The following is a 56,705-nucleotide window of genomic DNA, read 5'->3' on the forward strand; positions in this document are numbered from 1 at the left end:
CGACGCCGTCGGCCCCAGCCAGGACGACGTCCTCGTCGCACCGGAGTCCGACGAAGCCAAGGACCTGCTGGCCAAGTACGTCAATGCCTTCGAGTCGTACGACATGGATGCGCTGGTCAAGCTGTTCACCGCCGATTCGGTGTGGGAGATGCCGCCGTTCGACACCTGGTACTCCGGCCCGCGGGACATCGTCGAGCTGTCCCGGTTCAAATGCCCTGCCGAGCACCCGGGCGACATGCGGTTCGTCGTCACCACCGCCAACGGGCAGTCCGCCGCGGGCATGTACATGCGCAACCCCGAGACCGGCCGGCACGAGGCGTTCCAGCTGCACGTACTGGACATCAAGGCCGACGGTATCTCGCACGTCGTCGCGTTCATGGACCCGACGCTGTTCGAGAAGTTCGGGCTCGCGCCCAGCCTCTGACCGCTACCCGAACGGTAGGGATCTCCCTTATATCTCCACGTGTCGATCGCCGATACGTTCAGTGGCACAGCCTCGTGACCCGCTGACGAAAGGGATCGATCATGAAGATCGTGTTGCTCGGTGCCGCCGTGATCACCGCAGCCACTGCCGTTTTGGCGGCGCCGGCAGCGACCGCGAGCCCCGGCTCGTTCCTGGAGGAAATCAGCATCAACGGGGCCACCCTGCCGGGCAAGACGCCCGACCAGATGGTGGCGGCCGGCCAGGGCGTCTGCAAAGACCTGCGCGGCGGCGTCACGGTTCTCGACGAGATGACAGTGGTCGAGAAGGCGTACGCCTTCAACCAGGGCGCGCTGTTCGTCAGCGCCTCGACGACGCACCTGTGCCCCGACTTCGCGGCCGGGTAGTTCAGCCCGGGCGCGGCGTCGACGTCGGCCGGGCGACGAGCGCCGCGGGACACTAGCCACCCTAGTCTGCAGGTGACTGGCGAGTAGGTTCTTAGTTACCATCTACGCAGGTCAGAGCGCCTCTATACCATCATTCTGGAACGTGTTCCTACTTTGTGGCTATGATCTTCGTCATGAAGACCAAAGGCGCTCTGCTGTGGGAAGTGAACTCCCCGTTCCAGGTCGAGGAGATCGACCTCGGTGACCCTGTTGCCGACGAAGTACAGATCCAGATGCATGCCGCCGGCATGTGCCACTCCGACTACCACCTGACCACCGGCGCGACCCCGATGCCGCTGCCCTGTCTCGGTGGGCACGAGGGCGCGGGCGTCGTCACCAAGGTCGGCAAGAACGTCACCGGCATCGAAGAGGGCGACCACGTCATCCTCGCCTTCATCCCGGCCTGTGGCTCCTGCCCGCCGTGCATGAAGGGCTTCCGCTCGCTGTGCGACCGCGGCGCCGTCCTGCTGGGTGGCAAGGCGATCGCCGACGGCACCAACCGCATTCACACCGCCGGCGGCAAAGAGGTCGCGGCGATGAACCTGCTGGGCACCTTCGCGCCGTACATGACGGTCCACAAGGACTCTGTCGTCAAAATCGACAAGGACATCCCGTTCGAGTCGGCCGCCATCATGGGCTGCGCCGTGCCGACCGGCTTCGGCTCGGCCACCAACGTGGCCCAGGTCCAGCCCGGTGAGACCGTCGCCATCGTCGGCGTCGGCGGCATCGGCATGAGCGCACTGCAGGGCGCCGTGATCTCGGGCGCCAAGCACGTCATCGCCATCGACCCCAACCCGTGGAAGCGCGAGCAGGCCATCAAGTTCGGTGCGACGCACGTGTACGCCTCGATGACCGAGGCCATCGCGCCGATGATCGACCTCACCTGGGGCCTGATGGCCGACAAGGTCATCATCGCCGTCGGCGAGATGAAGGGCGAGTACATCGAAGAGGCCATGATCCTGACGGCCAAGACCGGCACCTGCGTCGTCACCGGCATGGGCTCGATGATGGACGCCGACGTCAAGCTGAACCTGTTCCTGTTCACCATGTTGCAGAAGACGTTGAAGGGCAACATCTTCGGTGGCGGCAGCTCGCACATCGAGACCCCGCGCCTGGCCGCGCTGTACAAGTCCGGGCTGCTGAACATCGATGACATGATCACGCGGACCTACAAGCTCGAGAACATCAACCAGGGCTACCAGGACATGCTGGACGGCAACAACATTCGCGGCGTCGTCACCTTCGACGAGTCCGACTGGTAACTGTTTCTCGCGAACAGTCGCAAAACCCCCAATTTTCCTGGAAATTGGGGGTTTTCGCGTTTCCGCCGCCGTCAGGACGTCCCCCCGGCTCGGCCGGAAAAGTACCTGAATGCAATCGAAGTGGCGATCTGCCGATGGTCAGTGCATTCATGGACCTCTGGCAGCCTGGAGCGTTACCTGACTTCAATCACAATGGCCGCCAGTGCGAATTGACTGAACCCACGGATTTCTCCGCCCCGGCTTTCATCTCGCGTGGGCGTTGAGTGCGAACTGAGCGCGTAGAAGTTCGAGTGAGCATGTGCGTAGGTTCGCGGTCAACGCGCGGTTGCGGGCACTCGACTAATAGCTACTGCGGTGAGTCCACAGTGGGCTCCGACGGCGTATCGGGCTCTGCCGGTGCGCTGCTCTTGTGACGCGAGCCGGTCCACTTGACGAAGACGTAGAGCGCCCCGCCGAGGACCGCGAGCGGAATCAGCCACGGCAGCAGGAAGCCGAAAGCCAGGACCAGGTGAGAACCGAAGGCCCACAACGTATCCCAGCCTCGCTCGACCTGTCCGAAGAAGCCGTGATAGCGCTCCGGCGCGGGACCGCCGGTGCGCTCAGCGGTGATCTGGACATCGACGGAGCTGTAGGTGATCTGGTCGCGGAGGGTGTCACGCTGCGCCTGCAGGCTCTGCAGCTCGGCCTGCCGCGACGACAGTGCGTCCTCGGCCTTGATCAGCGCATCGGGGTCTTTCGAGTCCCGCATGATTCCGAGTAACCGGTCCACCGACGTCTTCAGCGCGGTGATCCGGGCGTCGAGGTCGACGCGGCGTGCGGTGACGTCGTCGGTCTTGACCTCGAGTGTCTGAACAGTCCCGAGTCCCTTGAGGGAGGCCAGGGCGGCGTCGAGCCCGTTGGCGGGGACTCTCAGCACCAGGTGAACGCTCGCGCGGCCGGACGTCGACCCGGCGTCGTCCGAGCGCTCGTCGACTCGACCAGCCGCCTTGTCGACGATCGCGGTGGCTTTGTCCGCCGCGGCTGCCGGGTCGGCGGCAACGAGGATCAGTGACGCGGTCTTGACGACATCGCGCGCCGGATCGACCGGCGGCGCGGGCGCCTCCGGGGCGCCGCCTTTGAAGTCCGCACCGGCCCCGCCCTTCAGCGGCGCCGCCGCCGGCGCCGACTCGGAATGCCGCGTCGAGTTGCCGCCGCTACACCCGGCCACCAACCACAATGAGGCGATCAACAACGCGAGAAAAGCGATCGGCCGGAACCGCATGCGACTCATGCCTGCCCAGCGTACCGACGGTTTCACAGGAATTCGGTGGGGAATGTCCAGCCACGGGTTGCGCCGAACGCAACTGCACGGCGCCACGAGGCCGGTTTCTCCGCCGTCCAGTTGCGTTGGCCGCCGCTGCGAAGGTTTCATCGGATCGCGTCGGCGCTCCCGTCCCAAAACACCGAAAACCCCCAATCCCGTTGGGGATTGGGGGTTTTCGAAACCGGCTGAGGGACTACTACTTCGGAGGCATCCGGATGCCACCGTCGACGCGGACGACCTCGGCGTTCATGTACGAGTTGGTCAGCAGCTCGACGACCATGGAGGCCAGCTCTTCGGGCTTGCCCAGGCGGTGCGGGAACAGCACCGACTCGCCGAGCTTGGCCTTGAAGGCCTCCGAGGCTTCGCCCTCGCCGTAGATCGGGGTGTCGATCAGGCCGGGGGCCACGGTGTTCACGCGGATGCCGACAGCCGACAGGTCGCGCGCGACCGGCAGGGTCAGGCCCACGACGCCACCCTTGGACGACGAGTACGCGGCCTGGCCGATCTGGCCGTCGAACGCCGCGACGCTGGTCATGTTGACGATGGCACCACGCTCACCGGCCTCGGTGAAGTCGTTCTTGCTCATCTGGGTGGCGGCGATGCGGATGCAGTCGAAGGTGCCGACCAGGTTGATGTCGAGAACCTTCTTGTACAGGTCCAGGTTGTGCGCCGACTCGAACTCGCCGTCCTTGCCGATGGTGCGCTGGGCCCAGCCGACACCGGCCGAGTTCACCAGGGCACGCAGCGGGCCGAGGTCAGCGGCGGTCTTGACCGCGTCGATGATCTGCTCGGTGTTGGTGACGTCGACGGTGACGAAGACGCCGCCGATCTCCTTGGCGAGCGCCTCGCCCTTCTCGGCCTGGAGGTCGGCAATGACGACCCGGGCACCCTTGGCGGCCAACTGACGGGCAACAGCCGCACCGATTCCTGACGCGCCGCCGGTGACGACCGCGCTAGCTCCATTGATATCCACGCCGACAGCGTATGCGAGGCCGTCCGCTCACCGGGACGGACCTGGCAAAGCTCAGGCGGCGTGCTTGCCGCTACCCGATTCCGGCGCGCGGTGCTTGCCGCCGGTCGACGACGGGGCCCGGTGCCGGCCTGTTCCCGCGTTGTCGGCGTCGACTTTCGCCGCGGACGAATCCGCGCTCTCTGCATTGCCTTTGGGCTTCGGCGCCTTGGTGGTCTTGGTGGTCTTGGGCTTGCCCGCCTTGCGCTCGCCCTTGTCCGCGCCCTTGTCCGTGCCCTTGGTCGCGTCGGCGGGCTTGCTGTCGTCCGGCGCCGCCTTGTCGTTCGCCGTACCCGTCGCCGCCGTCGGCCCGGCGGCATCGTCCTTGGCATGTTTGGGTTTCGTGAGGTCCTTCGTCGTCGGTTCAGCCGCAGGGGACTCGGCGGGCGTCGTGGAGGTCGCTGTCGTGCCCGTCGTCTGCGTGCCGGTCGCCGCGGTGGTGGGCGTCGCGGCGATGGCCGTGGGCGTCGATGGCTTGGACTTGTTGGTGGTCGCGGTCGGGGCGGACGCTGCCACCGCCGCGGGCGTCGGGGTTGCGGCGACCGACGACGGCAGCGCACCCAGACTCAACAGGTTGCCGCCCTTGCTGATCACCGAGATCGCCTCCGAGATGGCGTTCGGCATCGAGACCGGGCCGGTGAACGCCTTCTCGAATCCCGTGACCAATGACGTCATCAGGCGGGGAACCACCTTCGACCAATCGATGTGCGGCAGGGTCCCGAACTGCACCGGGGTGGCCGCGGTGTTCAGGGTGCGCAGGTACTGGCCCGAGGCAGGATCCCAATACGCGTCCGAATAGCCCAGATTCACCAGACTGGTCAGAACCGGCGACAGCGCGTTGCCCAACCGGTAGGCGACGTTCCCGACAGGCGTCAGACCGACGAGGTTCAACGCATCACCGGCGAGGTAGACCGGCTCCAGCAGGGGCAGGTGGTTCGCCGCCGCCGTCAGATAGATGTTGGTGTTGGCCGAACCGCCGCCCGCCAGATTCGTGACCATCGACTCCAGCTGCGTGATCAGCTGACCGGCCGCCGTGGCCTGGTCGACGCCGCGCAGGATGTACGTCGGCATCAGCCCGGCCGCCATGTTGTTCAACAACGTCACCGGGTTCGCCCAGGCCGCGAAGTCGGACAGCGGCTGGTACTCGACGGTCGCGTCGATCTTGACGGGCACCAGGTTCGCACCGCCGAGAGCCAGCCCGGTACCGCCGAGCGCGGTGCCGCCGCTGCTGGTAATCGCGACGTCCGGGGTGACGGCGTTGATGCCCAGCATCCGCAGGAATGACGAGAATCGCGCCAGCACACCGCCATTGGCGCGGCCCGCGTTGTTGAGCAGAATCTCCGGCAACAGGGTCAGGCTGCCGGCGATCGACGTGGCACCCGTGTAGTTGAGCCCGCCCGGCTGCGACGACAACTTGGCCAGCACGTCCCGGTAGGCCGCGCCGGCCGAGAACGCGCCCAGGCCGCTGGCCACCACGATGGGCACTCGGACCGACCCGACGTCCAGCGACGGGATGGCGTCGACGACGCCGAGCACCGCGCTGCTCAGCACGCCCGTCAACGCCCCGGACACCGTGCCGGACAGTCCGCTGGTGGCGCCGGTGACCACGGTCCCGACGACGCTCGTGACCGTGCTGCTCACGGTGCTGTTGACCAAAGTGCTGATACTCGTCCCATCGGTGAGGCCGGTGACCAGACCGCCGATGAGGGGATTCAGCGCGTTCACCACAGTGCTGGTGAGGTCGATCGGTAGGCCTACGAGCGGCACGTAGCTCAGGCCCAGGTCGCCGACGGCGGTGCTGATGGCGGTCGTCAGTGCCGTGGTCAGAGTGCTGGTGCTGCCGACCGTGCCGTCCACGGTGCTGGTCAGGGCGCTGGTCAGCGCAGTCGTCAGCGAGGTGGTGAGTGAGCTCGTCAGAGTGCTGGTGAGTGCGGTGGTCAGGATGGGCGTCAGGCTCGTCGCCAGTGCACCGGTATTGAGTGCGTTGGTGAGGTTGGTCGCCAGCGCGTCCTTCAGGGTGTCGGTGCCGAGCGTGAGGTACCCCGTGTTGTTGACGCGGTCGGCGATGGCCGTTTCGGTGCCCGGGGTCCAACCGACGTCGACGCCCAGCAGCCTGGCCAGCGTGAAGGCCGGGCCTGCGGTGGTCACGGAGATGGCGTTGCTGTCGACGAGGCTGCCGAGGTTCAACCCGGCCAGGTCGAGCAGCGTGCCGACGCCGATGTTGCCCGCGGCGTCCTGGAAACCCGCGGCCTGCAGCAGTGGGTTCACCAGATCGCCGAGGTTGCCGGTGACGATGCCGCTCAATGCACCGGTGAGCGTGCCGCCGAGGCCGTTGGTCAGCGCGCCGCCGGACAGGCCGCCGGTCAGACCGCTGGTGATGCTGGTGGTCAGCTGCCCGATGAGGTCGGTGGCGACGAGGTTGGCCACCGTGGTGGCCAGGCCGGAGACGTTGAGCAGACCAGAGAGGCTCAGCGGTATCCCGACGATGGGGACGGTGATGGACAGCCCGCCCAGCATTGTTTGCAGCGGTCCGACCAGTGCGCTCACCAGTCCCGTTTGCAACGTGCTCAGGAAGCTCGTGCCGGTCAGGCCCGACAGCGCGGTGTTCAGTGCCGAGCTGACGGCCGCGCTGATCGCCGTGCTCAGTTGCGACGTCGTCCCGGCGCCCACTTGCGAGGTGAGACCCGAGACGAGATCGGGGCTCAGCATGTTCAGCAGCGACGGCACGTTGATGTTGCCGATATTGGCGTTGAGCACATCGGTCAGCAAGCTGGGCGGGATCTGCGCCAGCAGCGTCTGCAGCGTCACGGTCGGTTTGCGACCGAACTGATTGACCAGCGCCGGCAAGACGGTGTCGACGGTGTTCTGGAACGCCTGGTAGGGCGTGGTCGCGGCCGTCAGGTTCACCGCGCGGTGAGTCTGGGCCAGCAACGCCGTGGGCGTCGGCGCGGGCGCGACGACGGCGGTGGCCGTTGCGGTCGCCGCCGCGACTCCCAGTAATGCCAAACGCGATCCGCGTACGTCGACTTCACGATGACTGCCAGCCATGTGCCCCGCCCCATCCCGCAATATTGACTGCGACGACAGGACGCTAACACCGGCGTACCAGCAATTTCCGGCGAATTGACGGTTGTGTCATATGCCGGCACGGGCTGCCGACGGGCCAGCAAACGCGCTAGCGCATGACTACTGCGGGCAGACCAGCACGGTCTCGTGGAAATGGAAGCTGTCGATGTTCACGTACTCGCCCGGGGCGCCCGGAACGGATCCGCTCGAATTCAGTTCGGGGATGTAGACCGCGTTGATCCGTGCACCGAAACCGAAACCGGTGTTGTATTTGACGCCGCCGGACTGCTCGATGGTCCAATTCACCATGCCATCGGCATACGTGTAGGTCCGGTTGATATCGAGGTCTTTACCGATGCCGAAGCTTTTCTCCCGCTTGAGCACCATCGGGGTACCGTCCAGCGGAATGCAGCGTTCCGCGTGCGCCTGGGGAGCCGGCAGCCATGCCAACCCGGCGACCAGCGCGCCCGCTGTCGCAATCGTGGCGACCGAATGTTTCACGTGAATCCTCCCCGCAAACCCGACGGTCCCTACTGTAGCCGCGAATTCGCCTCGGCTCCCCGGGTCCGTTCAGTCCAGTCGCTGCAGCACCGTCGCCGTCCACCGCCGCAACGCGTCCGCCTGCGACCGATTCATGCCGTCGAACACCACCGAGCGCACCAACTCGGCGTGCCCGGGCGCGGCGGCCTCGAGCGCGTCCCGCCCCTCGGCGGTGAGGGTGACGACGGCCGCGCGCCGGTCATCGGTCGACCCGGATCGCTCGATCAGCCCCCGCGAGCGCATGCGCGCCAGCTGATGCGACACCCGGCTCTGCTCCCACCCCAGATGGGTACCGAGCTGACCCATGCGGCAGTCCGGTAACTCGCTGAGGGCGACCAGCACGTCGTAGTCCGCCAGCGACAACCCGTGGTCGCGCTGCAGCTGCCGGTTCAGCGCCAGCTGCAGGCGGCCGCTCATGGCCAGATAGGCCCGCCAGAGGTGCTGTTGGTCGTCGGTCAGCCACATGAAATATATGACACATCATTTATGTTGTGCCGTCCAGTAGCGACACCTAAGCTCACCGACAACGACAGGGGACGACATGACCGAAACAGTCGACATCCGTCGCGCGGCCGACCGCGACGCCACCCGCATCTCGTGGCTGGACTCGAAACATTCGTTCTCATTCGGCGGCCACTACGACCCGGCCAACACCCACCACGGCCTGCTGCTGGTGAACAACGACGACCGTGTCGCCCCCGGTTCGGGTTTCGAGACCCATCCGCACCGCGACATGGAGATCGTCACGTGGGTGCTGCGCGGATCGCTCGTGCACCAGGACTCCACCGGCAACTCGGGCGTCATCTACCCCGGGCTGGCCCAACGGATGTCCGCCGGACGCGGCATCCTGCACTCGGAGAAGAACGACTCCTGGCGCCTGACCGGCGCCGAATCACACAGCGAGCCGGTGCATTTCGTGCAGATGTGGGTGGTGCCCGACGAGTCCGGCAAGACGCCGGGCTACCAACAGCTGGAGATCGACGACGAGCTGTTGCGCGGCAAGCTGGTCACCATCGCCTCGGGCATGCCCGGCCATTCCAACGACACCGCCATCACCATCGGCCAGCGCAACGCGGCGCTGCACGGCGCGCGGCTGGAGCCCGGCGACAGCGTCGAGCTGCCGTCGGCGAAGTACCTACACCTGTTCGTGGCACGTGGAGAGGTGGCGCTCGAGGGCGCCGGGCCACTGCAGGAAGGCGATGCCGTGCGGCTGACGGCGTCGGGCGGGCAACGCGTCACCGCCACCACACCGGCCGAGATTCTGGTGTGGGAAATGCACACCGATCTGCTCGGCTCGTAACCCTGCGCGCATGGCCCCGCTCCGACTCCGGTCGGTAGCGGGGCCAATTGCTCTGTCCACCAAGGTGATTCATCCGTCATCGCCCCGTGATGCGGACGTGACCAAAGTTGACAGAGTGTTTGCTGTGGCTACGCTGAAGGTCGTTGTATCGGACCGGAGGAAGGGCCACAATGTCGTTTCTCGGGTCGACTTCCCGACGCCGCGTCGTCCACCGTCTGCGGCAATTGCTCACGCACACAACGGTTCTGACCCTGGCCGCCGGTCTCGCCGGCACAGCCGGAGCACCGGCAGCGCACGCCGCCGACGGCCGCTCGCTGCTGGTCAACGCCATCACGAACTACCGCGGCAGCTTCCTGGTGTACAACTTCGGCGGCGACCACCCCGCGCCTTTGCTCAACGCCGCGGGCAACTGGTACGAGTCGGGCAACGGCGGCCATCTGCTCGTCATCAAAGCAGCGTCGCAGCGCATGAACCCGCGCCTGCTCGTCGACTCCCACCGCGGCATCCAATCCCGCTGCGAACGCGATCCCCGCGCCCGCACCGCCGAGGGACTGTGGCAGGCCTCCGAGGTCTTCACACCGCTGGAGGCGTGGCAGGCGCTGGGCCGGCCCACCATCGCGGTGAACGCCAATTTCTTCGACATCCGTGGCCAGCAGGGCGGGTCGTGGACCTCGACAGGGTGCAGTTCGCCGCTGGGCGCCTACGTCGACAACACCCGCGGCCAGGGCCGCGCCAACGCCGCCGTCACCGGCACCATCCCCTACGCCGGCAAGCAGGGACTGTCCGGCGGTAACGAGGTGTGGACTGCGCTGAGCACCATGGTCATTCCGTCCGATGGCGCGCCGTACATGATAACGCCAAGCAGCACAAGCGATTTCAATGCCGCAACCGGCGCGATCAACAACCTGGTGAACCAGGGCGCCCGGTTCGTCGCGGTCAGCGGCATCGGCCTGCTGGCACCTGGCGACACCAGCCAGTTGAACGACGGTGGCCCCAGCGCCGCCCGCACCGCGCTGGCATACGTGCGGAGCCGCGACGAGATGTACATCTTCCAGGGCGGCAGCTACACGCCCGATCAAGTCCAGGACCTGTTCCGGGCGCTCGGCAGCGACACCGCCATCCTCCTGGACGGCGGCGGTTCCTCCGCCATCGTGCTGCGCCGCGACACCGGCGGCCGCTGGGCCGGATCCGGTACGCCGCGCGGTTCCTGCGACACCCCGGCAGTGCTGTGCGACTCCAGAGAACGCGCACTCCCCGGCTGGCTCGGCTTCGCCTGATGCGTCAGGCGCCAGGCCGCCGCTCCCCCGGTGCCGCAGGCACCGGAATCAGCCTTGGCGCCAGCGCTTTTCGACTCCTGCTCGATCTCGGAGCAGCCCGCCGGGGACGTTCCGCATCCGCCCGCGGCCTGGCGCGGCTCGTCCTCCTCGCCATGCGACGCCCACAGCGGCCCACCGCCACCGGTCTGGAGATCGAACGCTTCCCCGCGTGCCTGCGGATCGGATTGAAGATCGGCCTCCGTATCGGTCTCGGGCTCTTCTGCCTCGGGCTCGGCGTCGGGGTCTGTGTCGGGCTGTGCCTGTGGCTCGTGGGCCGGCTGCTCGTCGGCGTCGTCGTTGTCACCGGCCGACTGGTGAGGGCCCTGGGGCTTCGCGCGCGGGCCGGTGACGCCGGCCGAGTTGAATTGCAGCGGCACCGGATTCGGAGCGGCCGATCTGGTCAAGGCCACCGCCGCCGGGCCGGCGGCACCGTCGTCCGCCGGCGGCCTGCGCGTCAGGCCTGGTCCGCCTGACCCGACAACGTCGACTGCGAACCTACGCACACCCGCACTCGGGTTTTCACGACGTCAGTTCTCACTCAAAGACAAGAACGCCCGACGTGAATTCACGTCGGGCGTTCCTGTTGCCGGTGTCAGCCGGCGTGTGCGGCTGAGCCCCCGCCGGTGGCGGCGGTCGACTTCGCGGCGCTTTCCTTCTTCTGCCGCTTGGTCTTCGGGGTGTCCTTGGCGACCTTCTCGGACTTGTCCTTGCCGGCCTTCGTGTCCTTGGTGACCTTGTCGGTCTTCGCGGGCTTGTCGGCCTTCTTGTCCTTCTTGTCCTTGCCTGCGGTGGACGTGCCGTCCGCATCGTCAGCGGCGTGCTTCGGCTTCTTACCGCTGTCCGGCGTGGACGGGGTGCCTTCCTCGGCGGCGTGCTTGCCCGACGACTGCTCGGTGTCCGTCTTGGTGTCGGTCTTCGGGTCGGCCTTCGGATCGGTCTTGGTGTCCTCTGCCTTGGGCTCGGCCTTCGGGTCGGTCTTGGGATCTTCGGCGGCCGGTGTGGTGCCGGTCGTGTCCTCGGCCGTCTTGTCTTTGTCGCCGGCCGTCTGATCAGTGGCCTGCTTGCCGTCCTTCTTGCTCGTACCGGTGAGGCCGGTGAGGCTCGCCGACAGCGGCGCCAGTTTCGGCGTGGTCGACGGAATGTCGGTCGCGGCCGTCGGGCTGACGACGCCCTCCTTCGCCGCCAGCGAGTTGACCGTCGCGCCCTGCGTCAGACCGCCCAGCGTGCCCAGCACGCCGTTGAGCAGGTTCTGCACCGTGCCGGCCAGGCCGCCCAGCGGGTTGAAGCTGCCGAGCTTGCCGCCGGTCAGCAGCTTGATCAGCGCTTCGACTGCGTTGTCCGGCGCAGCGGTCGGGTTGGCGCTGAAGAACTCCTTCTTGAAGCCCGCGACCAGCGAGTTCATGATGTCCGCCGGCACCTTCTGCCAGTTGACGTTCGGGAACGAGAAGAACGGCGTCGGGGTGGCGGCGTCGTCCAGGGTGCGGCTGTAGGTGCCGTCCGCGTTGCGGACGACGTCGGTGTAGCCCAGGTTCACCAGGCTGGTCATGGCCGGCGCGAGTGCGTTGGCCAACCGGTAGACCGGGTCACCCAGCGTGCCGAAGCTGACCATGTTCAGCACGTCGCCGGTCAGGTACATCGGCTCCATCAACGGCAGCGTGTTGGTCGGGACGGTCAGATAGATGTTGACCGCCAACGGATTTCCGCCCAGCAGGCCACCGGCGAGGTCGCCCAGCTGGCTGGTCAGCTGGTTGGTCAGGGTGGCGGTGGAGATGCCGCGGAACAGGTACGTCGGCAACGTGCCGGCCACCAGGTTGTTGGCCAGGCTGAACGGGTTGGGCCAGGCAGCCAGGTCCGAGAACGGCTGGTACATGAGCGTGGCGTCGACCTTGATCGGCAGCAGGTTCGCGCCGCCGATGGACAATCCGGTGTTGAGCAACGGGATTCCGCCACTGTGGGCGGCCTCGACATCGGGGGTGATGAAGTTGAGGCCCAGCAGGTCGCCGATCGGGTAGAAGCGGGCCAGCATGCCGCCATTGGCGCGGCCCAGGTTGTTCAGCAGGATCAGCGGCAGGACGGTCAGGCTGCCCAGGATCGGGTTGGCGCCGCCATCGGTGGTACCGCCCGGCTGGTTGGACAGATCTGCCAGCACCTTCGAGTACGCCTGTCCGGCAGAGAACGCGCCGAGGCCGAAGCCGATGGTGATCGGCACCCGCACATCGATCAGGTCCAGGTTGTCCAGGCCGATGGCGTCGCCGACAAGGTTGATCGCCACCTGCACAGCCGTGATCAACGGGCCGAGGCCACCGAGGTTCCCGGCCCGGTCCAGCACCTCGTTGATGAGGCCCAGCGCGCCGACCTCGAGGTAATCGGTGTTGTTGATCGCGTTGGCCACGGCGTTCGCGGTGCCCGGCGTCCAGCCCAGGTCGAGCCCGGCGATCTTCAGCAGCGTGAACACCGGCCCGGCGGTGACGATGTTGACGCCCGGGACGTCCAGGCCACTCAGGTCCAGGATGTTGTCCAGGCTGATACCCAGAACGTCCAGCAGTCCGCTCAGGGTCACGTTGCCGTCGGCGTCCATGATGTTGAGTGCCTTGAGCAGCGGGACCAGCGCGCCCGTGAGGATCGGCCCCAGCGCCGCCTGCAGCAGCGGCTCCAGTCCGATCGGGATCACGTCGAGAATCTGCGACAGCAGATTCGGCGGCAGCTGGTTGATCAGGTTCGTGAGGTTGAGCCCGCTGAGGCCGCCCGCGGCGCTGAGCGCCTGCACGAGCGGCGGCAGGAGCGCCTCGATGCCGCCCTGGGCCAGGTTGTACGCCGCGTTGCCGACACCGAACGTGATATCCGGCAGCACGCCCGGCTCCGGGAACGGCGTGGTGAACGCCGACAGGTGGACGGCCGAGTGCGACGACGGCACCACCTTGGGGGCCGGCGGGTTCGGGACCGAGGCCGTGACCGTCATCGCGGTAGCTGTTGCGGCCGCCGCACCCAGCAATGCCGCCCGCTTTGCTTGAACGCGCCCAGCGCGATACGAAACTGCCATTTTGCCCCGTCCCCTCAGCCACCACAATTGGTTATCAACCGGACGGTAACATTAATGCATCGCAGCTCCAACATGCATCTTGACCAGCCGCTTTCCCAGATTTGGCAATCGGCTCCCGGAGGCTCACATCGGCCTTGGGTCGCCGCATCAGCAGCAAATTTTTGCCGCGTAAATATAGTTTGCTGGACGGCTCAAACTTCCCTCGCCCAGCAGTTCCACGCCTTGGCATATATTGACGCGACAGTTGCTGTGACGTCGTACTCATGCAGGTCCAAACGTGATTCAGGCCATAGTTGACAGCCGCCGACCGTCGCCGGCAGCTTCGCAACATAGGCAAAGGCCCGGTATTCACAGTGTGCTGACAGGCAGTACGCATCAATTCAGGCAAACGCGCTGCACAGACCCATCGGCTACAGCTGGGGCGTCAGATCCAATTTGGTCAGGGCACTCATCTGGCTGACCTTCCAGTCGGCCCCGGAGCGCTTCAGCGTCAACCGGTACGACAGGTAGCGGAGCGACGGGATGCCCTTGGTCAGCGGGCTGGTCGCGACCGAGTTGGTGTAGACGAGCGCCGTGGCCTGATTTGCACCGATACTTTCCACCGCTGTGCCCATAACCTTGGTCTGGTTGGTGACCTGAGCCTGCTTGTTGCTCGCAACGATCGAATCGACGAACTTGCGGTACTCCCCGGCGAAACCGCCGGCCAGATACTGCTGCGACCGGTCGGCCAGCTTGTCCATGTCGTCCGGCGAGTACGACCACAGCGTCGACACCGCCGCGGCAGCGGTCTTGGCGACCTCGAACTTGGCCTGCACCAGGGCACGATCCGCCAGGTACGGCTGCACCGCCGCGCCCGCAAAGGCCGAGGCCCCGACGAACAGCGCCGCCGCCACCGCGCCGGCGGCCAGCAGCTTGCGCCCGGCAGGGCGGTGCGGCACCAGCGTCACCGGCGCCGTTTCCACCTCGTCCGCGACCACCTCATCCGTCGCGTCGGCGTCCGCCTCGTCCGCGGCCGCCTCGTCCGCGGCCACCTCGTCCGTCGCGTCGGCGTCCGAATCTTCTTGTGCGGCAGTTTCTTCCGCCTGTTCGGCGGCAGCGTCGTCAGCCGGTGCGGCACCGGCGGTCTGATGCCGGGGCAGACGGTGCCTGCGCCTGGCCGCTTTGCCCTGCGGGGCGTCGGCCGGCTGCGGAGCATCGGCCACAGACTCCCCGGGGGTCACATCACCGGATTCATGCGGCTGATCTTCCACTGCTGCCCTTCCTGCGTAGCCGTTACCACCCAACGCGAGCCACTTTCCACGGTCGCGTTGCCGTCCGGCGTCGTCGTCGTCAGCTTCATCGCGATCAGCACGTCGGCGCTGCCGTCGTCATTCCACCGTTGTACGCCCGCGTCTTCGACGGATCCCTCCGCCGGTTGCGCGCGCGCCACCTGCATCAGGATCTGGTCGTGCTTGTCCTTGAACTGTTTGGCGAACTCGCCGGTGGACTGCCCCGCGATCTTCTCGACGTAGGCGTTGGCGTGGAACGGGTCGACCGCGGTGAAGCCCCTCATGAACTCTTCGACGTAGCCCAGCACCGCCGCCGACTTGGCCTGGCTCGCCACGTCCTTCTCGTGCTGGACCAGCAGGTAGGTGCTGGCCGCGATCGCGGCGATCACCAAAACCGTTGTGACGCAGGCAATCACCGCCAACACCACGCGGCGGGGCACCGCCGCGACAGCCTTGAAGTAGTCACCGGCGACGAAGCTCTCGGCAGCATCGATCTTGCGACGCGGACTCATCAGCGTCCTCCCCGCGGGCTCTTGAGCACCGTCAGATTCGACAACTGCCACCTGCCGTCGGGTGACTTCACGAACTCGACCCGCACGGTCGCGGTGATGAACCGCAGGGTGTTGGCGTCGACACCGCGCTGTCCCTGCAGCGCGAGCAGCATGGTGGCCTGATCGGTTCCGGCGCTGAGGATCGCGCTGCTCACCGCGTAGTACTGGTTGGTCGTCGGTTTCTTGCTCACCGCCTGCTGCTGCTTGATCAGCTGGTCGCGGTAACCGTCGGTGACCAACGCCTGGGCGGTCTTGAAGTCGTTCTGATAGGTGTCGATGCCGTAGCTCAGGACGTGCTCGACGATCTTGGGACCCTGCTCGGAAATCTGGTGCCGCGCCTCGTCGACCGCGCGGTCGTGCCGGAACTGCACGCCGTAGCTCAGTCCCACCGCCGCCACACAGACCAGAGCACCGGCCACGAGCACCTGCCCGGCCCGCCGGCCGGGGTCCGCCGCGGGCGCCGGGGCGACGCGAACTTCGTGGTGCAGCAACAGATCTGCGAAAGTGCGGTGCCGCGGGTCCCAGAGCGGCCACAGCCAGCCCAGCAGCACCGCAACGGTATCCAACAGATGCGCGAGGTCACGCAGGACCAGTCGGCCCATACCGGCGGGAACGCCGGCCGGCACCCGCTCCACCCGGATGGCGAACAGCGAGCGGCCCAGGCTCCATCCGGTGATCGACGGCAACAGCCACCGGTTCACCAGGACCGCGGCCGCGGCCAGCGTGGCCACGGCGGCGTACGCCCACAGCGTCCATTCGGCCCGGGCGGCATAGCCCAGCAGGGCCATCACGGCGATGATCGCCACGCCCAGGAGCACGTCCAGCGCGAAAGCGCCGGCCCGCGCCGGCCACGAGGCCAACACCGGTGCCGCTTCGAACTCCGACCCCGTGCTCACTGCCTCGGCGCTCGTCGTCTCCTGACCAACCGTCACGAGGTGACCTGGTCGAGCTTGGCCACCTTGAACTTCCCGTCCACCGGTGCCATCTGCGCCCGCATCCGGTAACCGACTTCCTTGTCCTTCTCGGCGCTGTTGTTGATCTTCACGCGCACCGCCACCAGGACGTCGATGGACCCGTCATCGTTGTGCTTCTCGACGGCCGCGCGCATCTGCGAGATCTGCACCTGCACGTTGGCGGCCTTGTACGCCTCGAGCGTGATGCCGCTCATGAACGACGCCTGCGTCTGGTACGCGCCGGTGGCGCATTCGATGATCTTCGTCTGCGCGGCGATCATGGCCGACGTGTCGGGTGCCTGGGTGGCCGTGACGCAGTCCTTGGCCGCCGCGATGGCGGCCGTCTCGTTCGCCGCGAGCGCCTGACTCTCCCGATGCGATTTGAGCGCGAACCAACCGCCCGCGCCGACCGCGGCGGCCAGCACCACAAGCGCCAGGCACACCGTCAGGGCAATGCCCCGCCCGATCCGGGCGGGGCGCTGCGCACCCTCTGATTCACCGGTTTCACCCGGCGCCTCGATCGATTCCTCGGCAGACGGCTCTGTCGTCACCACGTCCTGGGACGTGACGTCCTGCTCATCGGTGGGGTTCAGCTGGCTGGTGCCAGCATCTCCTTCCATCCGTCGTCTCCTGGGTTGCTCGAGTTACTGACCGAATACTTCACACCGTTCGGTCCGACCACCTGACCGCTCTGCGGGTTGTAGGTGGCCTCTGGTCCTGCTGCCGGAGTGTAGAGGCACTTGTTGGGTTGCTGCCCGCTGCACTCCACCGTGCCCTGCCCCGGTGCGCTGATCGGGTCACTGGACGGCGCCGACGCACGCTCCGGCGGCGGCAGCATGTTGGCCGGCAGCGGGTTCATCCCGTTGTTGATCGACGGAGCCGGGATCACCTTGCCCGGGTCGACCGGCTGATCACAACGCGCGGCGGGGGCCGGGCAGTTCACGATCTGGTCCGGGGTGCCGTACCACGGGTTGGTGCCCAGCGGCTCGTACGGCTTGTTGTCGCGGCACTCCATGGGGCTCGCCGCGCGCTTCGCCGGGTTGTCCACACAGGGCAGGTTGCGCGAACCACGGACCGTGTTCTGGGCGTCCTTCGGGATCTTGCAGTACAGGCCCGACTCCAGCGGGGCGGTCGACGTGTCCGCCGGGGACCGCCACTTCGAGGCCGGCAGGAAGCCGGTGAGGCACGGCGGCGGCTGGTTGATGCCCAGTGCCAGGTTGATCGGGAGTTCCTTCTCGTAGACCGCGGTCAGCGAGTCGACGATCGGGCCGGCCATCGGCAGCACCACGAGCACCTGTTCGAGGCCCTTGTTGTAGCGCTTCAGCATGTCGAGCACGATCTCGACGTTGGCCAGCGACTGCGGCAACGCGTCACGGACCTCACCGAACACGGCGTTGAGCTGATCGGCCGTCGGCGCGCCCTGCTGGATGGCGTTGCGCAGCGCCGCGTCCTGCTGAGCCGACTGCGAGGCCAGCACATTCAGGTTCCGGGCCCACCGTGAAATGGCGTCACCGGACCTGACCTGACTGTCGATGATCGGGGCCGAGTTCTGAATGATGTCGTCGACCGAACCGAGGTTGTCCTTGAAGTCCCCCGCTAGCGCCTGGGTACCGTCGACGAGGTGCTGCAGTGACGGGCCGAGCCCGCCGACCGCCTCCGTGGTGTAGTCCAGCAGCGCGCCGATCTTCTCCTTCGGCAGCGAGGCGAGCGCGTTCTGTGTCGCGTCGAGAGCCGGACCGACCTCCTTGGGGACGGAGCCCTTGGTGATCGTCTGCCCAGCGGAGAGGTACCGCTTGGACGGGTTCTCCGGCGGCACCAGATCGATGAACTGCTCACCGACCGCGGACACCGAGTGGACGTTCGCCTGCACGTTGTCCGGGATGTCCACATCGTTGTTGACGTCCATGGTCACGCGCGCGCCGGTTACCGTCGGCTCGACGGCCAGCACCTTGCCCACCTGGTTACCCAGGTAGGTGACGTTGGCGGTCTTGTACAGGCCGCCCGAGTTGGGCAGTTCGGCGTACAGCCGATGCATACCCACGCCGAGGTAGGTCGGCAGCTTGAGGTACACCAGGGACAGCCCGACGAGCGCCGCCACAGTCACGATGCTGAAGATGATCAGCTGAATCTTCAGAAAACGGGTCAGCATCGGTCACTCCCCCCTTTCCACACGCGGGCCGCCCGGTGCGTTGGCCGGGTTCGGGGTGAATCGAACGTCCGGGATCATCGTCGCCGGGTCACGGCCCCACGACTGTTCCAGCGCCCGAGCCATACCCGACAGCCCGGTGCCGGTCAGGATGCCGTTGTCGATGGCACTCAGCGTCAGGTCGAGGTGCAGCGAGAGGTTCATGTAGTCGCCGCGGATGACCTTCGGGATGTTGTCGATCGGGAACGGCAGCGTGAACAGCAGCTTCATGGCCGGCACCAGGTTCGGCGACGTCTTGGCGATCTGCTTGAGCGCCCGCTGCAGCGTTGCGAGGTTGGTGTGGAGGTTCGCGTTGCTGTTCGACAGCGTGGTGTCCGACGCCTTCGACAGCCGGCCCAGCGCCAAGAGCGCGTTCGAGAACAGGTCCTGGGTCTTGTTGAAGTGCTCGATCAGCGGCGGCGTCTCGGTCAGCACCCGATCAAGGGTGTCGTTGCGATCCGCGACGACCTTCAGCAACGTGTCACTGGAGCGGATGGCCCGCGTAATGTCCTCACGCTGCTGATTGATCTCGTCCGTGAACGTGTCCAACCGGTGCAGGAACTCTTTGATCTGATCCGCGCGCCCGTTGAGGATGTTGTAGACCTCGGACTGGATCTTCTCGACGTTGGGCACACCGCCGCCGTTGAGGATTCCGGAGATACCGGCCAACGTCCGCTCGATGGTCGGGTACGCCGACGAGTTCTTCAACTCGATGGTGTCGCCGTTGCGCAGCGGTTGGGACGACGGGTCGGCCGGCGGGTCCAGCTCGAGGTGCTGGGCACCCAGCAGGCTGGTCTGCCCGATCTTGGCCTGCACGTTGCGCGGCAGGTTGATACCGGGGTTCAGATCCACCGTGAGGGTGGGCACCCAGTTCTTCAGCTCGATCGCTCGCACCCGGCCGACGAACACGTCGGCCACCCGGACCCGGCTGTTGGCGTTGAGCCCCAACGTTTCCGGCATCTGGACGTAGATCGTCGAATGGCCGGCCACCGTGCCCGGACCACCGGGCAGCGGCACGTTGGCGATACCGCGCCAGCCGCACGAGCTGAGGACCAGCGCCGCTGCCGACAGCACGCCGACCCGGCGGGCGTTACGCGCCCACCCACCGCGGTGCCGCGATGCCGAGGGTGACTTCGGCCCCATGGACCCGGTCATCATTGGCCTCCAACTTCGGCAGGAAGTGCGGGTCCGGCCGGCGCGGGCGCCGGAGCGGGTCCTGGGGCGGGCCCAGGTGCCATGGCACTCATCGGGCTCGGATCATTGCCCGGTCGCGGCGGCGAGACCGGTCCCGGCTGCGGGTACCACGGCGGGGGCAGCGGGCTGCTCTCGTTGTAGGCGTTCGGCGGACCCGACATGTTGACGCCACCGGTCGGCGGAATGATGTCCGGGCCACCCATGAGCTCGTCCAGCGACTCCGGCGTCAGCAGGTCCTGGGTCGACTGTCCGACCTTGAGTCCCTGCATGCCCGGTGCGGTGATCCAGCCCGCCTCGTGCTGGCCGTGTGACCACGGGGTGTCGGGCGAGAACACGCCCGGCACGGTCGTGTCCTTGTATCCGCCCGGGGGCTGCAGGCGCGGCTCTGAGTACGTGACCAACTTCGGCAGCGTCATGGCGGTGGTCGCCATGTTGATACCGAACGGCAGATAGTTGAACTTGATGGCGTCCATCACCGGGGCCAGGTACTGCGCGCACAGCTCCGCAGAATCCTGGTAACCCAACCGGCTACCGGCCTGGATCGAGCTGCAGATGAACTGCAACGGGTTCGAGTTGGTCACGCCCGGCAGCACACCGGAGGCGATCAGACCGCCGGTCGCCGGCGAGTAGATGTTCTCGAGGTTGGCCAGGAAGTTCGGGTAGGCGTGCAACGCACGTTCCAGGCCGTCCCGCGGCTCCGGCTGCAGGATGGCCGTCGTCGCCTCGGACACGTTGTTGATGTCGTGGGCCAGGACGCTGCCGTTCTTGTCCAGGAAGCTCCGGGTCGTCGCCATGACCTGGTTCAAATCCTTGAGCGCCGACGCCAGCTCCTGGTCGGTGTTGGTGAACTTGTTCGTGAATGACGCCAGGTCGTTGTTCAGCGACACGAACTGCTGATCGCTCTGGTGCAGCGCGTTGACGAACACCGCCAGACTCTTGATCACCTGGAAGAAGTCGCCGCGGCCCTGGTTCAGGGTGTTCACCGCATCCGACAGACCCTTGAGGGTCTTGTTGAACTGCGCGCCCTTGCCCTCGAAGCCGTCGGCGAACGACTCGATGATGTCGCCGAACGGGCCCTTCGGTTGCTCCTTGGTCGGACCCAGTTCGGCGAGGATGCGCGTCAGCTGATTGCGCAGCTCGTCGTACTCGATCGGAATCTGGGTGCGTTCCTTCGGAATCACGGCTCCGTCGGCCATCGTCGGACCACCGGTGTACGGCGGCGACAGCTGAACCACGCGGGACGCGACCAGACTCGGGTTCAGCACCGACGCCGACGCGTTCTGCGGCACCTTGAAGTGATTCGAGTAGTGGAAGACGACCTTCATCTGATCGCCGTGTGGCTCGGTGGTGTCGATGGCACCGACCTCGACGCCCATGATCAGGACCTTGTCGCCCGGGTACAGCGCGAGCACCTCGGGGAAGTAGGCCGTCACCGTGGTGGTGGTCATCTTGCGGTACAGCTGCAGGCCGAAGAAACCGGCGAGCACGATCACCACGAGCGCGATGGCACCACCGATAACCGTCCCCTTGGACAGGTTCGGCTTCTTGATGTTTCGGATGCTGAAAACAGTCGACATCGTGGCGGCCCTATCCTTGCGACCCTGGCGGGAGGAACGGCGGGTTACCCGGCAGCGGCGCGGTGCCTGCCGGACCGGCGCTGGGACCAGGTCCCGGCGGCGCCGGCGGCGCGATCAGCGGCCCGGGAATCGGAGCGAATCCGGGAGCGATGTCGCTGTCGCCGGGCTGCGGCGTCAGCGGAACCGTCCGGGCACCGACGGGTGCGGGCGGCAACGGCACCGGCGTACCGGGCACGTTCTCGGCCGGTTGTCCCGGGAAGGCGGCCGACGGCACACCCGGGCCGGTGGGAACGCCGGCCGGGTTCGGCGCCGACGGGACGACATTCGGCGGGGCATAGTCGGGCCCACCGAACGGACCGACGCTGAGGTGCGAGCACGGCAGCGGATCGGCCGGCGACGGATCGGCACCGGCTCCCGGCGTGTACGAGCACGGCGAACCGGGAGGCACCGCGGGTCCGGGATGCTCCGGCGTGCCTTCGAGCTTCGGCGGAGCCGGCGGCGGCGCACCGTTGGCGAAGCGCGTGCCATTGGGATCCGGCCACTGCGCCTCCGGCAGACCGGCGCTGCGCCAGAAGTCTTCGGGGTTCAGTCCGCGCTTCTTGAACGCGGCGTCCACGAACGGCTGCATCAGCTGCGGCGGCAGGATGTTCTCGATCATGACCTTGAAGTAGGGACCGGAAGCGATGGCCTCCGACAGCGAGGCCACGAACTTACCGGCCGAGACCAGCGTGTCCGACAGATCCTGCTTGCGGGCGACGAGGATGTCGCTGATGGTCCGCAGCTGCTCCAGGACGTGGTTGATGTTCGGGTTCTCGTCGATGGTCGCCTTCAGCTGGTGCGACACCCGGGACACGCGCTCGAGCAGCAGGCTGATGGCTTCGCCGCGCTGGTTCAGGGCGTGCAGCAGCGTCTGGGCGTTGACCAGCAGCGCATTCACCTGGCCACTGCGGTCGCCGAGGATCGTGGCGATCTTGTTGGCGTTACCGAGCAGCGAGCGGACCTGGTCGTCGCGCTTGCCGATGGTCTCGGACAGCTTCTGCACGCCCTCGAGTGCGGCGGTCAGGTGCGGCGACGTCTGATCCACCGTCTCGGACAGGACGTTCAGCGATTCCTTGATCACCTTGGTGTCCCAGCCTTGCGAGGCCCGGGTGACGTCGAAGATCGCGTCGTAGATCTGGTACGGCGTCGAGGTCTGGCTCAGTGGCAAGGTGCCGCGCGGCGGCAGCTTGTGGGTGCCCTTGGCCTCGATCTCGATGGCCTTGCGGCCCAGGATGGTCTCGGTCTTGATCAGCGCCCGGCTGTCCGTGCCGATGGTGTTGGTGCCGATGTCGAAACCGATGATCACCTTGTCGCGGTCGATGTCCATGTCCTTGACCGTGCCGACGTTGACACCGTCGATGCGGACGTAGTCGCCGACCATCAGACCGCCGGTGTCGCTGAACTGGCCGTAGTACGTGGGCGACGCAAACAGCATCGGCACCTTGGTGACTGACGCACCCACTGCCGTGACCAGCACGACGGCCGCCAGACCCATCGCGCCTCTGCGGACCCGGTCGGACCCTTCTATGGACCTCACTTCGGCGTGCACCTTCCGGACGGCTGGTTGGTGAGCTTGACTGTGCGCACGGGTCCACCCGGCTGCAGACCGTTCATCTTCAACTCGATGTCGCAGACGTAGAAGTTGAAGAAGTCGCCGTATACGCCACCGGAACGACCCAGGATCTTCAGCGCCTGGGGCACCTTCTGCAACGTGTCGTTGAGCTGTTCCTTCTGGTCGACAAGCGACTGCTGCGTGGTCTCGAGGTAGCCGAGCGTGCTGTGCAGCAGCTCGCGGTTGTCGCCCAACAGATCGGCGAGCGAGCCGGCGCCATTGCTGATGCTGGCGACCGAGTCGGCGATCGGGTCGGCGCGGTTCTTCAACCCCGTCACGAGCGACTCGAAGTTCTTCAACGTGTCGTCGAACTGCTTCTGGTGCTTGACCGTGGTGTCGAGGACCGTATTGAGGTTCTTGACGACCTCACCGATGGCCTGGTCCTGCTCTCCGATGGTCGACGAGAACGAGGCCGTCTGATCGAGGATGTTGTTGATGGTGCCGCCCTCGCCCTGGAAGATCGTGACCAGCGACGAGGCGATGGTGTTGACCTTCTGCGGATCCAGCGACCGGAACAGGGGCCGGAAGCCACCGACAAGTGCATCGAGGTCCAGGGCCGGCTCGGTGCGGTCGACCGGGATGGTCCCCCCGGGGGCCAGTACCTGGTTGCTGTCACCGCGGCGCAGGTCCAGGTACCGGTTGCCGATCAGATCCAGGTAGCGGATGTGCGCCGTGGTCCCCTGGTACAGCGATAGGGACTTGTCGACGCTGAACTTCACCCGCGATTTGCTGCCACCGTCGATGAGCTCGACATCGGTGACCTTGCCGACCTCGACGCCGTTGGCGCGCACGAACTGATCGGCCTTCAGACCGCTGCTGTTGGTGAAGATCGCCGAGAACTCGTTGGTCCGGCTGAACCGGAACTGACCGAAGACGATGAAGATGCCTGCTGTGAAGGCCAGCAGGACCGCGGAGAAGATGGCGAGTTTGATCGCCGTGCCCTTGATGCTCATGGGTTGATCGTGTTCTCCCCGTCTTGACGACCCCAGACGTACTCCGATGCGAACGGCGATCCGAGACCGAAGTGGTTGTACGGCGCGATCGACGCGCCGGTGTCCATCACCATGTAGGGCATCGGGAGGATGTCCTTGGTGACCGTCCAGCAGCCCGGGCGCCCCATCGGACCGCCGGAGGCGTTGATCCGCGGGAGGTTGTCCGGATACACGTACTGGTTGGCCGCACCGGCGAGCTCGGTGTGGGTCACCAGCGAGTAGCCGTTACCGCCCAGGCCCTTGGCCGCGGCCGGCGCACCGGCGGCGAAGCCGCGGAACAGGCAGTCGAGCTCGGGGGCGTACTTGTCGAGCACCCGGGAGGTCGGCAGCAGGTCCTCGGCACCGCGGACCAGGTAGGGGCCACCGCGCTCGAGGATGTCGCCGCCAGTGTTGCCGAGACCGACTGCCGACATCAGCGCCTGGTCGATGGTGCCGCGCTGATCATTCAAGGTGCGCTCGGTGGTCACCGCGTTCTTCAGGCCGTCCCACAGATCCGGCGAAGCCTTCGAGTAGACCTCTGTCAGATCGGCGAGGGCCTTGGTGTCGTGCCGGATGTTCGGCATCCGCTGGTTCAGGTCGGCCAGGATGGTGTTGCCGTTGACCAGCGATTGCCCGAACTTGTCACCGAGGCCGTCGAGCGCCTGCGCGGCAGCGGTCAGGGTGGCGTTCAGCTTGATCGGGTCGACCTGCTCGGAGATCGCGGTGATCGTCTCGAACAGGGTGTTGAGCTCCGTGGTGACGCAGGCCGTGGCCGGCGTCGGCGGCGAGCACTTGGAGACGTCGATGGTGTCGCCGTTCTTGATCCGCGCGCTCTCGGGATCCGACGGCGAGGTGAACGAGACGTACTTGCTACCGAAGACCGTGGTGGCCAGCAGCTTGGTGTTGACGTTCTTGGGCAGCAGAGGGAGGTACTTCGGGTCGACGTCGAGCTGCAGTCGAGCTTTCGTGTCGTCTTCCTTGCCGACGACGTCGATCTCCTTCACGCGGCCGATGGGCACGCCGTTGTAGGTGACCTTCGAACCGGGGTCCATGGACAGTCCGGACCGGGGCGACACCACGTACAGCTTGGCCTTGGTGTCGAAGTAACCGCGGAACTGGAACCAGACCATCACGAGAACGAGGGCGGAGATCACCGCGAAGATGACGCCGACGATCAGGTACGGCGGGGTGCGGTCCTTGTTGAGCGGTGCGTGGACCTGACCCTCGGCGACAGGTGGCGTTGCTTGTGGATTCGTCATCGCGTCACACCGTCAGGTTGAAGTTCGGGTCGGTGCCGTACAGCGCCAACGAGAAGAGCAAGACCACAACGACATTGGAGATCAGCGACGTACGCATTGACCGGCCCACGGCTTCACCCACGCCGACGGCGCCGCCACTGGCGTAGTAGCCGAAGTACGCGTGGTTGAGCAGCACCACCATCGACATGATGATGACCTCGAGGAACGACCACATGACGTCGTCGACGCGCAGGAAGGTGTGGAAGTAGTGCTCGTAAGTACCCACCGACTGCCCGTAGAAGAGCGTGGTGACCAGCTGCGCCGACAGGAACGACAGCAGCAGGGCCAAGGCGTATAGCGGGATGATGACGACCATGCCGGCGACCAGGCGGGTCGAGACCAGGAAGGACAGGGACTTGACCCCCATGACCTCCAAGGCGTCGACCTCTTCGCTGATGCGCATGGCGCCGAGCTCGGCGGTGGCGCCTGCGCCGACTGTGGCTGCCAGCGCGGTGCCGCTGACCACCGGTGCGACGACGCGGATGTTGGCCAGGGCGGCGAAGAAGCCGGTGAAGGCGGCGACACCGATGTTGCCCAGCGAGGCGAAGCCCTGGATGGCGATCAGGGAGCCCGCCGCCAGGGTGACGAAGCCGATGATGGCGACGGTGCCACCGATGACCGCCATGGCGCCGGTGCCCATGCCGACCTCGGCGATCAGCCGCAGCACCTCTTTGCGGTAGTACCGCAGGCAATGCGGGATATGCCCGACGGCCGTCGCCACGAAGACACCGACGTGGCCCATGCTGGCGAGCATCCGGCTCGGCGCAGCGCCGAAGTCCTTGACGCGGGAGAAGACGCGGGGGAACCGACCCTGCAAAACTGTCGCTGTACTCATGCGCTACCCGGCCTGCGTTCCGAATTTGATACCGATCGTGGTGAGAACCACGTTGACCGCGAACAGAGCGATGACGCAGAGCACCAGCGTTTCGTTCACCGCCGTGCCCACACCCTTCGAACCACCCGCCACGGTCAGCCCGCGGTAGCAGCCGACCAGGCCGGCGATCAGGCCGAAGATGGTGGCCTTGAGGACGGAGATGACCACTTCGGGGAAGCCCGTCAGCAGAGTGAGAGTCGAGACGTAGGCGCCGGCGTTGACGTTCTGGATGTACACGCCGAAGAAGTAGCCACCGACCAGACCGATGATGATCACCGCGCCGTTGAGCAGGAAGGCCACGAACGTCGAGGCGACCACACGAGGCACGACCAGGCGCTCGATCGGGTCGATGCCCAGCACCTCCATGGCATCGATCTCTTCGCGCACGGTCCGGGCGCCGAGGTCGGCGCAGATGGCCGTCGACCCGGCGCCGGCCACCACGAGCACCGTCACCAGCGGCCCCAGCTGGGTGACAGCACCGAGGGCTGCACCGGCGCCGGAGATGTCGGCCGCGCCGAACTCACCGAGCAGGATGTTCAGCGTAAAGATGATCAGCACCGTCAGAGGAATGGAGACGGCCAAGGTGGGCAGGAACGCCACCCGGATCAGGAACCAGCACTGAAGGATGAACTCCTTCCACTGGAATGGCCGCGAGACCAGCGCCTTGAAGGTGAGGATGCACATCTTGACGAAGCCACCCACCTTGGTGAATGGCTTGTCGAGCTGGTCCTTGAGATACCCGACCAGGGAGTTGTCAGAGGCTGTCACCGATCAGCCTTCCCTTCCGGAAAGCGGCCGTTCCGCGGCGTCACGCGTGGCACGTCCCCTCCTTAGCCACTAGCACAAACTGAGTGATTTCTGTCTCGCTACTCCCGAGTAGTAAGACGGTCCACAGGACTGTACCCGATACACCGCGTACCCGGTGACCCAACTGAGGGATAATTGCGTTCAGTTTCAGCAAACGCGACATGGGCCCATCCGCCCTCCACTCAGGTGGTCGAATTTCTCAGCGCGCCGTCACTTGCCGCGCTCACGACACACTTGTATCACCGAACCGCGCGCGGAGTTCCGTTTTAAGAACCTTGCCAGAAGGATTTCGCGGTAATGCGTCGACAATTTCCAGCGCTTTCGGGTGCTTGTAGCGCGCCAGTCGTTCGGTCAGGAAATCGTCGAGATCCGCCAGGGTCAGGGCACTTTCGCTGTCGGCGTCCACATTGGCCGTCACAGCAACGACGGCGACCGGGACCTCGCCCCACTTTTCATGCGGACGTCCGATCACCGCAACTTCGGTAATCGACGGGTGCGCGGCCAGAATGTTCTCTACTTCTGCGCAGTAAATATTTTCGCCGCCGGAAATAATCATGTCCTTTTTACGATCGACGACCCAGATGTAACCCTCTTCGTCTTGGCGAACCAAGTCACCGGAATGGAACCATCCGCCGGCGAAAGCCTCGGCTGTCGCCTTCGGGTTGTTCCAGTACCCCGCCATGAGGGTGGGCGCACGGTAGACGATCTCCCCGACCTCGCCCACCGGGACGTCATTCATGTTGTCGTCGACGACCCGGGCGGCCACGGTCGGGATGACCCGGCCGACCGATCCGAGCTTCCGCAGCGCGTCCTGGCTCAGCAGCATGCACGTCACCGGCGACATCTCGGTCTGACCGAACGCAGCAAAGATCTGCGTTCCCGGGAACGTCGACGCCATCTCCCTCAAAAGAGTGTCCGATGCGGGCGCCGCGCCCCAGGAAAGGACGCGCAGTTTGACGTCGCGCGGCTTGGCCTGCTGCGCCGCGCACACCGCCTGCCACTGCGCCGGGACCAGGAAGATCGACGAGACGCCCTCGGCCTCCAGCACGTCGAGCAGCGCGCCGGGATCGAACGCGCCGAGTGGGTAGATGACCGTGGGCAGACCCAGGAGCAGACCGCCGATCATGTTGCCGATGCCGGCGATGTGGAAGAACGGGACGCCGATGAAACCGACGTCGTTGTTGATGTCCGGCGCGATCGTGAACAGGTTGGTCATGGCCTGGCCCATGATGTTGACGTGCGTGAGCACGGCGCCCTTCGGATAGCCCGTGGTGCCCGAGGTGTACATGATCAGCGCCGGTGAGTCCTCGGGGATATCAACAGGCGCGGGTGACGCTCCGCCCTCGGCGAGGACGTCGTCGTAGCCCAGCACGGTTCCCTCGGTGGTGCCGCCGGCGACGATGACAGTCTCCAGCGACGGTTCCAGCTCCCGCACCGCGATGGCGACCGGGGCCAGCACCTGCTCGGTGATCACGGCTCTCGGGTCGCAGTCCCGCACCAGGTAGGCGATCTCGGGCGGGGTCATACGGAAGTTGACCGGGACCGCGATGGCGCCGAGGAGGTTGGCGGCCAGGAACGACTCGACGTATTCGGTGCGGTTCAGCATCAGGATCAGCACACGATCGCCGAAGCCGACCCCTCGACGGCTCAGCGCTCCCGCGAGCATGGTGACGCGTCGCTGCAGTTCTCCCCAGGTGACCGTGTGGCCGACGAAACGCAGCGCGGTCCCGTCGGGTTGCATGAGGGCGTGCCGGGCGAGGTGGGTGGTCCAGTTCTGCCGGCGGGCCAGATACGGCTGCTCGAGTGCTGCGGGTGACACGGTCTGCTCCTGTGTCTCGATCGGCATCGCGGCGGAGTCGAAGTGATCGCGACAAGCGATGCTGATATTTGATCAAATATAGTGTTGCCGCCGTCACAATAGGACGCCCGCACCATCCGGACAACCGCCGGGTGGCCCCAACCCGTCGACAAGAGGACTGCCGTGAACGTCTCGGCGAAACCGCTGCCCGGCCTGCGCCGGCGCGAACAGCTGTCCGACGAGGTGGCGGCCCATCTCCGGGCGGCGATCATGTCGGGCACCCTGCGGCCGGGCACCTTCGTCCGGCTCGACGAGACCGCGGCCGCGCTCGGCGTGAGCATCACGCCGGTCCGCGAGGCACTGCGCACCCTGCGGGGTGAGGGCATGGTCGAACTCGAACCCAACCGCGGCCACGTGGTGTCCGCGTTCACCCGCGACGACATCGCCGACATCTTCTGGCTGCAGGCGACCATCGCCACGGAGATCGCCGCAAATGCGGCCCGGCGGATCACCGAACCCGCCATCGCCGAACTCGACCGTCTCACCGACGAACTCGCCGATGCCGTCGCGGCGGGCGACGTCGATGCGATCGCGCTGGCCGAGTTCCTGTTTCACAAGGAGTTCAACCGCGCCGCGGGCCGGACCAAGCTGGCCTGGTTCCTGCTGCACGCGGCCCGGTACCTACCGGTCCGGATCTATGCCACCGACCCGCAGTGGGGTGCGGCGACAGTGGCGAATCACCGCGAACTGGTTGCCGCGCTGCGGGACAGAGACATCGACGAGGTCGTGCGGCAGACGCGCCGCCAGTTCGACGACGCCGCCGAACGGTTGACCGGCCGCCTCGACGAACTCGGGTTGTGGCCGGCCTAGTTGGCGGCGAGCTGCTCGGCGCGCGTCTTGAGGTTGCCGGCCAGGTGATCCAGCGCGTCGTTGACGACCTTCTTCACCATCATCGACGGAATGCCGGGCATGTCGACCTCGACGTCCATGTCGACGGTCAGCAGCGCGCTGGCGCCGAGGTCGACCACGGAGAACAGCTGCTCCTGCTTGGAGAACAGGTTGCCCTGCTGCATGACGGTCTGAATCTGGCCGTCACCCGGGTAGTAGACGGCCTGGATGTAGGAGCCGTCCATGCCCTGAATCTTGGTGTCCAGGCGGAGCTGGCTGGGCCGGCCGTCGTCGTAGCGGTGCAGGATCCAGCAGCCGGTGACCTCTTCGTTCCACTGCGGGTAGGCCTCGAAGTCGGCGACGATCCCCAGGATCTGCGCTGCGGGTGCGGCGACCTCGACGGTCTTGCTCACGATCGGCATGGCCCAGAGCATATCGAGGTCGCTGTCCCGCACGTCTTGCGCGTATGTCCGTTCATCCCGAGCTGACGGCGGATGTCTCTCGATACATCCCGCCCTGGATACCGGCTCAACGCATCCGGTGCCCGTCCGGCCGTTGACCCTGAGCCGGCGCACTCCGCTACTCGAGATTCTTCGCCATCAGTGCAGAGTCAGCTGACGACGGCGGTCTCCAGCAGTTCCCGGATCGGCGCCGGGATCGGCACGGGACGACGGGTGTCGCGGTCGACGTAGACGTGCACCCAGCTGCCGACTGCCGCGGGTGTGCTGTCACCGTCGGCCCACAGCCCGGTGCGGTAGGTGACGCTGCTGTTGCCCAGCCGGGTCACCGCGAGCCCGACGACCAGCTGCGACGGGAACTTCAGTTCCGCGAAGTACCGGCAGCCCGATTCGGCGACGACCCCGAGCCACGGCGCGGCCACCGGGTCGACGTCGCGCGTGGTGTTGATCCACGCGTTGATCGCGGTGTCGAAGAGCTCGTAATAGACCGCGTTGTTGAGGTGCCCGAACATGTCATTGTCGGTCCACCGGGTCTGCACGGGCCAGTGCACCGGGAATTCCGCGGTGGTCAGTGCCTGCTCCATGTCGGCCAGTCTGTCAGGCTGGTGCCATGTTGATTCGCGGTGCCGTACTCGAAGAGATCGGGCGCGCCCGCCCCTACGCCGAATCGAAGCCGCTCACCATCAGCGAGCTGGACCTCGACGGCCCGGGCGACGGCGAGCTGCTGGTGCGTATCGAAGCGGCCGGGCTGTGTCATTCCGATCTTTCTGTCGTCGACGGCAACCGGGTCCGCCCGGTGCCGATGCTGCTCGGTCACGAAGCGGCCGGAATCGTCGAACAGGTCGGCGGCACTTCGGATTTGGCGGTGGGGCAGCGCGTCGTCATGACGTTCCTGCCACGCTGCGGCCAGTGCCGGTCCTGCGCGACGGACGGCCTGGCGCCCTGCATTCCCGGCAGCGCCGCCAATGGCGCGGGGACGCTGCTGGGCGGCGACACGCGGCTATCCCGAAGTGGCACAACGGTTCTGCATCACCTCGGGGTGTCCGCCTTCGCGACGCACGCGGTGGTGGACCGCCGTTCGGTGGTGCCCGTCGACCCCGCTGTGCCACCCGTCGTCGCCTCGCTGCTCGGCTGCGCGGTGCTGACCGGCGGCGGCGCGGTACTCAACGCCGGACAACCGAAACCCGGCCAGACGGTGGCGATCGTCGGCATGGGCGGCGTCGGGATGGCCGCGATGCTCACGGCGCTGGCGCACGACGACGTCCGCGTCGTCGCCGTCGACCGGTTGCCGGACAAACTCGACCAGGCCCGCGCGCTCGGCGCGCACGACGCCGTCACCGACCCCGGCGACATCAAGGCCGATGTGGTGATCGAGGCCGCGGGCCACCCCGCCGCCCTGGAGACCGCGATCGGCATGACGGCCCCGGGCGGCAAGACCATCACGGTCGGGCTGCCGCACCCTGATGCGCGAATCTCGGTGTCGCCCTTGGCTTTGGTCGCCGACGGCCGGTCGCTGATCGGCAGCTATCTCGGATCGGCCGTACCGGCGCGGGACATCCCGCGTTTCGTCGAGCTGTGGCGGTCGGGGCGACTCCCGGTCGAGAAGCTGGTGTCCGACACCATCACACTCGACGACATCAACACCGGCATGGACGCCCTGGCCGACGGCCGCGCGGTGCGGCAGATCGTGCAGTTCTAGGGCGTGACCATCGGCATCAGGTAGCGGCGCACATAGGCCCGCGTGTCATCGAGGCTCGCGAGCTTGATGCCGGTGTGCGGCGTGACGATGAACGACAGGGTGAGCCTGGTCTGCAGCTCGGCCGCGGTCCGCAGGTGCCGTTCCTGGGCCGCGGAGATGGTCCTGTTTCCGTACAACTCGCGGCGGAACAGTGCGACCGTGTAGTCGGTGGCGAAGTCGATGATGGCTCCGGCGTCGACGGTCAGGCTCGGCAGGATGGCTTCCGGTTCGGTGCGGAGCAGCTTCTTCAGCAGTGCATGTTCGCGGATGAAGGTCACGGTGAAGACGGTGTCGTAGACCATGCGGTCCTCGAATGTCTTTCCCTGCGCTCGGGCCCGGGTACTGCCCTCGAGGAATCGGCGCACTTCCGACAACACGATGGCGTCGTTGAGGGCCGTCTTGGTGGGAAATCGCCGATAGAGCGTGGCCCGCCCGACACCGCTGCGCTTGGCGACATCCTCCATGGTCGAGCGGCGCATCCCGACCAACTCGGCCTGTTCCAGGCCCGCCCGCAAGATGCGGGTGGTGATCTCGTCGGGGTCTTCAACCAGGGCGGCCACCGCGGGATCCGGATCGGACAGCCGACGCACGAAATCTTCTGTTCGGCTTGAGGTCACGCACTTCTCCTTGCCAGTCCGGCTCCCCGGTCGTACGGTAGATCATATCCGAGCGAGACAAACAACGTCTCAATGTCTCGCACGCCGCATCTGACGTCCGCGCTCCGACGGAAGGAACTGCGATGCAGATTGGCCTCTGGTCCCGTTGGCTGGCGCTGCATGGTGTGCCGCGGGCGTTTCTCGGGATACAGGCGCGTCGCGGCGATCCCATGGCCGCACTCCTGGCAAACCACGGTCGCCCAGCCGATCCGTACCCGCTGATGGAGGCGATCCGGCAGCAGGGCCCGCTGGTGCGCAAACGCTACACCTGGGCCACCGTCGATCACGGCGTGTGCCGGGAGATACTGCGGGACAACAGGTTCGGCATCACCGACCCGACTGCCATGGAACTTCCCAAACCGTTGCAAGCCTTGATTGCGCGGACCGACCCCGGCGTGTCCAACCCCGTCGAACCGCCCGCCATGGTTGTCGTGGACCCGCCTGATCACACGCGTTACCGGCAACTGGTCGCGCAGAGCTTCACCCCGCGGGCCATCGGACGACTGGACTCGCGGGTCGCGGAGGTCACGGGTGAACTCATCGAGCGGCTGGCCCAATCACCGCATCCCGATCTGGTCAGCGACTTCGCGGCGCAGCTGCCGATCACAATCATCGCCGAGTTGCTCGACCTACCGGCAGACACACGCCCCCACCTGCTGGAGTGGGGCCACAGCGGCGCACCGCTACTTGACGTTGGAATCCCCTGGCGCACATACAGATCAGCGATCAACGGCCTCCGCGACATCGACCGGGTCAACCAGGAGAACTTCCGGCGGGCCCGGGCCGGCGTAGGCGGAGACACCCCTTTCAGTCGCCTCGCGACCGACGGCAGTCTGAGCGACCGGGAATTCGCCGCGAATGCCGCACTGCTGATCGGTGCCGGTTTCGAGACGACGGTCAACTTGATCGGCAACGGCATCGTGTTGCTGCTGCAGAACCCAGACCAGCTGGCCAGGCTGCGGTCCGAACCAGAACTGTGGCCCACCGCCATCGAGGAGATTCTGCGCATCGACAGCCCGGTGCAGATGACCGCGCGGACTGCGACTGTCGATGTCGAGATCGCCGGTGAACAAATCAGCGCGGGCGACATGGTGGGGTTGTTTCTGGGCGGCGCAAACCGCGACCCGAGAGTGTTCGCCGACCCGGCACGTTTCGACATCGGCCGCGAAAACGCCCGCGAACACCTGGCATTCGCCTCAGGTGTGCACGCCTGCCTGGGCGCGGCGCTGGCCCGGATCGAAGGTGTCACGGCCCTGCGCGCCCTGTTCGAAGCGTTCCCGGAATTACACCTCGCCGAGACACCCGGTCGGCGCGGGCTGGTGAACCTGCGCGGATTCTCTTCACTCCCAGCCCAATTGGGCACTCGGCGGGTGGTAGAGGTCTAGAGCGCTTCCCCATCTTCCGCCTGCAACCTCAGCGAGCATTGGTTCACCTCGAAGCGCTCCCAGCAGCGGCCCCGGCCGCGTCGAGAACTCGTTGCCGCAAGGCATCGGACTGTTCGTCGGCGGACACCGCACTGCCGGGCCCAGTTTCATTCTCGGGCTGAATGAACCAGCCTCGGGAGACCCGCGCGAGTTGATGGCTGAGGGCGACCATCTCGGCCTTCCGCTCCTGATACCGACCGAAGGCGCGTAGGTGGTCATCGGGCGCGGCGTTCAGCTCGTCGGCGAGCGCCGCGGCTCCGATGATCGCCAGGGTCGCACCCATGCCCGACAACAGCGACGGACTGCAGGCGGCATCGCCGACGAGCGCGACACGGCCGCGATACGGCTGCTCGACAACGACCTGGGCGACGGAATCGAAATAGAAATCGTCGGCGTGATCCATGCGGTCGAGTAGTTCCGCCGTCCGCCATCCCATGCCGGCGAAGGCTTGCTTGACCCAAAACTGTTGAGCCACAAAGTCAGAGCGATCGTAGCCCAACGGCGGCGAGTCGAAGAACAAGCCGACGACGATCTCACGGTCGCGATGGACGCTGTAACAGCCGAGGGTGCGCCCGGGCCGATTGAGCAATAGCCCGGCGCGCTCGAGGTTCAGAATGTTGTCGGTGGTGAAGTGCGCTTGGTAGCACCCCAGATGGTGAACGTATTCCGATTCGGGGCCGAAGGCCAATGCGCGAGTCTGCGAGTGCAGTCCGTCGGCGCCCACGACGAGGCCGAAATCCTGACGTCGGCCGCTCTGAAATGTGACCGCCACCTGGCCACCGGCGTCATCGAGCGCAGCCACGGAATCACCGAATTGGTAGGTGATTCCGTCCTGCGCCGCGGCGAACAGCACCTCGCTGAGTTCGGTCCGCAGAAGCTCGACGTCCCCGGCGATCACCTCGGGCGCCATGGCGACGATGCGGTTACCCGCCGGGTCGATGCGGTAGAACTCGGCGAGCCCGGTCGCCCGGTCGCACAGCTCGTCGTACACGCCCATATCGGTGACGACGTCGACCGCCGGCCCGCGTAGGTCCACGGCGTTGCCGCCGCGGCGCAATGCCGGGGCCCGTTCGACGACCGTTGGCCGGAACCCACCTCGGGCGAGCCGATACGCCAACACGATGCCGGCGATTCCGGCGCCACAGATCAGCACTTCGCGCCTGGCGTCACCAGCCGAATGTTTATCAGCCAAAGGCATTTCAGGGTCCTTTCGGCCGAGGCCGAGCCCACCGCCCGGTCCGGCCCGCCCAAGGCTAGGCCGCTACTTGACCATTGGTCAAGTAGCGGCCTGTTATCGTGCTCGCGACCGGAAAGGGAGGCGATGGCGCGTCTAGACCGAGCAGCCGTCCTCGCAGGCGCCTGGGCGTTCATCGAAGAGCACGGCATCGACGCACTGACAATGCGCAAACTCGCCACGTCGCTGGGGGTCAACCACGGAACCCTGTACTGGCACGTGGACAACAAGCAGGCACTGACCGACGCACTCGCCGACGACCTGCTCAGCGGGGTGGCCGACGAAACCGGTTCCGGCGCGCAGGGCAGTGCCCGACTGACCGAACTCGCGCACCGGCTGCGATCTGCACTGTTGTCACATCGGGACGGCGCACGCGTTTTGGCCGGCACATTCGTCCGCCAGCCCAACACGCTGGCTTTCGGCGAAGCCGCAATCGGCGCCGCGCTGGCCGCCGGCGTGCCGGCGACCGAAGCCGTCCTGGCCGCGTTCTCGGTGCAGTACTACGTCATGGGCTTCGTCATCGAAGAGCAGGCCGCCTACGAACTCGCTCGAAACGAGGCCCGTGACGACAGCCGGGAATCGATCGACGCCACGGCGTATCCGAACGTATACGCGGGCTTGGCCACGTTACGAAAAACGCCACGCGACAGTCAGTTTGCCTACGGACTGACCCGACTTGTCGCGAACAACGGCCTGACCGCCTAGGAGTCTGCTGAATTAGTGGGGTTTGGGGCGGGGCGTCTGGAGCGCTCATTGGCGCGTGGGTGAAGTCAGGCCCGGAGGTCGACAGATACGAGATCGCCCCGCCACCATCGACTGTGGCATCGGTTGCCTGGGGTGGCAAGAGGTTGGTCACCTGCCGTTAGGCGATGGCCCAGGTGGTGCCCGTGTGCGTCAGGCCCAAGGTGATTAGCCGGCGCAGGTTGAGGGCGGCGGCTCGGTGGTGCAGCCAGTGGTCGTTTTTGGTGGTGCCGCGGTAGCGGACTTTGCGGTTGCTGCGGGTCAGCCAGGCGATGGAGCGTTCCACCATGGGCCGGTGTTGGCGGTACTCGTCCTGCCACTGGGGGGTGCGCGCTGCTGCGCGGGCGGCACGCATCAGCGGTTCGTGCTCGCTGATGGTGAGCTTGCGTCCCCGTACTGCGGTAGTGCATCGGGCCGCCAACGGGCATGAGCGACAATATTTTTCGAATTTTGCGCCACCGCTGGGCGTGATGGTGACGGTGTGTGCGGCCGGGCAGCACGCGGTGCGGGCATCGAAATCGATGGCGAAGTCATCGCTGGTGAACCCGCCAGGCACTGGGGTCCGCAGCGGCAGCGGTTTGATCACCGCGACATGCTTGAGTTCGGCGAGGGTGGCGCGGGCTGCGCCGGTGCCGTAGGCCGAATCGCCGAGCACCCGCACCGGGGCATTTTCATCCTCAAGCAATCCCAGCCCGACGACCGCTTCGTGGTTATCGGGACCACTGGCCTTGGTCAGAGCACAGTCGGTGATGATCCCGGTATCGGGTTCGATCGCGATGTGGGCTTTGAAGCCGTCCTGGCGCCGACGCACCGTCTTATGAGCGTGCCGGGCCTCAGGATCCACGGTGGAGATGATGCGATCCTCGGCGACTTTCTGGGCGATGCGCCACTGCCCGTCGGTGCCATCGGAGCCTTCGACAGGTTCGACATCCTGCCCGGCGATCAGCGCTAGCAGGGCCACCGCCTCGGCGGCCCTCGGTCCCAGCTCCTGCTCGGGCAGATGCCCCAGCAGCCGATGCGCGTCGCCGACCAGGGCGTCGATGAGCTGATCACGGGCGGCCTTGTCGTTCCAGGCGATCGTGGGTTTACCCGGGTCGTGGTAATTGTGGGCCGTGCAATGAGTCTCGATCACCTCGGCGGCGCCGGGGACGTCGCGGCCCACGCGGCGGATCGCGGCGATCAGCTGGGTCACGGTGTCCTGGGTGGCCACCGCGTCATCGAGGACAGTGGAATCCAATGCTCGCCGGGTCTTGCCCGCCAGCACCGCGGTCTGCGCGACCACGGTTCGCACGGCCTCGAAGATCCGGTTGGGGCGATCCGAGGCCGCCAGCCGGCGCCGCCAGTAGGTCAGCGTCGTGGAGTGAAACGCCGGCGCGGTGACCGGCAGCCCGCACGCGGCTTTCCACCGCAGATCGAAGGTGACCGCGTCCACGGTCTCGTTGTCTGAGAGTCCGTGCAGGGCTTGCAGTGTGATCACCGAGGCCATCACCTCGGCCGGCACACTGGGTCGGCCCCGCCGCGACGGGAACAGGTCGGCGAACATCTCCTCGGGAAACAGCACATGGCGGTGGGCCGCCAGGAACGCAAACACACTGTCGGGCTTCAGAAGATGCCCGGCCACCGATTCGGCATCCAACAACTCACGCTGATCATCAGAGCGACCTTGCACCGCTCAATCATCGGCGAAACCCCAGGACAACCCTTGGCGCCACACCCGATTAATTCAGCAGACTCCTAGAACCAGGCGTCCCGCATCTCCAGTGTCGTGCGGTCCAGCGACTCGAGCAGGTCCAATTGCGGTGCGGTCTTGGGCAATTCGAACCGGAAGAAGTAGCGGGCAGCCTGCCGCTTGCCGTCATAGAAATCGCCGTCTTTACCGGCTGCGGCGACGAACTGCTCCAGCCACAGCCACGCCACCACGATGTGCCCGAACGCTTCCAGGTAGACGTGGCTGTTGGCCATCACCGCGGGGATGTCGCCGGAACCGAACATGCCGCCGGTCACGGCGACCAGCCGCTGCCACGACGCATCGAGCGCGCCTGCCAGCTCGGCGCCTTCACCACCCAGCTCGCCGGCCGCGCGGACCGTCTCGGCGATGACCTGGCCCAGCGCCGCGAGGCTGGCCCCGCCGCGCTGAGTCACCTTGCGGCCCAACAGGTCCAGACTCTGGATACCGTTGGTGCCCTCGTGGATCGGGTTCAGCCGGTTGTCCCGGTAATGCTGCTCGACGTCGTATTCGCGGGTGTAGCCGTACCCGCCGTGCACCTGGATCGCCAGATTGTTGGCCTCCAGGCACCACTGCGACGGCCAGCTCTTCGCGATGGGGGTCAGGATGTCGATCAGCAGGCCGGCCGCATCAGCTTCGGCGTCCGACTCCGCGCTGTGCTGCACGTCCACCAGCCGCGCACAGTACAGACCCAGCGCCAGTCCGCCTTCGACATAAGCCTTCTGCGCCAACAGCATTCGCCTTACATCGGGGTGTTCGACGATGGGCACCTGCGGCGTCGTCGGGTCCTTGACGTCCAATGGGCGGCCCTGCGGCCGCTCCCGGGCGTACTGCACCGACTTGAGGTAGCCGGTGTAGCCCAGCGCGACCGCACCCAAGCCGACGGCCATTCTGGCCTCGTTCATCATCTGGAACATGTAGACGATGCCACGGTGCGGTTCACCCACCAGATAGCCGACCGCGCCGTTCTCGCCGCCCGGATTGAATTGCGTATCACCAAAATTCAGCACGGTGTTGGTGACACCGCGCTGCCCCATCTTGTGGTTGAGGCCGGCGATGGCAACGTCGTTGCGCTCGCCTATCGAGCCGTCGGAGTTCACCAGGTACTTGGGCACGATGAACAGCGAGATGCCCTTGGTCCCCGGCGGTCCGCCCGGAATCTTGGCCAGCACGAGGTTGACGATGTTGTCGGTGATCTCGTGCTCGGCGCCCGAGATCCACATCTTCGACCCGAACAGCCGGTAGGTGCCGTCGTCGCGCGGTTCGGCGCGCGTCGCGACGTCGGCCAGCGACGAGCCGGCCTGCGTCTCCGAGAGCGCCATGGTGCCCGAAAAGTGCCCCGCCAGCATGGGTTTGACGTAGGTCTCGATCTGCTCGGGCGTGCCGAATTTCGTCAGCAGGTTGGCGTTGGCGATGGTCAGCATCAGGTAGCCCGATGTCGATACGTTGGCCGCGGCGATCCAGGCGAATGCCGCCTGCGCGACGACGGCCGGCAGTTGCGCTCCGCCGACCGACTCGTCCATGGACATGCCGATCAGGTCGGCTTCGACGAATGCGTCCCAGGCCTCTTTGACCTCGGGGACCATCGTCACGGTCTGCCCGTCGAAGGTCGGCTCGTTGGCGTCGCTCTTCTTGTTGTGCGGCGCGAAGTAGCGTTCGGCCAGTTGCTCGCTGAGGTCCAGGACCCCGTCGAAGGTCTCGCGCGAGTGATCGGCGAACCGCTTGCGGCTGGTCAGTTCGTCGACCTTCAGCCATTCGTACAGCAGGAAGTCGAGGTCGCGGCGGGACAGCAGCAAGGATTTCATCGGACCTCGGTCACCTCTCGATCGCGGGTTCTATGCGCCGCCGCCGAGGGGGTCCTCGGTGCGGATCGTTTCGTCGCGGATCAGGCCGCGCAGCAGTGCCGTGCTGAACTCGACGGCGATCTCGGAGGCCGTGCGCCGGCCGTGCGGCCGCAGCCACCGGTAGGCGCCCAGCGTCATCCCGATGTAGCCCAGCGCCAGCACATGCGAGTCGCAGTCATTGAACTCGCCACTGGCGATGCCGCGGTCGATCACGTCGCGGACGTGCTCGTAGACCGTCGTCTCCGCCTTGCGGATGTATGCGACCTGCTCCTCGGTGAACCACTCGGTGATGTACGGCCCCTCCTGGAAGTACACCGCCGCGGATTCCAGGTCGGTGGCGATGCCGGTCAGCAAGCGCCGGGTGAAGTTGAAGATGGTCTCGCGCGCCGAGGCGGTCGGGTCGTCATGCAGGGCATCGACGGTGAAGTCGGCGGTCGACTTGTAGATGTCCCAGAGGATCAGCGACTTACTGGCGTAGTAGTGGTAGACGGTCGCCTTGTTCAGCCCGACGGCGTCGGCGACGTCGTCCATGCGGGTCCCGTGGTAGCCGCGGGCCGCGAACAACTTGGCGGCGACCGCCAGCAACTCCTCGCGCCGCGACGTGCCGTTCGACCCGTTCGACGCAGCCGACGCCCCCGCGGGCGATCCCGTGGCAGAACCTTTTGTCGACGACTCTGTGGACATGTCAGCTCACTCTATGCAGCCGGGCGCGCGGCCCGGGACCCAATCAACTGGTTGGCCAGTCTATGCCGTGGCATCTCGTCGGCCGATCTGCCACTCGCAACGGGGAGCCAGCAGCTAAACTCGCGAGTAACAAGCTTGTCGGTTGGAGGTACTGATGGATCCGAGCCCGGACTACGACGCGAGCGACGAGGTCGAGTACTTCTTCAACTGGGTCCCGTGGGGCCTGCGCGGCGTATACCCGCCCCCGGCGTACCCCCCGGTGTAACCACCCCAGAATTCCACCATTCCGACCGGTGTGTTGGCGCGCTGCGTCCCACCGGTCGGAATTGCTGTACCCAAATCCGTGCCGATGACGTAGACATATCCAGGCAATGCTGGCCAGTGGATTTTTGGTCGCATTATGAGCGACTGCTAATTTATAAGCGATTGCTAACTGGTATAGGGGGGCAAGAGCACCGTCCCGAGGTGGATGGGGGAGACTCTTGCAAGCAAACCAACACAGATCGGATCGGATTCGATGATCATCGGGATTCCCCGCGAGTCTCTGGCTGGTGAGACGCGGGTTGCCGCCACTCCTGCAACTGTCGGGCAGCTGATCAAGCTCGGCTATTCGGTAGTGGTTGAGTCCGGCGCCGGCGACTTGTCCAGCTTCGCCGACGCCGCCTATGTAGAGGCCGGCGCCGACATCGGCTCCCCCTGGGCCGCCGACATCGTGCTCAAGGTCAACGCCCCCGACGACGGCGAGATCGCCGCGCTCAAGGACGGCGCCACCCTGGTCTCGCTCATCTCCCCCGGGCTCAAGCCCGAACTGGTCGAGAAGCTCGCCACCCGCCCGATCACGGTGCTGGCCATGGACGCGGTGCCGCGTATCTCGCGTGCCCAGTCCCTGGACGTGTTGTCATCGATGGCCAACATCGCCGGCTACCGCGCCGTCGTCGAGGCCGCGCACGCCTTCGGCCGGTTCTTCACCGGCCAGGTCACCGCCGCCGGCAAGGTCCCGCCGGCCAAGGTCCTCGTCGTCGGCGCCGGTGTCGCCGGCCTGGCCGCGATCGGCGCCGCCGGCTCGCTCGGCGCCGTCGTGCGGGCCACCGACCCGCGCCCCGAGGTCGCCGACCAGGTCGCCTCCCTCGGCGGCGAGTACGTGTCCGTCGATCCAAACGCCGGCGAGGTGTCGGCCACCGGCTACGCCAAGGAAATGGGCGACGACTACAAGGCCCGCGAGGCCGAGCTGTACGCCGAGCTGGCCAAAGACGTCGACATCATCATCACCACCGCGCTGATCCCGGGCCGCCCGGCGCCGCGGATCATCACCGCCGACATGGTCGCCTCGATGAAGCCCGGCTCGGTGATCGTCGACATGGCCGCGGCCAACGGCGGCAACGTCGAAGGCACCGTCAAGGATCAGGCCATCGTCACCGACAACGGTGTGACGATCATCGGCTACACCGACCTGGCCGGCCGCCTGCCCGCACAGGCCTCCCAGCTGTACGGCACCAACCTGGTCAACCTGCTCAAGCTGCTCACCCCGGAGAAGGACGGCCAGGTCGTCCTGGACTTCGACGACGTGGTGCAGCGCGGTGTGACCGTCGTGCGCGACGGCGAGATCACCTGGCCCCCGCCGCCGGTGCAGGTCTCCGCCGCCCCCGCCGCCCAGCCTGCCGCCGCCCCGGCGGTGTCTCAGGCCAAGGAGCCGATGACCACGGCGCGTCGTCTGGGCATCACCTTCGCCGCTGCCGCGGTGCTGTTCCTGCTGATCGCCGCCTCCCCGGCCGCCCTGCAGGTCCACCTGACGGTGTTCGCCCTGGCGATCGTGATCGGCTACTACGTGATCGGGCACGTGCACCACGCGCTGCACACCCCGCTGATGTCGGTGACCAACGCGATCTCCGGAATCATCGTGGTCGGCGCGCTGCTGCAGATCGGGCACCACAACACCCCGATCACCGCCCTGGCGGGCGTCGCGATTCTGCTCGCCAGCATCAACGTCTTCGGTGGCTTCGCGGTGACCCGCCGCATGCTGGCCATGTTCTCCCGCAGCTAGAGCCTGCTGACCTAAAGAACCTTTGGAACGGATTCATGTTCAACGCAGAAACCATCACCAACGTGGCGAACGCGGCGTACGTCGTCGCCGCCCTGTTGTTCATCCTCGCTCTGGCCGGCCTGTCCAAGCACGAGACCTCCAAGGCCGGTAATGCCTTCGGCATGGCCGGCATGGGCGTCGCCCTGGTCGCCACCATCGTCCTGGCCATCAACAAGCAGATCGAGCCCCTGGGCCTGGCGCTGCTGATCGGCGCCATGGCCGTCGGTGCCGCCATCGGCCTGTGGCGCGCCAAGGTCGTCGAGATGACCGGCATGCCCGAACTGATCGCGCTGCTGCACAGCTTCGTGGGTCTGGCCGCCGTGCTGGTCGGCTGGAGCGGCTACCTGCACGCCGAGTTCGACCCGAACAGCCAGGGCGCCCTCGAGCTCGCCAAGGAAGGCATGCTCGGCATCCACTCCGCCGAGGTCTTCATCGGCGTGTTCATCGGCGCGGTGACCTTCACCGGTTCGATCGTGGCCAACCTGAAGCTGTCGGCCAAGATCAAGTCCGCGCCCCTGATGCTGCCCGGCAAGAACTTCCTCAACGTCGGCTCGCTGGTGGTGTTCATCGCGCTGACCGTGTGGTTCTGCATCGCCCCGAACCTGTGGCTGCTGGTCGGCGTCACCGTCCTGGCGCTGCTGCTGGGCTGGCACCTGGTCGCCTCCATCGGCGGTGGCGACATGCCCGTCGTCGTCTCGATGCTCAACAGCTACTCCGGTTGGGCCGCGGCCGCCTCGGGCTTCCTGCTGTCCAACGACCTGCTGATCATCACCGGCGCGCTCGTCGGCTCCTCCGGTGCCTACCTGTCCTACATCATGTGCAAGGCCATGAACCGGTCGTTCATCTCCGTCATCGCCGGCGGCTTCGGTATCGAGGCCGGCCCCGCCGAGGACAAGGACTACGGCGAGCACCGCGAGATCACCGCCGAAGGTGCCGCCGAGATGCTCGCCTCCGCCAGCTCGGTCATCATCACGCCCGGCTACGGCATGGCCGTCGCCCAGGCCCAGTACGGCGTCGCCGACCTGACCCGCAAGCTGCGCGACAAGGGCGTCAACGTCCGCTTCGGCATCCACCCCGTCGCCGGCCGCCTGCCCGGCCACATGAACGTGCTGCTCGCCGAAGCCAAGGTGCCCTACGACATCGTCCTCGAGATGGACGAGATCAACGACGACTTCGACGACACCGACGTCGTGCTCGTCATCGGCGCCAACGACACCGTCAACCCCGCCGCCTCCGAAGACCCGGGCAGCCCGATCGCCGGCATGCCGGTGCTCACGGTGTGGAACGCAAACAACGTCATCGTGTTCAAGCGCTCCATGGCCTCCGGCTACGCCGGCGTGCAGAACCCGCTGTTCTTCCGCGACAACAGCCAGATGCTGTTCGGCGACGCCCGCGACCGCGTCAACGACATCCTGGCCGCGCTGTAGAAATACATCGAAGAAGCCTCCAATCCATTGGGATTGGAGGCTTTTTCGTGCCCATGCCGAACACAACGTCTGCCTGGGAGCGTCGTTGACACGTATATACGGTTATCGACACTCTCAGCCCGACATTGTGATTGCGCCCGCGGTCGATCCCGGTCCACCAACTCCGTCAGCGGACGAAATCACCTACCGCCGCGAGGAATTCGTCCGGCTTCTCGACCATCGGGCTGTGGCCTGAGCCGGCGATGAGGTGCGGCGGCAGCCCGGCCGCGGTGTAGCGCGCGACGTTGGGCGCTGTCGGGGTCAGGACGTCCTTGTCACCCCACAGCACCAGCACGGGCTTGCCCAGCCCTTTCAGCGTCTCGGCGACGGGGCGGCCGGCGTCTTTCGAATCGCACACGCCCGCGTAGGTCAGCTGCTTCAGGGAGCGGTAAGCCAGCGGCGGGACGGGATAGTCGGCCGCGAACCCCGTCTGCAGCGAGCCCGCACTGATCGCATCGACGCCGCGGAAATGATCGAGCGCAGGCCCGATGAGCGGCCAGCACAGCATCTTGCCGAGCAACGGCATGGACACCAGGTCCTCCGCCGCGGGGGTGTCCGAAACCGCCACGCGCTCAACCATTTCCGGGTAGCGGGTGGCAAACTCGGCAGCCACCTTGCCGCCCATCGAATGCCCCACCAGTTCGGCATGCCGGACACCCAGCGCCTCCAGCGCGCGGTGCACCGCCTCGGCCTGACCATCGGAGTGATACGGCGCCGCATCAGTGGGGGCCTCGGAACCGCCGTGGCCGACGAGGTCGACGGCGATCACGCGCTGATGCGCGGCCAGCGCCGGGGCGACCTTCTCCCACCACTCGATGGAGGCCGAATACCCGTGCAGCAGAACGATTGCGCGGTCGCCGGGCGGCCCGTACTCGCGGATGTTCAGGTCGGGTCCATCGAGTTCCAGCACGCGGCCGCCGGCGAACGGTTCGGCCGCGCGGCCGGTGTGCTCCACCACCACGGCGTTCACCACCAACGCCACCACCGCCGCGACCAGCAGGCCGCCCAGAATGCGCAGTTTCATGGCGCGACGCTACCGCCGCCCACGGGTCGCAGGCGCTCTATTTTCTGGCGAGTAGGGATTGCCCCCGCTTGCAGGGGACTACTCGCGCTCGGGCGGTGACGTCACGGTCACCCGGGTGCCGCCGCCGACCGCGGAGTCGACGAGCATCGAGCCACCCATCGCATCGAACCTGGCCAGCAGCGAGCCCAGCCCGATGTGCCCGTCGGCCACATATTGAGCCACCACCGCCGGGTCGAAGCCGATGCCGTCGTCGGCGACGGTCAGGACGACCCGATTGCCGATGCGGCCCAACCGCACCGACACCGTCGTGGCCTGCGCATGCTTGCCGATGTTGGTCAGCAGCTCACGTGCCGCCCGGTACAGCAGCTGCTGCGCATCCGGCTTGCCGACTTCCTCGAGGTCGGCGCGCACCGCGAGCCGGGTGCGAGACTCGAACTGCCGCAACAGTTCCCGCACCGCCGGCGTCAGCCCCAGCTGGGCGAGCACCTGCGGGTGCAGCTCGGTGACCGTCGAGCGCAGCGCCGTCGCCGTGTCTTCCAAAGCGGCGTAGACCGCGTCGAGTTCGGGCCCGGGGGTCCGCTCCCGGACCTCGTCGAGCTGCAGCCTGGCCGCCAGCAGCGTCTGCAACGGACCGTCGTGCAACCCTTCGGCGACTTCCTGGCTGTGCCGCTCGTCGGACTGCATGGCCTCGGACACCAACTGGCGGCGCACCTCCTGCAGCGCCTGCACCCGCTCCTGGCGGCGCACCAACACGAAGCACAACACGGTGGTGGCCACCGCCAGCCACACGAGGAACCCGAAGTGCGTGTAGACCATGTTCGGCAGGCCCATGCGGTCGTCGTGCTTGGAGTAGAAGATCCATACCGCCAGATAGCCCGCGGCCGTCAACGTGCCGATGGCCGCGGTCATCAACGGACGGTCCTGGAATGCCACCGAGATCGGCAGCAGGAAGAAGACGGGCAGCAGCGCCGCGGTCGCGCCGCCGGACACCAGACACAGCGCCAGGATCACCACCAGGTCGATGCCGGTCGACGCCCAGTCCGCCCAGCGCGGCACGGGTCCGCGCAGCACCGCCACCAGCCAGATCACCGCGGCGACGGCATACAGGCCCAGGATCACGGCATACAACTCGGGCAGCCAGTGGTCGACTTCCCAGATCCACACCAGGACACCGATCAGCGCGATCAGCGGGAGCCGTAGCCCGGCGGAAATCCGCACCGGTTCGGCGGCCAGGTACTCCCCGATCCGGCTGAGCATCGGCCTCACGTCAGTCCAGCAGCTTCCGACGCATCGCCTCGGCCACGGCCGCCGCGCGGTCTCCGACCCCGAGCTTCTCGTAGAGCCGCTGCACATGGGTCTTGACCGTCGACGGCGCCAGGAACAGTTCCTTGGCCATTGCCGGGATGGTCGCGCCCTTGGCGATCAGCTGCAGCACCTCGCGTTCGCGGGGGCTGAGCACCGGGGCGTCCGGCTCGGCCCGACGACGGATCTCGCCGGCAAGTCCGGCAGCCAGGCTGGGTGCGACGACGTCGCGGCCCTTCGCGCATTCGAGGATCGCGTGTACGAGCTCGCTGCGCGTCGACTCTTTCGGCAGGAAGCCGGCTGCGCCGTCCTGCAGGGCCCGGTACACGATCTCTGCCTCGTCGTGGGCAGAGAGCAGCAGCACCCGGGTGGGCAGACCGTCACGCACCACCGCCGCCGCCACCTGGGCACCGTCCATGCCGGGCATGCGGTAGTCCAGCAGCGCGACCTGAGGTTTGTGGACGCGGATCGCCTCCAGCGCCGACGTCCCGTCGTCGGCCTCGGCCAGTACCTCGATGGCGCCACTTGCCGTCAGCGCGCGGACGACGCCGTCGCGAAACATCGGGTGGTCGTCCCCCACCACCACGCGAACCCGTTCGTCGGTCATGCCGTCAGCGTCGCACGGCGACCAGCGAAAAGTAACTCCGATCGCAAATTGACGGCCGCGTGTCCCCCGATCGGTGGACGCCCGAATCCACCGGCTTACCGGCCGATCGCCCGATACCCGCCGAGCCCGCGTCCAGGCACTCTTGAGTCATCACCGGAACACACCGGAGCAAGACACCAAAAACCCACTGACACAGGAGAATTCACATGAGCATCACCGCCCGCACCTTCGGCCTCTCGATCGTCGCCGCCGGCATCCTGGGTGGCTCGGCACTCGGCCTGGCCGGCGTCGCCGGCGCCACCACCCTCGGACCCGATGTCCGCCCGCCGGCCATCGTCGCCACCCCGTCGATCACCGCACCGCCCGCCGGGATGCCGCTACCCGGCGTGCTCTGGCACCACGGCATCTACCGCGTCGCGGCCCTGCAGGGCCGCTGACCGCCCCGAACCCGGATTCCCTCCCCGAAGTCGTCGCGGGGAGGGAATTCGTCGTCGTGGGGCCGGACGTCGACCGCCCGTCACATCGTTAGACAAGTGGCATATCGTGGCGGGCATGGACTTCGCGTTGTCGGCAAAGGCGCAGGATTACCAGCACAGGCTCACCGAGTTCATGACCGAGCTCGTGCTGCCGGCCGAGGCGTCCTACCACGCCTATCGCGAGGAGAAGGGGCCGAAGGACCACACGGTGCCGCCGGTGGTCGAGGAACTCAAGATCGAGGCCCGCAAGCGCGGCCTGTGGAATCTGTTCCTGCCGTCGGAGTCGGGGCTGACCAACCTGGAGTACGCGCCGCTGGCCGAGATTTCCGGCTGGAGCATGGAGATCGCGCCCGAGGCCATCAACTGCGCCGCCCCCGACACCGGCAACATGGAGACCCTGCACCTGTTCGCCAACGAGCAGCAGCGCAAGCAGTGGCTCGATCCGCTGCTGGGTGGTGAAATCCGCAGTGCCTTCGCCATGACCGAGCCCGCGGTGGCGTCGTCCGATGCCCGCAACATCGAGACGACGATGCTGCGCGACGGTGGCGACTACGTCATCAACGGCCGCAAGTGGTGGATCACCGGGGCCGCGGACCCGCGCTGCAAGATCCTGATCGTCATGGGCCGCACCAACCCTGACGCGGCCTCGCACCAACAGCAGTCGATGATCCTGGTCCCGGCCGACACCCCCGGCGTGGACATCCAGCGCTCGCTGCCGGTGTTCGGGTGGCAGGACCAACACGGGCATTGCGAGATCGTCTTCGACAACGTCCGCGTGCCGGCCGAGAACCTGCTGCACGAAGAGGGTTCCGGTTTCGCCATCGCGCAGGCGCGGCTGGGGCCGGGTCGCATCCATCACTGCATGCGTGCACTCGGTGCCGCCGAGCGCGCGCTGGCCCTGATGATCGAGCGGGTGTCCACGCGCGTGGCGTTCGGCAAGCCGCTGGCCGAGCAGGGCGTGGTGCGCGAGTCGATTGCCAAGTCCCGCAACGAGATCGACCAGGCCCGGCTGCTGTGCGAGAAGGCCGCCTGGACCATCGACCAGCAGGGCAACAAGGCCGCCCATGTGCTGGTGTCGCAGATCAAGTCGGTGGCCCCGCAGGTCGCGTGCGACGTGATCGACCGCGCCATCCAGGTGCACGGCGCCGCCGGTATCTGCGACGACGTACCGCTGGCCCGGCTCTATGCCTGGCACCGCGCCATGCGCCTGTTCGACGGGCCCGACGAGGTGCACATGCGCACCATCGCGCGGGCCGAACTCGGTCGCGAGAAATCGGCACTGGCGGCCGCGGCGTTGGGGCAGTGATGCGGTCCACCGGTCTTGAGCTGGCAGGCGCCTGGAACTTCCGCGACGTCGCCGAGGAGACGGGCATCGCCCCCGGCCGGCTGTTCCGCTCCAGCGAGCTCAGCGGGCTCGTCGAAGACGGCCGTAAAGCGTTGCAGCACTATGGCATCACCGACGTCGCGGACCTCCGGTCGTTGCGCGAGGTCGAGCGCCGCGGTCCCGGCCAGGTGCCCGACGGCGTCGCGATCCACCTGCTGCCGTTCCACGAGCTGGCCGCGGCTGGGACCGACACCGCCGAGGCGCCGCACGAGAACGCCTTCGAGAAGATGATGACCGCGAAGCCCGACGACGAGGACGTCGCAGTCGCCGCCGGCCGCTTCATGGTCGAGGAGTACCGCCGCTTCCCCACGCTGCCCGGTGCGCATCTTGCGATACGCCAGGTGATTTCGATGCTCGCCGACGCGCGGCCGGTGATCGCACACTGCTTCGCAGGCAAGGACCGCACCGGCTTCACGGTGGCGACGGTGTTGGGTGCCGTCGGCATCGATCGCGACGCGATCCTCACCGATTTCCTGCGGAGCAACGACGCCGTGCCGCAGTTGCGCGAGGGCATCCTCGAGACCATCCGGACCCGGGCCGGCGAGACGGCCGAGGTCGTGACGTTCGCCGAGGCCCGGCTCACCGAGGAGGTGCTCGGCGTCCGCGAGGAGTACCTGGACGCGGCCTTGGAGGTCGTCGGCGCCGAGTACGGCTCGCTGCCGAATTACCTTGCCGCCATTGGTGTCACCGACGAGCAGGTGACGCGACTGCGGACCGCGCTTCGGGACTAGGGCCCGTCCGCGCGCTGCGCGTTGGCCGTGAGCGTCACCCGAACTTCATCGGCCACCTTCATCGCGCCCATCAGCATCGAGAACTGCTTGATCCGATGGTCGCTATGGCGTACCAGCGCCTCACCGGTGATCCGCAGGTCGGCGTCGTCCCCCACCACGTGGACGACGACGGTCTGCTCACGGCTCTGACCGCTGAGGTCCAGCGTCCCGGCAAGCCGCCACGAGTCTTCGCCCCATTCGATCGACGAGGAACGGAATATCGCCTGCGGAAACCGCTTGGCCTGCAATGACTTCAGCGCATTGTTTCGGACCAGTGTCTTTTCTGCGCCGGACAACGGTGTCATGCCGCCCTCACCCGCCAGCACGTCCAGCGAGTCCAGGTCGACGGTCACCTCGACGGCGATGGGTTCGTCTCCGTCGAGGTCGACGGTCGCCCGCCACGATCGCATCACGATGGTCAACCGGTGTCCCATCCGGGCTGCGCTACCGGTGACGCCGGTGTGCAGAAGCAGTTCACCGGACGATGCGTCGAGAGTCCGTTTCGCCGCGGTCAACTCCCGACCACCAGCCCCGCCACCCATGCGACGGTCGCCAGCAGGGCGGCCGTCAACTCCACCCCCATTGCCAGGGCGACGCCCTTGATGGCGTGTTTGGTCGATGTCCAGGCCCGGCTCGTGTCCCGCAACGCCGAGTACTCGGACAGGTAGACGCCCAGCACAAAGCCCAGGGCCAGGCCCAGCACCGGGATCACGAAAAACCCGATGACGCCAAGGATTCCACCGACGACGAGGCTGCGGGTCGACACGTCGGCCCGGCGCATCCGGCGCATCCGGCGCATCGGCCAGAGATATTTGATGACCTCGCCCGCCAGGAACAGTGCCGCCGCGACGCCGAGCACGACCCACGACGTCGCGGTGTGGACGGCCACTGCCCACACCGCGATCGCCAGGAAAACGAGCAAGCCACCGGGCAGTACCGGTACCACGATGCCGACGAGGCCGATCGCGATGACGAGCGCCACCAGCACTGTTCCCACGGTGTTCAATTACGGCTCCAGCACAGCCTTGCCGTGAATCTTCCCGTCCGCCAACGCCTGTAGCGCGGCGGCACCGTCGGACAACGCGAAGCGCATTGGCTCCGGTGGTCGCAAGCCGGCTTGCACCAGCTTCGCCAGGCCGGCCCCGACCTCGGCGGCCGCACCGGGTACCTGGCGGATGAACTCGCCGTACCCGACACCCACCACGCTGACGTTGCGCAGCAGCAGACGGTTCACCTTCACCGACGGGATGCCTTGGCCCGCAGCGAAACCCAGCACCAGCAGCCGGCCCTCGGGGGCCAGCACCCGGATCGCGTCGTCGAACGCGTCGCCGCCGACCGGGTCGACCACCAGGTCCACTCCCCGACCGTCGGTCGCCGCCAGCGCGGCATCGCGCCAGCCGTCGGTCAGCGGCAGCACCACGTCGGCGCCGACGGAGGCGACGAAGTCCAACGCCTCGACACGGTGCACCATGGCAACCACCTTGGCGCCCATGGCCTTTGCGACCTGGATGGCCGCGACCCCGACACCGCCCCCCGAGCCCAGCACCAGCACCGTCTCCCCCGCCAGCAGCCGGCCGCGGCGGGCCAGCGCGAAGTACATGGTGTAGTAGTTGCCCAGCAGGCAGACCGCTGCGGCGTCGTCCAGGCCATCGGGTGTCGGGATCACCGAATCCGGCAGCGCCAGCGCACGTTCGGCGTAGCCGCCCATCATGGTGAACGCCGAGACCCGCTGACCGGCAACGAAACCGGAGCTCTCGGGCGCCGACCGGACGGTACCCGCCACCTCCATACCCGGGGTGAACCCGGGCGGCAGCTTGAGCTGGTACTCGCCGCGGATCAGCAGCAGGTCGGGAAAGCAGACGCCGGCCGCACCGACATCGATGACGACCGCATTGCCCGAGGGATCCGCGGCGTCATCGATATCGGTGTAGGCCAAGCCCGATGGACCCGTCAGCGACTGTGCGACAAGCGCTTTCACCTATCAGCCGAGCGCGAACGAAGCGGCCTTGGCGGCCGACAGGTCGGTGATCTCGCCCCACTTGGCGGCCACCTCGTCAACGCTGGGCACGTGGTCGAAAGTGACACCGTCGTTCTGGAACAGCGCGGTGCGCTGCACCTTGCCGCCGCCGACGATGAAGATCGAGCCGGTCTCGGGCAGCTCTTCGCTGCACAGCTGCGCCACGACCGGCGCCACGTACTCCGGCGACAGCTTCGCGAAGACCTCCGGCGGCACGATGTCCTCGGTCATGCGGGTCGCGGCGATCGGCGCGACGGCGTTGAGCTTGATGTTGTACTTGGCGCCTTCCTGGGCCAGCGTGTTGATCAGGCCGACCAGACCCAGCTTCGCGGCGCTGTAGTTGGCCTGGCCGAAGTTGCCAAACAGACCACTGGTCGAGGTGGCGACCACGACGCGGCCGTAGGCGTTCTCGCGGAAGTGCGGCCAGGCGGCACGGATGACGTTGTAGCCGCCGTACAGGTGCACCTTGAGCACGATGTCCCACTGCTCGGCGGTCATCTTGTGGAAGGTGCCGTCACGCAGGATGCCCGCGTTGGACACCACACCGTCGATCTTGCCGAACGCCTCGATCGCGGTCTTGACGATGTTCTCGGCGCCCTCGGCCTCGGCCACCGAGTCGTAGTTGGCAACGGCGCGGCCGCCGGCGGCCTTGATCTCCTCGACGACCTGGTCGGCCATGTTGTGGCCGGCGCCGGTGCCGTCGCGGGCGCCGCCGAGGTCGTTGACCACGACACAAGCACCTTCGCGGGCCAGCGTCAGCGCGTATTCACGACCCAGGCCGCCTCCGGCTCCGGTGACGGCAATGACGCGATCCTGCACTCCGGGCATGGGTTTCCTCTCATGGAACAGAAATTGGACAGCCCGCCCCATCTATTTTCGGGTGGGGCCACCCCTTGTGTATACGGCGACCGGCTGACCGCCGTGCCGCCGGGTCTGCAATCTCTAGAAGAACTTGCGCGCGATCTTCCACGCCTTGTCGGTGTACGGCGGGTAGATGAGCTTGCCCAGGTCGGGCCGCGTCGGCTTGGTCATCACCGACTTCGCGTGGCTGAACTCCAGGAAGCCGTAGCGACCGTGGTAGGCGCCCATGCCGGACGGTCCGACGCCGCCGAACGGCAGGCGCGCCGTCGAAACCTGGAAGATCAGATGGTTGACCAGCATGCCGCCGGCCGGGACCTCACGGATGAACCGCTCGCGGACGGCCTTGGCCTTGGTGAACAGGTACGCCGCCAGGGGCTTGGGCCGGGCGTTGACGAACGCGATGGCGTCATCGAGCGAGTCGACGGTGATCACCGGCAGGATGGGCCCGAAGATCTCCTCGGTCATGACCGGTGCGTCGAGCGGCGGGTCGACCACGACGGTCGGCTGCATGGTGAGCCGGGCCGGGTTCGTACCGCCACCGGTGACGACCTCGCCCCCGGTGCCGAGGTAGTTGCTGAGCCGGTTGAACTGCCGCTCGGTGACGATCGGCAGACCGTCGGCGTCGTCGGCGGTGAATGCCACGACGGCGTCCCGGATCTTGGCGACCAACTCGTCACGGATGGGCTTCTCCGCCACCACGTAATCCGGCGCGACGCAGATCTGGCCCGAGTTGATCACCTTGGCGAAGGCGATGCGCTTGGCGGCGACGTCGATGTCGGCGTCGGCCGCGACGATCACGGGGCTCTTGCCACCGAGCTCCAGCGTCACCGGCGTCAGGTGCTCGGCTGCGGCGGCCATGATCTTCTTGCCGATCTCGGTGCCACCGGTGAACATGATGCGGTCCAGGCCCTGCGCGATCAGCTCCTGGCTGACCATGCCGTCGCCCTCGACCACGGCGATCGCCGAGGTGTCCAGGTACTTCTCGACCAGTTCCACCATCAGCCGCGACGAGGCCGGGGCGAACTCAGATGGCTTGAGCACCACCGTGTTTCCCGCGGCGATGGCACCGACCAGCGGGCCCAGCGTGAGGTAGAACGGGAAGTTCCAGGCGCCGATGATCAGCACGGTGCCGTAGGGCTCGTACTCGACCCAGCCGCGGCCGGGCAGCTGCGAGCGCTCCAGCAGGCGGTAGCGACGTTTCGCCCACTTGTGCAAGTTCTTGGCGGCGTCCTTGGCCTCGGCGATGGTGCCGACGCTGTCCGCGAGCCAGGCCTCGAAGGGCTTGCGGCCGAGATCGGCCTCCAGCGCCTTGGCGATGGCCGTTTCGTTCTCTTCCATCGCCCGGGCCAGCGCAAGTAGCTGGCGCTTGCGCCACTGCAGGTCGCGGGTGCGCCCGGTCGCGTAAGTCTTTCGAAGACCGGCCACGACAGCCGGGATGTCGGTGGTCGCGACGGGTGCGACAGATTCGGTGGTCATGACGAACGTCCTTACGTGAGCCAGGCAACACCGGAATCCTAACCAACCAGCCGGTTGGTTTGAAGAGTCAACCGGCCGCGATCAGCCCTTGCGCGCCGTCACGAAGGTGGAAAACGCCTTGTCATCGGCGGTATCGACCTGCACCCAACGATTCAGCCGGCGCATCTCCTCCTGCGAGGTGACCGACGTCGACGACCAGCCGTGCGCGTCCAGCCACTCGGCCACGTCGGCGCGATCGGGATCCTCGTACATCAAATCCTGCACGTTCATGACCTGCCCCATGCCGAACTGGCCGGCGAGCTTGTCGAACCGGTCCCGCATCCGTTGGCGTCGTTCGGCGGCGTGCTCGCCGACCGTCTCGACCGAGATGCGGCTACCCGGCGCGCTCAGCGCGGTGATGTTCTCGAAGAGGCGGTCCTGCGCGTCGGCCGGCAGGTACATCAGCAGTCCTTCCGCCAGCCAGGCAGTCGGCGCCGAATCGTCGAACCCGGCTTCCCGCAATGCTTCCGGCCAGTCATTACGCAAGTCGATCGGCAGCTGATGCAGCGTCGCCGCCGGCGTCGCGCCATGCGCCTTCAGGGTCTCGTCCTTGTACTCGAGCACCTTCGGCTGATCGATCTCGAACACCGTCGTGCCGGCCGGCCAGTCCAATCGGTAGGCCCGCGAATCCAGCCCGGACGCCAGGATCACCACCTGACGGATACCGGCCGCGGCGGCGTCGGCGAAGTAGGCATCGAAGAAGTGCGTGCGCACCGCCTGGTAGTTGCCCATGTGCTCGAGGACCGCGGCCACCTCGGGATCGGCACCGGCCATTCGGTTGTTGAAATCGGCGTCGAGGATCGTCTCCCACACGCCGGTACCCGCGCCGGCCACCAGGATCTTCGCGAACGGATCGCGGATCAGCGCGTCATCGCGCTCGGTTTCCCCGGCCCGCGCGGCGGCCACCATCACCGCCGTCGCACCCACACTGCTCGCGATATCCCAGGTGTCGTCGTCGGAGCGCTCGCTGCCCATGTACCAGGTGTACCAGCTGGTGCCGGTCTATTCGGTGACCTGCCACAGCTTGTTGGCCAGCAATAGTTCGAGCCGCTCGATGACGGCGGTCAGCTCCTGGTGGCTGCCGACATAGCCGGCGTAGAACCCCATGCCCCACATCACCGCGATGAGCATCTCCACCACCGTGGACACCTCGGTGTCGACGGCCAGTTCGCCGCGTTCGATGGCGTCGGTGACGGCCCAGGTCACGAAGTCGCGGGAGGCCACGAGCGCGTCGTGCTCCTCCTGGCGCAATTCGGGATGTCGCTGCGCCTCGAGGATCGAGGTCACCAGGAACGCCGCAGCGGATCGGTCCTCGGAGTCTGCCTGGATGGCGGCGACGAAAAACGACGACAGGCGCCGGATGAAGGTGGTCTCTTCCTCGGCCCGGCGACGGCCCGCAGCGACGACCATGGCGTTGGTCTGATCGAGGACCTCGCCGTAGAGCACACGCTTGTTCGCGAAGTAGTGGTTGATCGCTGGGCGCGTCAGATCTGCACGGATCGCAATGGCTTGGAATGTTGCTGCGTCATAACCAAGTTCACTGAAAACCTCGCGTGCGGCGCGCAGGATGCGCTCACGAGTTTCGGCCGCCTTCGCCGCGGGAGGGCGACCCGGGCCACGGGTGGCGATGTACGGCATCGTCAAATTGTGCCATAGATCTCGGCCCGACCCTGCTCGTATGCGCGGGACAGCCGTCGAAATTGCTTCTCCCAGCAAACTTGCAGATCTGTCAACAACCGAAAGCTGCACGGCGTGCGGTTCCCGGCTGCGGGCCGGCGCCGATCGGTAGCCCGGCCAGGAACGACCGCCGGTGTGCCGGCGCCTGCGAAACACCGCGGCCACAGGCGTGTTGTTGCCGGCGCATGTCGACGTCAGCCAAATTAATGTTGGGCGCCATGGCGGGCGTGGTGTCGCGAGAGTCGCCGGCGTTGCGCCGGCAGCAGCTCGTCAGCCGGTTGCGCGACAAGGACCCCGAGTACGACGCCCTCCGGCGCGCGACCCGCGCAGGTGTGGTGCTCCCGGTCGTCGCGATCGTCGGACTGGCCGTCGGTACCGCCGTCGGCAGCCGGTCGCAGACGACCATGTTCGCGATCTTCGGCGCCGTCGCGCTGCTGGTGGTGGTGGATTTCCCCGGCAACCGGCCGGCGCGGGCGCTGGCCTACGCCGGGCTCGGCTTCAACGGCGCGGTCCTGATCACGCTGGGCACGCTGCTGTCCCCCCATCCGTGGCTGGCGGTGCCGGCGATGTTCGCCATTGGGCTGCTCGTGACGTTCTCGGGTGTCCTCAGCGAGATCATCGCCGCCGGGCAGCGCTCCACCTTGATGACGTTCGTGCTGCCGGTGTGCACGCCGGCGGGACCCGTCCCCGATCGACTGCTCGGCTGGGCCGTGGCCTGGGCCATTGCCGTCCCGGCCGCGCTGTTCCTGTTGCCGCCCACGCATCACGACGACCTGCGCAAGCACGCCGCGCAGGTGTGCCGCCTGCTGGCCGCCCGGCTCGAGGGGTCCGCGACGGCGCAGGAGCTCTTCGATGCGATGGAGGTGCTGGGCGACAACTTCCTCGGCGCCGACTTCCGCCCGGTCGGTCTGACCGCCGGCAGCCGCGCCCTGGTGCGGGTCGTCGACGACCTGCGCTGGCTGTGCGACCGGGCCACCGACGCCACCGGCTCCCTGCTCGCCGAGACGCGTGAGCCGGCCATCCGGGTACTGAACGACTGCGCCCGGGTGCTGAGCACGCCGCGCGCCGCAGGCCGCGATCGCTACCGCGCCGACCTGGCCGACGCCCTGACCGCGCATCGGGCCGCCACGCGCGGGCGCTACCGCGAGGACATCGAGCTGATCCGCGCCGAACCGGACGACCTGCTGGCCGTCGCGACGGGCCGAAAGCTGTTGCGGCTGCGTACGTTCTCGGCCTGTATCGGGGCGACCGGACGCGTCATCGGACTGGCGGCCGACGCCGACGCCCGGCCGGTGTGGGCCCG

General features: G+C 66.9%; 53 protein-coding genes (2 of these 53 cut by a window edge). 17 read left to right on the top strand and 36 right to left on the bottom strand.

The annotated features are described in order from the left end of the window. The 3 genes from ACJH6I_RS07990 to ACJH6I_RS08000 form a co-directional block, all read left to right on the top strand. Positions 1-424, top strand: the 3' end of a protein-coding gene (locus tag ACJH6I_RS07990) for a sigma-70 family RNA polymerase sigma factor (protein WP_060999196.1). It extends 608 nt beyond the left edge of the window; only the last 424 of its 1,032 coding nucleotides appear in the window; the start codon falls outside the window, past its left edge; it ends in the stop codon at positions 422-424. Positions 425-525: 101 nt separating this feature from the next. Continuing rightward, positions 526-828, top strand: coding sequence for a DUF732 domain-containing protein (locus ACJH6I_RS07995; protein ID WP_406783917.1), 303 nt, complete (start codon positions 526-528; stop codon positions 826-828). A gap of 173 nt (positions 829-1,001) precedes the next feature. Continuing rightward, the gene (locus tag ACJH6I_RS08000) at positions 1,002-2,129 is read left to right on the top strand and encodes an NDMA-dependent alcohol dehydrogenase (protein WP_267324439.1); all 1,128 of its coding nucleotides are present in this window, start codon (positions 1,002-1,004) and stop codon (positions 2,127-2,129) included. Between the two features lie 346 nt (positions 2,130-2,475). Here ACJH6I_RS08000 and ACJH6I_RS08005 read toward each other — a convergent pair whose 3' ends face one another. The 5 genes from ACJH6I_RS08005 to ACJH6I_RS08025 all read right to left on the bottom strand — a co-directional run bounded on the left by ACJH6I_RS08005 (position 2,476) and on the right by ACJH6I_RS08025 (position 8,512). Further along, on the bottom strand, positions 2,476-3,399 hold the full coding sequence (locus ACJH6I_RS08005) for a DUF4349 domain-containing protein (RefSeq protein ID WP_060999192.1): 924 nt from the start codon (positions 3,397-3,399) through the stop codon (positions 2,476-2,478). Between the two features lie 229 nt (positions 3,400-3,628). After that, entirely contained in the window at positions 3,629-4,405 is a 777-nt protein-coding gene (locus ACJH6I_RS08010) for an SDR family NAD(P)-dependent oxidoreductase (RefSeq protein ID WP_043985653.1), read from the bottom strand. Positions 4,406-4,456: 51 nt separating this feature from the next. Then, the gene (locus ACJH6I_RS08015; protein ID WP_406783918.1) at positions 4,457-7,447 is read right to left on the bottom strand and encodes a hypothetical protein; all 2,991 of its coding nucleotides are present in this window, start codon (positions 7,445-7,447) and stop codon (positions 4,457-4,459) included. Positions 7,448-7,627: 180 nt separating this feature from the next. Continuing rightward, positions 7,628-8,008, bottom strand: coding sequence for a hypothetical protein (locus ACJH6I_RS08020; protein WP_061003830.1), 381 nt, complete (start codon positions 8,006-8,008; stop codon positions 7,628-7,630). A 69-nt stretch (positions 8,009-8,077) separates the two neighbouring features. Next, positions 8,078-8,512: a MarR family winged helix-turn-helix transcriptional regulator gene (locus tag ACJH6I_RS08025; RefSeq protein ID WP_406783919.1), complete on the bottom strand. Its 435-nt coding sequence runs from the start codon at positions 8,510-8,512 to the stop codon at positions 8,078-8,080. A gap of 76 nt (positions 8,513-8,588) precedes the next feature. Here ACJH6I_RS08025 and ACJH6I_RS08030 point away from each other — a divergent pair, with 76 nt between their 5' ends. From ACJH6I_RS08030 to ACJH6I_RS08040, 3 genes are all read left to right on the top strand, one after another. Further along, positions 8,589-9,347, top strand: a complete 759-nt coding sequence (locus ACJH6I_RS08030) for a pirin-like bicupin family protein (protein WP_061003827.1) — start codon at positions 8,589-8,591, stop codon at positions 9,345-9,347. 170 nt (positions 9,348-9,517) lie between these two features. After that, positions 9,518-10,624: a phosphodiester glycosidase family protein gene (locus tag ACJH6I_RS08035; RefSeq protein WP_406783920.1), complete on the top strand. Its 1,107-nt coding sequence runs from the start codon at positions 9,518-9,520 to the stop codon at positions 10,622-10,624. Further along, positions 10,624-11,136, top strand: a complete 513-nt coding sequence (locus tag ACJH6I_RS08040; RefSeq protein ID WP_133425781.1) for a hypothetical protein — start codon at positions 10,624-10,626, stop codon at positions 11,134-11,136. Before ACJH6I_RS08035 ends, ACJH6I_RS08040 begins: the two co-directional genes overlap by 1 nt. 119 nt (positions 11,137-11,255) lie before the next feature. Here ACJH6I_RS08040 and ACJH6I_RS08045 read toward each other — a convergent pair whose 3' ends face one another. The 14 genes from ACJH6I_RS08045 to fadD5 form a co-directional block, all read right to left on the bottom strand. Continuing rightward, a complete protein-coding gene (locus ACJH6I_RS08045) occupies positions 11,256-13,703 on the bottom strand; it encodes a hypothetical protein (protein ID WP_406783921.1) in 2,448 nt (815 codons plus the stop codon). A gap of 410 nt (positions 13,704-14,113) precedes the next feature. Then, complete coding sequence (locus ACJH6I_RS08050) at positions 14,114-14,953, bottom strand: hypothetical protein (RefSeq protein WP_061000435.1); 840 nt, start codon at positions 14,951-14,953, stop codon at positions 14,114-14,116. Then, complete coding sequence (locus ACJH6I_RS08055; protein WP_406783922.1) at positions 14,920-15,483, bottom strand: mammalian cell entry protein; 564 nt, start codon at positions 15,481-15,483, stop codon at positions 14,920-14,922. The genes ACJH6I_RS08050 and ACJH6I_RS08055 overlap by 34 nt, the downstream gene beginning before the upstream one ends. Next, the gene (locus ACJH6I_RS08060) at positions 15,483-16,454 is read right to left on the bottom strand and encodes an RDD family protein (protein ID WP_406783923.1); all 972 of its coding nucleotides are present in this window, start codon (positions 16,452-16,454) and stop codon (positions 15,483-15,485) included. The genes ACJH6I_RS08055 and ACJH6I_RS08060 overlap by 1 nt, the downstream gene beginning before the upstream one ends. Then, the gene (locus tag ACJH6I_RS08065) at positions 16,451-17,095 is read right to left on the bottom strand and encodes a hypothetical protein (protein WP_260934518.1); all 645 of its coding nucleotides are present in this window, start codon (positions 17,093-17,095) and stop codon (positions 16,451-16,453) included. The genes ACJH6I_RS08060 and ACJH6I_RS08065 overlap by 4 nt, the downstream gene beginning before the upstream one ends. After that, positions 17,065-18,624 (bottom strand): virulence factor Mce family protein, encoded by a 1,560-nt coding sequence (locus ACJH6I_RS08070; RefSeq protein WP_226520320.1) that lies wholly within the window; start codon positions 18,622-18,624, stop codon positions 17,065-17,067. Before ACJH6I_RS08070 ends, ACJH6I_RS08065 begins: the two co-directional genes overlap by 31 nt. A gap of 3 nt (positions 18,625-18,627) precedes the next feature. Further along, positions 18,628-19,815, bottom strand: a complete 1,188-nt coding sequence (locus ACJH6I_RS08075; protein WP_377041979.1) for a virulence factor Mce family protein — start codon at positions 19,813-19,815, stop codon at positions 18,628-18,630. Then, positions 19,815-21,431, bottom strand: coding sequence for a virulence factor Mce family protein (locus tag ACJH6I_RS08080; protein ID WP_318984829.1), 1,617 nt, complete (start codon positions 21,429-21,431; stop codon positions 19,815-19,817). The genes ACJH6I_RS08075 and ACJH6I_RS08080 overlap by 1 nt, the downstream gene beginning before the upstream one ends. Positions 21,432-21,441: 10 nt before the next feature. Then, the gene (locus ACJH6I_RS08085) at positions 21,442-23,007 is read right to left on the bottom strand and encodes an MCE family protein (protein WP_226520318.1); all 1,566 of its coding nucleotides are present in this window, start codon (positions 23,005-23,007) and stop codon (positions 21,442-21,444) included. Continuing rightward, entirely contained in the window at positions 23,004-24,035 is a 1,032-nt protein-coding gene (locus ACJH6I_RS08090) for an MCE family protein (protein ID WP_138247580.1), read from the bottom strand. Before ACJH6I_RS08090 ends, ACJH6I_RS08085 begins: the two co-directional genes overlap by 4 nt. Continuing rightward, a complete protein-coding gene (locus ACJH6I_RS08095) occupies positions 24,032-25,312 on the bottom strand; it encodes an MCE family protein (protein WP_260934529.1) in 1,281 nt (426 codons plus the stop codon). The genes ACJH6I_RS08090 and ACJH6I_RS08095 overlap by 4 nt, the downstream gene beginning before the upstream one ends. Positions 25,313-25,316: 4 nt before the next feature. Further along, positions 25,317-26,105: an MlaE family ABC transporter permease gene (locus tag ACJH6I_RS08100; protein ID WP_406783983.1), complete on the bottom strand. Its 789-nt coding sequence runs from the start codon at positions 26,103-26,105 to the stop codon at positions 25,317-25,319. Between the two features lie 84 nt (positions 26,106-26,189). Beyond that, on the bottom strand, positions 26,190-26,993 hold the full coding sequence (locus ACJH6I_RS08105; RefSeq protein ID WP_318984831.1) for an ABC transporter permease: 804 nt from the start codon (positions 26,991-26,993) through the stop codon (positions 26,190-26,192). 262 nt (positions 26,994-27,255) lie between these two features. Then, positions 27,256-28,878: a fatty-acid--CoA ligase FadD5 gene (gene fadD5, locus ACJH6I_RS08110; RefSeq protein WP_406783924.1), complete on the bottom strand. Its 1,623-nt coding sequence runs from the start codon at positions 28,876-28,878 to the stop codon at positions 27,256-27,258. 135 nt (positions 28,879-29,013) lie between these two features. Here fadD5 and ACJH6I_RS08115 point away from each other — a divergent pair, with 135 nt between their 5' ends. Further along, positions 29,014-29,700, top strand: coding sequence for a GntR family transcriptional regulator (locus tag ACJH6I_RS08115; protein ID WP_135357673.1), 687 nt, complete (start codon positions 29,014-29,016; stop codon positions 29,698-29,700). On the opposite strand, the gene ACJH6I_RS08120 is transcribed toward ACJH6I_RS08115, so the two are convergent. Then, on the bottom strand, positions 29,697-30,140 hold the full coding sequence (locus tag ACJH6I_RS08120) for an SRPBCC family protein (protein WP_133425769.1): 444 nt from the start codon (positions 30,138-30,140) through the stop codon (positions 29,697-29,699). The genes ACJH6I_RS08115 and ACJH6I_RS08120 overlap by 4 nt on opposite strands. Positions 30,141-30,328: 188 nt before the next feature. Beyond that, entirely contained in the window at positions 30,329-30,760 is a 432-nt protein-coding gene (locus ACJH6I_RS08125; RefSeq protein WP_020100011.1) for a thioesterase family protein, read from the bottom strand. A gap of 26 nt (positions 30,761-30,786) precedes the next feature. Here ACJH6I_RS08125 and ACJH6I_RS08130 point away from each other — a divergent pair, with 26 nt between their 5' ends. Next, positions 30,787-31,875, top strand: coding sequence for an alcohol dehydrogenase catalytic domain-containing protein (locus tag ACJH6I_RS08130; protein WP_318984835.1), 1,089 nt, complete (start codon positions 30,787-30,789; stop codon positions 31,873-31,875). Here ACJH6I_RS08130 and ACJH6I_RS08135 read toward each other — a convergent pair. Further along, a complete protein-coding gene (locus ACJH6I_RS08135; RefSeq protein ID WP_318984836.1) occupies positions 31,872-32,531 on the bottom strand; it encodes a TetR family transcriptional regulator in 660 nt (219 codons plus the stop codon). The two genes, ACJH6I_RS08130 and ACJH6I_RS08135, sit on opposite strands and share 4 nt — an antisense overlap. Positions 32,532-32,653: 122 nt before the next feature. On the opposite strand from ACJH6I_RS08135, the gene ACJH6I_RS08140 reads away from it, so the two are divergent. Beyond that, entirely contained in the window at positions 32,654-33,955 is a 1,302-nt protein-coding gene (locus ACJH6I_RS08140; protein ID WP_318984837.1) for a cytochrome P450, read from the top strand. A 43-nt stretch (positions 33,956-33,998) separates the two neighbouring features. On the opposite strand, the gene ACJH6I_RS08145 is transcribed toward ACJH6I_RS08140, so the two are convergent. Continuing rightward, the gene (locus ACJH6I_RS08145) at positions 33,999-35,192 is read right to left on the bottom strand and encodes an FAD-dependent monooxygenase (RefSeq protein WP_318984838.1); all 1,194 of its coding nucleotides are present in this window, start codon (positions 35,190-35,192) and stop codon (positions 33,999-34,001) included. Positions 35,193-35,315: 123 nt separating this feature from the next. Between ACJH6I_RS08145 and ACJH6I_RS08150 the strand changes: the two genes are divergently transcribed. Beyond that, positions 35,316-35,933, top strand: coding sequence for a TetR/AcrR family transcriptional regulator C-terminal domain-containing protein (locus ACJH6I_RS08150; RefSeq protein WP_318984839.1), 618 nt, complete (start codon positions 35,316-35,318; stop codon positions 35,931-35,933). Between the two features lie 157 nt (positions 35,934-36,090). Here ACJH6I_RS08150 and ACJH6I_RS08155 read toward each other — a convergent pair whose 3' ends face one another. From ACJH6I_RS08155 to ACJH6I_RS08165, 3 genes are all read right to left on the bottom strand, one after another. After that, entirely contained in the window at positions 36,091-37,638 is a 1,548-nt protein-coding gene (locus ACJH6I_RS08155; protein WP_226521439.1) for an IS1182 family transposase, read from the bottom strand. Between the two features lie 65 nt (positions 37,639-37,703). Further along, entirely contained in the window at positions 37,704-39,500 is a 1,797-nt protein-coding gene (locus ACJH6I_RS08160; RefSeq protein WP_318984840.1) for an acyl-CoA dehydrogenase, read from the bottom strand. Between the two features lie 30 nt (positions 39,501-39,530). Next, on the bottom strand, positions 39,531-40,223 hold the full coding sequence (locus ACJH6I_RS08165; RefSeq protein ID WP_234880477.1) for a TetR/AcrR family transcriptional regulator: 693 nt from the start codon (positions 40,221-40,223) through the stop codon (positions 39,531-39,533). 151 nt (positions 40,224-40,374) lie between these two features. Here ACJH6I_RS08165 and ACJH6I_RS08170 point away from each other — a divergent pair, with 151 nt between their 5' ends. From ACJH6I_RS08170 to pntB, 3 genes are all read left to right on the top strand, one after another. Beyond that, positions 40,375-40,488: a hypothetical protein gene (locus ACJH6I_RS08170; RefSeq protein WP_177127396.1), complete on the top strand. Its 114-nt coding sequence runs from the start codon at positions 40,375-40,377 to the stop codon at positions 40,486-40,488. Positions 40,489-40,740: 252 nt separating this feature from the next. Continuing rightward, the gene (locus ACJH6I_RS08175; RefSeq protein WP_318984841.1) at positions 40,741-42,264 is read left to right on the top strand and encodes a Re/Si-specific NAD(P)(+) transhydrogenase subunit alpha; all 1,524 of its coding nucleotides are present in this window, start codon (positions 40,741-40,743) and stop codon (positions 42,262-42,264) included. Between the two features lie 35 nt (positions 42,265-42,299). Continuing rightward, positions 42,300-43,730 (top strand): Re/Si-specific NAD(P)(+) transhydrogenase subunit beta, encoded by a 1,431-nt coding sequence (pntB, locus tag ACJH6I_RS08180; protein ID WP_133425762.1) that lies wholly within the window; start codon positions 42,300-42,302, stop codon positions 43,728-43,730. A 166-nt stretch (positions 43,731-43,896) separates the two neighbouring features. Here the strand turns inward: pntB and ACJH6I_RS08185 are convergent, their stop codons facing one another. The 3 genes from ACJH6I_RS08185 to ACJH6I_RS08195 form a co-directional block, all read right to left on the bottom strand. Beyond that, positions 43,897-44,793 carry an alpha/beta hydrolase gene (locus tag ACJH6I_RS08185; RefSeq protein ID WP_318984842.1) on the bottom strand — a complete coding sequence of 299 codons (897 nt, stop codon included), beginning with the start codon at positions 44,791-44,793 and terminating at the stop codon, positions 43,897-43,899. Positions 44,794-44,871: 78 nt separating this feature from the next. Next, positions 44,872-46,050, bottom strand: coding sequence for a sensor histidine kinase (locus ACJH6I_RS08190; protein WP_406783925.1), 1,179 nt, complete (start codon positions 46,048-46,050; stop codon positions 44,872-44,874). Positions 46,051-46,060: 10 nt separating this feature from the next. Then, positions 46,061-46,702: a response regulator gene (locus ACJH6I_RS08195; protein ID WP_406783926.1), complete on the bottom strand. Its 642-nt coding sequence runs from the start codon at positions 46,700-46,702 to the stop codon at positions 46,061-46,063. Between the two features lie 206 nt (positions 46,703-46,908). On the opposite strand from ACJH6I_RS08195, the gene ACJH6I_RS08200 reads away from it, so the two are divergent. The 3 genes from ACJH6I_RS08200 to ACJH6I_RS08210 all read left to right on the top strand — a co-directional run bounded on the left by ACJH6I_RS08200 (position 46,909) and on the right by ACJH6I_RS08210 (position 49,293). Then, complete coding sequence (locus ACJH6I_RS08200) at positions 46,909-47,139, top strand: hypothetical protein (protein WP_135357159.1); 231 nt, start codon at positions 46,909-46,911, stop codon at positions 47,137-47,139. Positions 47,140-47,266: 127 nt separating this feature from the next. Then, entirely contained in the window at positions 47,267-48,484 is a 1,218-nt protein-coding gene (locus ACJH6I_RS08205) for an acyl-CoA dehydrogenase family protein (protein ID WP_406783984.1), read from the top strand. Beyond that, the gene (locus tag ACJH6I_RS08210) at positions 48,484-49,293 is read left to right on the top strand and encodes a tyrosine-protein phosphatase (RefSeq protein ID WP_133425758.1); all 810 of its coding nucleotides are present in this window, start codon (positions 48,484-48,486) and stop codon (positions 49,291-49,293) included. The genes ACJH6I_RS08205 and ACJH6I_RS08210 overlap by 1 nt, the downstream gene beginning before the upstream one ends. On the opposite strand, the gene ACJH6I_RS08215 is transcribed toward ACJH6I_RS08210, so the two are convergent. The 7 genes from ACJH6I_RS08215 to ACJH6I_RS08245 form a co-directional block, all read right to left on the bottom strand. Continuing rightward, on the bottom strand, positions 49,290-49,874 hold the full coding sequence (locus ACJH6I_RS08215; RefSeq protein ID WP_406783927.1) for a YceI family protein: 585 nt from the start codon (positions 49,872-49,874) through the stop codon (positions 49,290-49,292). The two genes, ACJH6I_RS08210 and ACJH6I_RS08215, sit on opposite strands and share 4 nt — an antisense overlap. After that, on the bottom strand, positions 49,844-50,338 hold the full coding sequence (locus ACJH6I_RS08220; protein WP_406783928.1) for a DUF456 domain-containing protein: 495 nt from the start codon (positions 50,336-50,338) through the stop codon (positions 49,844-49,846). Before ACJH6I_RS08220 ends, ACJH6I_RS08215 begins: the two co-directional genes overlap by 31 nt. After that, on the bottom strand, positions 50,339-51,310 hold the full coding sequence (locus tag ACJH6I_RS08225) for an NADPH:quinone oxidoreductase family protein (RefSeq protein WP_406783929.1): 972 nt from the start codon (positions 51,308-51,310) through the stop codon (positions 50,339-50,341). 3 nt (positions 51,311-51,313) lie between these two features. Continuing rightward, positions 51,314-52,177, bottom strand: coding sequence for an SDR family oxidoreductase (locus ACJH6I_RS08230; protein ID WP_212807872.1), 864 nt, complete (start codon positions 52,175-52,177; stop codon positions 51,314-51,316). Positions 52,178-52,291: 114 nt separating this feature from the next. After that, positions 52,292-53,686, bottom strand: a complete 1,395-nt coding sequence (locus tag ACJH6I_RS08235) for an aldehyde dehydrogenase family protein (protein WP_318984844.1) — start codon at positions 53,684-53,686, stop codon at positions 52,292-52,294. Between the two features lie 81 nt (positions 53,687-53,767). Beyond that, the gene (locus tag ACJH6I_RS08240) at positions 53,768-54,700 is read right to left on the bottom strand and encodes a class I SAM-dependent methyltransferase (RefSeq protein ID WP_318984845.1); all 933 of its coding nucleotides are present in this window, start codon (positions 54,698-54,700) and stop codon (positions 53,768-53,770) included. Positions 54,701-54,727: 27 nt separating this feature from the next. Next, positions 54,728-55,363 (bottom strand): TetR/AcrR family transcriptional regulator, encoded by a 636-nt coding sequence (locus ACJH6I_RS08245; protein WP_020099981.1) that lies wholly within the window; start codon positions 55,361-55,363, stop codon positions 54,728-54,730. A 257-nt stretch (positions 55,364-55,620) separates the two neighbouring features. Between ACJH6I_RS08245 and ACJH6I_RS08250 the strand changes: the two genes are divergently transcribed. Next, positions 55,621-56,705, top strand: partial view of an FUSC family protein gene (locus ACJH6I_RS08250; protein ID WP_318984846.1) — the 5' portion only. The gene runs 1,090 nt beyond the window's last position; 1,085 of the gene's 2,175 nt are visible here — the first part of the coding sequence; its start codon is at positions 55,621-55,623; the stop codon falls past the right edge of the window.

Origin of the sequence: Mycobacterium sp. SMC-13, assembly GCF_045311035.1 — a bacterium.
Lineage (GTDB): Bacteria > Actinomycetota > Actinomycetes > Mycobacteriales > Mycobacteriaceae > Mycobacterium.

Excerpts from the sequence above, each read along its gene's own strand:
- ACJH6I_RS07995 (WP_406783917.1), top strand. The coding sequence starts at position 526 with ATGAAGATCGTGTTGCTCGGTGCCGCCGTGATCACCGCAGCCACTGCC.
- ACJH6I_RS08000 (WP_267324439.1), top strand. The coding sequence starts at position 1,002 with ATGAAGACCAAAGGCGCTCTGCTGTGGGAAGTGAACTCCCCGTTCCAG.
- ACJH6I_RS08005 (WP_060999192.1), bottom strand. The coding sequence starts at position 3,399 with ATGAGTCGCATGCGGTTCCGGCCGATCGCTTTTCTCGCGTTGTTGATC.
- ACJH6I_RS08025 (WP_406783919.1), bottom strand. The coding sequence starts at position 8,512 with ATGTGGCTGACCGACGACCAACAGCACCTCTGGCGGGCCTATCTGGCC.
- ACJH6I_RS08030 (WP_061003827.1), top strand. The coding sequence starts at position 8,589 with ATGACCGAAACAGTCGACATCCGTCGCGCGGCCGACCGCGACGCCACC.
- ACJH6I_RS08035 (WP_406783920.1), top strand. The coding sequence starts at position 9,518 with ATGTCGTTTCTCGGGTCGACTTCCCGACGCCGCGTCGTCCACCGTCTG.
- ACJH6I_RS08040 (WP_133425781.1), top strand. The coding sequence starts at position 10,624 with ATGCGTCAGGCGCCAGGCCGCCGCTCCCCCGGTGCCGCAGGCACCGGA.
- ACJH6I_RS08045 (WP_406783921.1), bottom strand. The coding sequence starts at position 13,703 with ATGGCAGTTTCGTATCGCGCTGGGCGCGTTCAAGCAAAGCGGGCGGCA.
- ACJH6I_RS08055 (WP_406783922.1), bottom strand. The coding sequence starts at position 15,483 with ATGAGTCCGCGTCGCAAGATCGATGCTGCCGAGAGCTTCGTCGCCGGT.
- ACJH6I_RS08065 (WP_260934518.1), bottom strand. The coding sequence starts at position 17,095 with ATGGAAGGAGATGCTGGCACCAGCCAGCTGAACCCCACCGATGAGCAG.
- ACJH6I_RS08070 (WP_226520320.1), bottom strand. The coding sequence starts at position 18,624 with ATGCTGACCCGTTTTCTGAAGATTCAGCTGATCATCTTCAGCATCGTG.
- ACJH6I_RS08075 (WP_377041979.1), bottom strand. The coding sequence starts at position 19,815 with ATGACCGGGTCCATGGGGCCGAAGTCACCCTCGGCATCGCGGCACCGC.
- ACJH6I_RS08080 (WP_318984829.1), bottom strand. The coding sequence starts at position 21,431 with ATGTCGACTGTTTTCAGCATCCGAAACATCAAGAAGCCGAACCTGTCC.
- ACJH6I_RS08090 (WP_138247580.1), bottom strand. The coding sequence starts at position 24,035 with ATGAGCATCAAGGGCACGGCGATCAAACTCGCCATCTTCTCCGCGGTC.
- ACJH6I_RS08095 (WP_260934529.1), bottom strand. The coding sequence starts at position 25,312 with ATGACGAATCCACAAGCAACGCCACCTGTCGCCGAGGGTCAGGTCCAC.
- ACJH6I_RS08100 (WP_406783983.1), bottom strand. The coding sequence starts at position 26,105 with ATGCTCGCCAGCATGGGCCACGTCGGTGTCTTCGTGGCGACGGCCGTC.
- fadD5 (WP_406783924.1), bottom strand. The coding sequence starts at position 28,878 with ATGCCGATCGAGACACAGGAGCAGACCGTGTCACCCGCAGCACTCGAG.
- ACJH6I_RS08120 (WP_133425769.1), bottom strand. The coding sequence starts at position 30,140 with ATGCCGATCGTGAGCAAGACCGTCGAGGTCGCCGCACCCGCAGCGCAG.
- ACJH6I_RS08125 (WP_020100011.1), bottom strand. The coding sequence starts at position 30,760 with ATGGAGCAGGCACTGACCACCGCGGAATTCCCGGTGCACTGGCCCGTG.
- ACJH6I_RS08130 (WP_318984835.1), top strand. The coding sequence starts at position 30,787 with ATGTTGATTCGCGGTGCCGTACTCGAAGAGATCGGGCGCGCCCGCCCC.
- ACJH6I_RS08140 (WP_318984837.1), top strand. The coding sequence starts at position 32,654 with ATGCAGATTGGCCTCTGGTCCCGTTGGCTGGCGCTGCATGGTGTGCCG.
- ACJH6I_RS08145 (WP_318984838.1), bottom strand. The coding sequence starts at position 35,192 with ATGCCTTTGGCTGATAAACATTCGGCTGGTGACGCCAGGCGCGAAGTG.
- ACJH6I_RS08150 (WP_318984839.1), top strand. The coding sequence starts at position 35,316 with ATGGCGCGTCTAGACCGAGCAGCCGTCCTCGCAGGCGCCTGGGCGTTC.
- ACJH6I_RS08160 (WP_318984840.1), bottom strand. The coding sequence starts at position 39,500 with ATGAAATCCTTGCTGCTGTCCCGCCGCGACCTCGACTTCCTGCTGTAC.
- ACJH6I_RS08165 (WP_234880477.1), bottom strand. The coding sequence starts at position 40,223 with ATGTCCACAGAGTCGTCGACAAAAGGTTCTGCCACGGGATCGCCCGCG.
- ACJH6I_RS08175 (WP_318984841.1), top strand. The coding sequence starts at position 40,741 with ATGATCATCGGGATTCCCCGCGAGTCTCTGGCTGGTGAGACGCGGGTT.
- pntB (WP_133425762.1), top strand. The coding sequence starts at position 42,300 with ATGTTCAACGCAGAAACCATCACCAACGTGGCGAACGCGGCGTACGTC.
- ACJH6I_RS08185 (WP_318984842.1), bottom strand. The coding sequence starts at position 44,793 with ATGAAACTGCGCATTCTGGGCGGCCTGCTGGTCGCGGCGGTGGTGGCG.
- ACJH6I_RS08190 (WP_406783925.1), bottom strand. The coding sequence starts at position 46,050 with ATGCTCAGCCGGATCGGGGAGTACCTGGCCGCCGAACCGGTGCGGATT.
- ACJH6I_RS08195 (WP_406783926.1), bottom strand. The coding sequence starts at position 46,702 with ATGACCGACGAACGGGTTCGCGTGGTGGTGGGGGACGACCACCCGATG.
- ACJH6I_RS08200 (WP_135357159.1), top strand. The coding sequence starts at position 46,909 with ATGAGCATCACCGCCCGCACCTTCGGCCTCTCGATCGTCGCCGCCGGC.
- ACJH6I_RS08210 (WP_133425758.1), top strand. The coding sequence starts at position 48,484 with ATGCGGTCCACCGGTCTTGAGCTGGCAGGCGCCTGGAACTTCCGCGAC.
- ACJH6I_RS08215 (WP_406783927.1), bottom strand. The coding sequence starts at position 49,874 with ATGGGTGGCGGGGCTGGTGGTCGGGAGTTGACCGCGGCGAAACGGACT.
- ACJH6I_RS08230 (WP_212807872.1), bottom strand. The coding sequence starts at position 52,177 with ATGCCCGGAGTGCAGGATCGCGTCATTGCCGTCACCGGAGCCGGAGGC.
- ACJH6I_RS08235 (WP_318984844.1), bottom strand. The coding sequence starts at position 53,686 with ATGACCACCGAATCTGTCGCACCCGTCGCGACCACCGACATCCCGGCT.
- ACJH6I_RS08240 (WP_318984845.1), bottom strand. The coding sequence starts at position 54,700 with ATGGGCAGCGAGCGCTCCGACGACGACACCTGGGATATCGCGAGCAGT.
- ACJH6I_RS08245 (WP_020099981.1), bottom strand. The coding sequence starts at position 55,363 with ATGCCGTACATCGCCACCCGTGGCCCGGGTCGCCCTCCCGCGGCGAAG.